At 72.0% G+C, this 47740-nt stretch carries 48 protein-coding genes; 29 read left to right on the top strand and 19 right to left on the bottom strand.

What is annotated here, in order from left to right; all coding sequences use genetic code 11:
- Positions 1-602 (bottom strand): glycoside hydrolase family 3 N-terminal domain-containing protein (locus ACTHLI_RS07140; protein WP_440182465.1); only part of this gene is annotated, 602 nt, incomplete at its 3' end.
- Positions 599-1885, bottom strand: a complete 1287-nt coding sequence (locus tag ACTHLI_RS07145) for an MFS transporter (RefSeq protein ID WP_440182466.1) — start codon at positions 1883-1885, stop codon at positions 599-601. The genes ACTHLI_RS07140 and ACTHLI_RS07145, both read right to left, overlap by 4 nt.
- 118 nt (positions 1886-2003) lie before the next feature.
- Between ACTHLI_RS07145 and ACTHLI_RS07150 the strand changes: the two genes are divergently transcribed.
- Genes ACTHLI_RS07150 through ACTHLI_RS07190 form a run of 9 tightly spaced genes read left to right on the top strand, consistent with a single transcriptional unit; the run spans position 2004 to position 10626 of the window.
- Positions 2004-3557, top strand: coding sequence for a GMC oxidoreductase (locus tag ACTHLI_RS07150; RefSeq protein ID WP_440182467.1), 1554 nt, complete (start codon positions 2004-2006; stop codon positions 3555-3557).
- The gene (locus ACTHLI_RS07155) at positions 3554-4441 is read left to right on the top strand and encodes an alpha/beta hydrolase (protein WP_440182468.1); all 888 of its coding nucleotides are present in this window, start codon (positions 3554-3556) and stop codon (positions 4439-4441) included. The genes ACTHLI_RS07150 and ACTHLI_RS07155 overlap by 4 nt, the downstream gene beginning before the upstream one ends.
- Positions 4441-4827: a C-glycoside deglycosidase beta subunit domain-containing protein gene (locus ACTHLI_RS07160; protein ID WP_440182469.1), complete on the top strand. Its 387-nt coding sequence runs from the start codon at positions 4441-4443 to the stop codon at positions 4825-4827. Before ACTHLI_RS07155 ends, ACTHLI_RS07160 begins: the two co-directional genes overlap by 1 nt.
- Positions 4824-5723, top strand: a complete 900-nt coding sequence (locus ACTHLI_RS07165) for a sugar phosphate isomerase/epimerase family protein (protein WP_440182470.1) — start codon at positions 4824-4826, stop codon at positions 5721-5723. Before ACTHLI_RS07160 ends, ACTHLI_RS07165 begins: the two co-directional genes overlap by 4 nt.
- On the top strand, positions 5723-6730 hold the full coding sequence (locus ACTHLI_RS07170; RefSeq protein WP_440182471.1) for a sugar phosphate isomerase/epimerase family protein: 1008 nt from the start codon (positions 5723-5725) through the stop codon (positions 6728-6730). The genes ACTHLI_RS07165 and ACTHLI_RS07170 overlap by 1 nt, the downstream gene beginning before the upstream one ends.
- Positions 6727-7689: a sugar phosphate isomerase/epimerase family protein gene (locus tag ACTHLI_RS07175; RefSeq protein ID WP_440182472.1), complete on the top strand. Its 963-nt coding sequence runs from the start codon at positions 6727-6729 to the stop codon at positions 7687-7689. Before ACTHLI_RS07170 ends, ACTHLI_RS07175 begins: the two co-directional genes overlap by 4 nt.
- Positions 7686-8660, top strand: coding sequence for a sugar phosphate isomerase/epimerase family protein (locus ACTHLI_RS07180; protein WP_440182473.1), 975 nt, complete (start codon positions 7686-7688; stop codon positions 8658-8660). Before ACTHLI_RS07175 ends, ACTHLI_RS07180 begins: the two co-directional genes overlap by 4 nt.
- Positions 8657-9658: a sugar phosphate isomerase/epimerase family protein gene (locus tag ACTHLI_RS07185; RefSeq protein WP_440182474.1), complete on the top strand. Its 1002-nt coding sequence runs from the start codon at positions 8657-8659 to the stop codon at positions 9656-9658. Before ACTHLI_RS07180 ends, ACTHLI_RS07185 begins: the two co-directional genes overlap by 4 nt.
- Positions 9655-10626 carry a sugar phosphate isomerase/epimerase family protein gene (locus tag ACTHLI_RS07190; RefSeq protein WP_440182475.1) on the top strand — a complete coding sequence of 324 codons (972 nt, stop codon included), beginning with the start codon at positions 9655-9657 and terminating at the stop codon, positions 10624-10626. The genes ACTHLI_RS07185 and ACTHLI_RS07190 overlap by 4 nt, the downstream gene beginning before the upstream one ends.
- A 79-nt stretch (positions 10627-10705) precedes the next feature.
- Here the strand turns inward: ACTHLI_RS07190 and ACTHLI_RS07195 are convergent, their stop codons facing one another.
- From ACTHLI_RS07195 to ACTHLI_RS07220, 6 genes are all read right to left on the bottom strand, one after another.
- Positions 10706-11995: an ROK family protein gene (locus ACTHLI_RS07195; RefSeq protein WP_440182476.1), complete on the bottom strand. Its 1290-nt coding sequence runs from the start codon at positions 11993-11995 to the stop codon at positions 10706-10708.
- Between the two features lie 40 nt (positions 11996-12035).
- Positions 12036-13130 (bottom strand): Gfo/Idh/MocA family protein, encoded by a 1095-nt coding sequence (locus tag ACTHLI_RS07200; RefSeq protein ID WP_440182477.1) that lies wholly within the window; start codon positions 13128-13130, stop codon positions 12036-12038.
- Positions 13114-13956: a carbohydrate ABC transporter permease gene (locus ACTHLI_RS07205; protein ID WP_440182478.1), complete on the bottom strand. Its 843-nt coding sequence runs from the start codon at positions 13954-13956 to the stop codon at positions 13114-13116. Before ACTHLI_RS07205 ends, ACTHLI_RS07200 begins: the two co-directional genes overlap by 17 nt.
- Before the next feature lie 6 nt (positions 13957-13962).
- Entirely contained in the window at positions 13963-14910 is a 948-nt protein-coding gene (locus ACTHLI_RS07210) for a carbohydrate ABC transporter permease (protein ID WP_440182479.1), read from the bottom strand.
- A gap of 82 nt (positions 14911-14992) precedes the next feature.
- A complete protein-coding gene (locus ACTHLI_RS07215) occupies positions 14993-16282 on the bottom strand; it encodes an ABC transporter substrate-binding protein (protein ID WP_440182480.1) in 1290 nt (429 codons plus the stop codon).
- A gap of 220 nt (positions 16283-16502) precedes the next feature.
- Positions 16503-16874 carry a nuclear transport factor 2 family protein gene (locus tag ACTHLI_RS07220; protein ID WP_440182481.1) on the bottom strand — a complete coding sequence of 124 codons (372 nt, stop codon included), beginning with the start codon at positions 16872-16874 and terminating at the stop codon, positions 16503-16505.
- 134 nt (positions 16875-17008) lie between these two features.
- Here ACTHLI_RS07220 and ACTHLI_RS07225 point away from each other — a divergent pair, with 134 nt between their 5' ends.
- The 12 genes from ACTHLI_RS07225 to ACTHLI_RS07280 are packed head-to-tail and all read left to right on the top strand — an operon-like array spanning position 17009 to position 28426.
- On the top strand, positions 17009-17398 hold the full coding sequence (locus tag ACTHLI_RS07225) for a hypothetical protein (protein WP_440182482.1): 390 nt from the start codon (positions 17009-17011) through the stop codon (positions 17396-17398).
- A 26-nt stretch (positions 17399-17424) separates the two neighbouring features.
- A complete protein-coding gene (locus ACTHLI_RS07230) occupies positions 17425-18414 on the top strand; it encodes a hypothetical protein (protein WP_440182483.1) in 990 nt (329 codons plus the stop codon).
- A 57-nt stretch (positions 18415-18471) separates the two neighbouring features.
- Positions 18472-19947 carry a C-glycoside deglycosidase beta subunit domain-containing protein gene (locus ACTHLI_RS07235; protein ID WP_440182484.1) on the top strand — a complete coding sequence of 492 codons (1476 nt, stop codon included), beginning with the start codon at positions 18472-18474 and terminating at the stop codon, positions 19945-19947.
- A gap of 29 nt (positions 19948-19976) precedes the next feature.
- Positions 19977-20771 carry a TIM barrel protein gene (locus ACTHLI_RS07240; protein WP_440182485.1) on the top strand — a complete coding sequence of 265 codons (795 nt, stop codon included), beginning with the start codon at positions 19977-19979 and terminating at the stop codon, positions 20769-20771.
- 11 nt (positions 20772-20782) lie between these two features.
- Positions 20783-21193: a C-glycoside deglycosidase beta subunit domain-containing protein gene (locus ACTHLI_RS07245; RefSeq protein WP_440182486.1), complete on the top strand. Its 411-nt coding sequence runs from the start codon at positions 20783-20785 to the stop codon at positions 21191-21193.
- Positions 21190-22287, top strand: coding sequence for a sugar phosphate isomerase/epimerase family protein (locus ACTHLI_RS07250; protein WP_440182487.1), 1098 nt, complete (start codon positions 21190-21192; stop codon positions 22285-22287). The genes ACTHLI_RS07245 and ACTHLI_RS07250 overlap by 4 nt, the downstream gene beginning before the upstream one ends.
- 15 nt (positions 22288-22302) lie before the next feature.
- Positions 22303-23337, top strand: coding sequence for a sugar phosphate isomerase/epimerase family protein (locus ACTHLI_RS07255; protein WP_440182488.1), 1035 nt, complete (start codon positions 22303-22305; stop codon positions 23335-23337).
- 28 nt (positions 23338-23365) lie between these two features.
- Positions 23366-24139 (top strand): nuclear transport factor 2 family protein, encoded by a 774-nt coding sequence (locus ACTHLI_RS07260; RefSeq protein ID WP_440182489.1) that lies wholly within the window; start codon positions 23366-23368, stop codon positions 24137-24139.
- Positions 24140-24142: 3 nt separating this feature from the next.
- Positions 24143-25306: an FAD-dependent monooxygenase gene (locus tag ACTHLI_RS07265; RefSeq protein ID WP_440182490.1), complete on the top strand. Its 1164-nt coding sequence runs from the start codon at positions 24143-24145 to the stop codon at positions 25304-25306.
- A gap of 37 nt (positions 25307-25343) precedes the next feature.
- Positions 25344-26819, top strand: a complete 1476-nt coding sequence (locus tag ACTHLI_RS07270; protein ID WP_440182491.1) for a GH39 family glycosyl hydrolase — start codon at positions 25344-25346, stop codon at positions 26817-26819.
- 48 nt (positions 26820-26867) lie between these two features.
- A complete protein-coding gene (locus tag ACTHLI_RS07275; RefSeq protein ID WP_440182492.1) occupies positions 26868-27266 on the top strand; it encodes a C-glycoside deglycosidase beta subunit domain-containing protein in 399 nt (132 codons plus the stop codon).
- Entirely contained in the window at positions 27263-28426 is a 1164-nt protein-coding gene (locus tag ACTHLI_RS07280) for a Gfo/Idh/MocA family protein (RefSeq protein ID WP_440182493.1), read from the top strand. The genes ACTHLI_RS07275 and ACTHLI_RS07280 overlap by 4 nt, the downstream gene beginning before the upstream one ends.
- 155 nt (positions 28427-28581) lie before the next feature.
- Here ACTHLI_RS07280 and ACTHLI_RS07285 read toward each other — a convergent pair whose 3' ends face one another.
- Positions 28582-29835 (bottom strand): ROK family protein, encoded by a 1254-nt coding sequence (locus ACTHLI_RS07285; protein ID WP_440182494.1) that lies wholly within the window; start codon positions 29833-29835, stop codon positions 28582-28584.
- Positions 29836-29993: 158 nt separating this feature from the next.
- On the opposite strand from ACTHLI_RS07285, the gene ACTHLI_RS07290 reads away from it, so the two are divergent.
- Together ACTHLI_RS07290 and ACTHLI_RS07295 are read left to right on the top strand one after the other, a co-directional pair.
- Entirely contained in the window at positions 29994-31481 is a 1488-nt protein-coding gene (locus tag ACTHLI_RS07290; protein WP_440182495.1) for an MFS transporter, read from the top strand.
- Between the two features lie 22 nt (positions 31482-31503).
- Positions 31504-33075 (top strand): GMC oxidoreductase, encoded by a 1572-nt coding sequence (locus ACTHLI_RS07295; protein ID WP_440182496.1) that lies wholly within the window; start codon positions 31504-31506, stop codon positions 33073-33075.
- Between the two features lie 141 nt (positions 33076-33216).
- Here ACTHLI_RS07295 and ACTHLI_RS07300 read toward each other — a convergent pair whose 3' ends face one another.
- Positions 33217-33810: a TetR family transcriptional regulator gene (locus tag ACTHLI_RS07300; RefSeq protein ID WP_440182497.1), complete on the bottom strand. Its 594-nt coding sequence runs from the start codon at positions 33808-33810 to the stop codon at positions 33217-33219.
- A gap of 87 nt (positions 33811-33897) precedes the next feature.
- On the opposite strand from ACTHLI_RS07300, the gene ACTHLI_RS07305 reads away from it, so the two are divergent.
- Positions 33898-36693, top strand: a complete 2796-nt coding sequence (locus tag ACTHLI_RS07305; RefSeq protein ID WP_440182498.1) for a family 78 glycoside hydrolase catalytic domain — start codon at positions 33898-33900, stop codon at positions 36691-36693.
- A 13-nt stretch (positions 36694-36706) separates the two neighbouring features.
- Complete coding sequence (locus ACTHLI_RS07310) at positions 36707-37477, top strand: sugar phosphate isomerase/epimerase family protein (protein ID WP_440182499.1); 771 nt, start codon at positions 36707-36709, stop codon at positions 37475-37477.
- A 3-nt stretch (positions 37478-37480) separates the two neighbouring features.
- Here ACTHLI_RS07310 and ACTHLI_RS07315 read toward each other — a convergent pair whose 3' ends face one another.
- The 4 genes from ACTHLI_RS07315 to ACTHLI_RS07330 form a co-directional block, all read right to left on the bottom strand.
- On the bottom strand, positions 37481-37978 hold the full coding sequence (locus tag ACTHLI_RS07315; RefSeq protein ID WP_440182500.1) for a heme-degrading domain-containing protein: 498 nt from the start codon (positions 37976-37978) through the stop codon (positions 37481-37483).
- 205 nt (positions 37979-38183) lie between these two features.
- On the bottom strand, positions 38184-38348 hold the full coding sequence (locus tag ACTHLI_RS07320) for a hypothetical protein (RefSeq protein ID WP_440182501.1): 165 nt from the start codon (positions 38346-38348) through the stop codon (positions 38184-38186).
- Between the two features lie 89 nt (positions 38349-38437).
- Entirely contained in the window at positions 38438-39010 is a 573-nt protein-coding gene (locus tag ACTHLI_RS07325; RefSeq protein ID WP_440182502.1) for a MarR family winged helix-turn-helix transcriptional regulator, read from the bottom strand.
- A gap of 47 nt (positions 39011-39057) precedes the next feature.
- Positions 39058-39528, bottom strand: a complete 471-nt coding sequence (locus ACTHLI_RS07330) for a DUF3237 domain-containing protein (RefSeq protein WP_440182503.1) — start codon at positions 39526-39528, stop codon at positions 39058-39060.
- A gap of 104 nt (positions 39529-39632) precedes the next feature.
- On the opposite strand from ACTHLI_RS07330, the gene ACTHLI_RS07335 reads away from it, so the two are divergent.
- The 4 genes from ACTHLI_RS07335 (at position 39633) to ACTHLI_RS07350 (ending at position 43463) form a co-directional block, all read left to right on the top strand.
- A complete protein-coding gene (locus ACTHLI_RS07335) occupies positions 39633-40514 on the top strand; it encodes a methylenetetrahydrofolate reductase (protein ID WP_440182504.1) in 882 nt (293 codons plus the stop codon).
- On the top strand, positions 40511-41371 hold the full coding sequence (gene purU / locus ACTHLI_RS07340; protein WP_440182505.1) for a formyltetrahydrofolate deformylase: 861 nt from the start codon (positions 40511-40513) through the stop codon (positions 41369-41371). The genes ACTHLI_RS07335 and purU overlap by 4 nt, the downstream gene beginning before the upstream one ends.
- A 29-nt stretch (positions 41372-41400) precedes the next feature.
- Positions 41401-42816 carry a vanillate/3-O-methylgallate O-demethylase gene (gene ligM / locus ACTHLI_RS07345; protein WP_440182511.1) on the top strand — a complete coding sequence of 472 codons (1416 nt, stop codon included), beginning with the start codon at positions 41401-41403 and terminating at the stop codon, positions 42814-42816.
- Between the two features lie 65 nt (positions 42817-42881).
- Positions 42882-43463 carry a PadR family transcriptional regulator gene (locus tag ACTHLI_RS07350; protein ID WP_440182506.1) on the top strand — a complete coding sequence of 194 codons (582 nt, stop codon included), beginning with the start codon at positions 42882-42884 and terminating at the stop codon, positions 43461-43463.
- 20 nt (positions 43464-43483) lie between these two features.
- Here ACTHLI_RS07350 and ACTHLI_RS07355 read toward each other — a convergent pair whose 3' ends face one another.
- From ACTHLI_RS07355 to ACTHLI_RS07375, 5 genes are all read right to left on the bottom strand, one after another.
- Positions 43484-45022, bottom strand: coding sequence for an acyl-CoA synthetase (locus tag ACTHLI_RS07355; RefSeq protein WP_440182507.1), 1539 nt, complete (start codon positions 45020-45022; stop codon positions 43484-43486).
- 27 nt (positions 45023-45049) lie between these two features.
- Entirely contained in the window at positions 45050-45505 is a 456-nt protein-coding gene (locus tag ACTHLI_RS07360) for a MaoC family dehydratase (protein ID WP_440182508.1), read from the bottom strand.
- Complete coding sequence (locus ACTHLI_RS07365; protein ID WP_440182512.1) at positions 45502-46404, bottom strand: amidohydrolase family protein; 903 nt, start codon at positions 46402-46404, stop codon at positions 45502-45504. The genes ACTHLI_RS07360 and ACTHLI_RS07365 overlap by 4 nt, the downstream gene beginning before the upstream one ends.
- Positions 46401-47333: an SDR family NAD(P)-dependent oxidoreductase gene (locus ACTHLI_RS07370; RefSeq protein WP_440182509.1), complete on the bottom strand. Its 933-nt coding sequence runs from the start codon at positions 47331-47333 to the stop codon at positions 46401-46403. Before ACTHLI_RS07370 ends, ACTHLI_RS07365 begins: the two co-directional genes overlap by 4 nt.
- 73 nt (positions 47334-47406) lie before the next feature.
- Positions 47407-47740: alpha/beta hydrolase domain-containing protein (locus ACTHLI_RS07375; RefSeq protein WP_440182510.1), on the bottom strand; the 334-nt coding region annotated here is incomplete at its 5' end.

The following is a 47740-nucleotide window of genomic DNA, read 5'->3' on the forward strand; positions in this document are numbered from 1 at the left end:
TCCAGCACCACGTTCCGGAGCCGCTGCTCCGACATGTCGACCGTGTTGTAGTCCCGGCCGCCCTCCGCGAAGCCGTAGCCCGCGAAGTGCTTCAGGCAGGCGGCGAGCGCGTCGGGATCGGCGAGCGACGCTCCCTGGTACCCGCGCACCTTCGCCGTGCCGAACACGGCCGTGAGGAACGGATCCTCGCCGAACCCCTCGACGACCCGGCCCCAGCGCGGATCGCGCGAGACGTCGACCATCGGGGAGAAGGTCCAGTTCACGCCGCCCGACCGGGCCTCCGTCGCGGTCACCCGCGCGTCGAGCTCGGCGACGTCCGGGTCGAAGCTGCTCGCCGACGCGAGCGGGGTGGGGAACGTGGTCCGCTGGCCGTGCACCACGTCGAGCCCGATCAGCAGCGGGATCCCGTGCGGGCTCTCCTCGACCGCGACGCGTTGGAGGGCGTTCGTCGCGGCGGCGCTCCCGGGCCAGAACAGCGCGCCGATGCCGCGGCGGGCGAGTGCGGCCGCGTCGTCCGGATCCCGCCGCCAGACGATCTGCAGCTGGTCGAGCTTGTCCCGCCACGACATCCGGGCCAGCACCCCCTCGACGTCGATGCTCATGCCGCCTCCTCCTTCTCGGGCAGTGCGTGCCCGTCGATCCGTGCGCGCCAGAGCGCCGGCAGCGCGGTCGCGGTCGCCGCGACGACACCGACGCAGGCGAGGCCGCCGATCGTGATCGCGGGACGCACCCCGATCACGCTCGCCATCAGCCCCGCTCGCGCGTTGCCGAGCGAGGGACCCGTCGAGTACGAGAGCAGCTCGATCCCGGCGAGCCGACCGCGCAGCTCGTTCGGGATCGTGCTGTTCCAGATCGCGCCCCGGAACACGCCCGAGACCATGTCGAACGCGCCGGCGACCACGAGGAAGCCGACCACCATCCAGAACATCGGGGCTGCGCCCGCGGCGGCGATCGCGAGACCCCAGGACGCGGCGGCGAGCACGACCGCGCGACCCGGGCGCCGCACGCGCGGCATCCACCCGCCCGTGAGCGTGACGACCGCGCTGCCGATCGCGCCGGCGGAGTAGAGCAGGCCGACCCCGCCGGGCACACCGAGCCGGTCGGCGAGGAACGGGTACAGCGCCTGGGGCATCGCGAGCAGCATCGCCCCGATGTCGACGAGGTACGTGCCGAGCAGGTCCCTCCTGCCGAACGCGTAGCGGACCCCCCAGCCGATGCCCGCGAGGGAGACCCGGTCGTGCTCGCCGCCCGCCCGCATGGGGGCGAGCCGCGCGAGCAGGACCAGGGAGACCACGAACGAGGCCACGTCGACGAGGTACGCGGCGGGCAGCGCCGTGGCGGCGAGGACACCGCCGATGGCCGGGCCCAGGATCGTGCCCGCCGTGGTCTGCAGACCCATCAGCGCTGCGGCCGCGGCCTGCTGCTCCCGCGGGATGAGCCGGGCGAGCATCGCCTCGGCGCTCGGGCGGTGGAGGGCGGCGGCGCCGGACGCCCCGGCCGCGGCCACGTAGATGAGCGCCACGGAGGGGGAGGGGAGCAGCGCGTTCACCGCGAGGAGCAGCGACGCCAGCAGGGCGGCCGCCTCGGTCAGGATGAGCACACGCCGCCGATCGTGCACGTCCGCGATCGCGCCGCCCCAGAGCGAGCACACGATCATCGGCACGACCTCGGCGACGCCGACGAGCCCGACCGCGATCGTCGAGCCGGTCAGCTCCTTGAGCTGCAGGGGTGCGGCCACCGCGGTCACCATGGAGCCGAGCAGGCTGATCGCGCTCGACGCGTACAGGCGCCGGTAGTCCCGGGAGCCCCTCAGCGGCGTGAGGTCCGGGCGCAGTCCGGCGAGGGTCGCGATCATCCGCGCCGCCGGGCCGCTCGTCCCCGTCATCGCGCTCCTCCTGGGTGGCGCGTCGTCGCGCTTGCGTCATCCATCGTTGGACTTCTGCCGATTTTATGCAAATATCGGACCGGCCGCGGAGCAGCGGCGCGAGTCGCGGAGGGCCGGTATGGCGAGGACGTTCCCGAACGAGGTCGACGTGGTCATCGTCGGCAGCGGACCCACCGGCGCGGCGTACGCCCGCGTCCTGAGCGAGCGGAGCCCCGGCACCCGGATCGCGCTCTTCGAGGCGGGGCCGCTGCTCGCGGAACCGCCCGGCGTGCACGTGAAGAACATCGACGACGACGGCGCGCGCCTCGAAGCGCAGCGCCGCTCGGAGGGCCTCCGGCCGCACACCACCAGGGCCGAGGCGCGGACGTACGCCGATCCGATGAAGCGGGTCGTCCGCTCCGGCACGCAGGTGCTGCCGGACGGGTACCAGCAGCCGGGCGAGGACGGGCTGCCGGCCGCCGCCATGTCCACGAACGTCGGCGGCATGGGCGCCCACTGGACGGGCGCATGCCCCCGGCCGGGCGAGAGCGAGCGCGTCGCGTTCCTGCCCGACCTCGAGGAGCTGCTCGACGACGCCGACCGGCTGCTCGGCGTCGACCGGAACCCGTTCGCCGGCGCCCCCTACTCGGACGTCGTCCGCGCGCGGCTCGGGGCCGAGTTCGACCCCGGCCGTGCCGCCGATCGCACCGTGCGGCCCATGCCGCTCGCCGTGCACCGCCGCGAGGACGGCGCGCTCGTGTGGAGCGGCTCCGACATCGTGTTCGGCGACGCGACCCGCGCCAACCCGGACTTCACGCTGTTCCCGGAGGCGCTCGTCCGCCGCGTGATCGTCGAGGACGGCCGCGCGGCCGGCGTTGTGGTCGAGGACCGCGCCGAGGGCGGCGAGCACGAGGTCCGCGCCCGCTTCGTCGTCGTCGCCGCGGACGCCCTGCGCACGCCGCAGGTGCTCTTCGCCTCCGGCGTCCGCCCTCCCGCGCTCGGCCGGTACCTCAACGACCAGCCCCAGGTCGTGTTCGCCGTCCGTCTCCGGGACCTCTCGCCGTCGCCCGTCGCCGAGCAGGACCCACGCGGTCGGTCGGAGATCGTCGGCGAGGGCGGGGTGTCGTGGGTGCCCTACACCGATGCGGAACCCTTCCACGGCCAGGTGATGCAGCTCGACGCCTCGCCGATCCCGCTCGTCGGGGACGACGAGCCCGAGCCCGGCACGATCGTCGGGCTCGGCTGGTTCTGTGCGAAGGATCTGCGAGCGGACGACCGGGTCGAGTTCAGCGACGAGGAGACCGACGAGTTCGGGATGCCGAAGCCGGCGGTCCACTACGTCCTCACCAACCGGGACCGGCGCACCATCGAGCGGGCCCGCGCAGAGATCAAGCGGGCGGCGAGCGTGCTCGGCGAGTTCATCGGCGACGAGCCGCTCGAGCTGTCGCCGGGCGCCTCCCTCCACTACCAGGGCTCCGCGCGGATGGGCGAGACCGACGACGGCACGTCCGTCTGCGGCCCGACCTCGGAGGTCTGGGGCGTCGACGGACTCTACGTCGCGGGCAACTGCGTCATCCCCACCCCCATCGCCTGCAACCCCACGCTCACCTCCGTCGCGCTCGCGGTCCGCGGCGCGCGGGCGATCGCCGAGCGCATCGGCGCCCGCGTGCCCGCCTCGGCGGACGTCGCGTGAGCACGCTCGCCGAGATCCGCGAGGTCGCGCTCGAGGCGGCGGGGCACGCGTTCCGCGTCCGCGTGTACCCGGCTGCTCGGCCGACCGGAGCGACGCTCGTCTGGGCGCACGGCGGCGGCTTCCTCGGTGGCACGCTCGACATGCCGGAGGCGGACCAGACGGCCCACCTGCTCGCCGAGCGCGGCGTGGCGGTCGTCTCCGTGGGCTACTCGCTCGCGCCCGCCGACCCGCTGCTCGAGCTCCCCGACGAGGCGCGAGGGCCGAACATGCCCTCGCGTCAGCAGATCGAGGCCGAGATCGCGGCATCGGGTCCCCGGGTGCGGTTCCCGGTCGCCTCGCTGCAGCTGCTCGCCGCGTTCGACTGGGCCACGGAGCACGCGGCCGAGCTCGGCGGGGATGCAGACCGAGTCGCGATCGGCGGCGCCAGTGCCGGCGCGAACCTGGCTGCGGGAGCGGCGCTGCGGGCGCGGGACCGGGGCGCTCGCGCGCCGTCCGCGCTGCTGCTCTGCTACGGCGTGCTCCACGCCGACCTGCCCGCGCCGCGCCCGGACCTCGCGGAGGCGCTCGGACCGGACGTCGTGGAGCCGGACGGCGTGTTGGCGCTGAACTACGTCGGCGACCCCGCGCTGCTCGCGGACCCGTACGCGTTCCCCGGCGGCCACGACGTCCGCGGCCTGCCGCCCACCACGATCGTGAACGCCGGCCCGGATCGCCTCCGCGCCTCCGGCGAGGCGTTCGGCGCCGAACTCGCGATCGCCGGCGTCGACGTCGCCGTGTCGCAGGAGCGCGGCAGCGCCCACGGCTACCTGAACCACGTCGACGACCCGGCAGCGCGCCGGACCGTCGATCGATTCGCCCGCGCGCTCGACACGGAAGGACGCTGATGCTCGACACACCCATGATCCAGACCGGGGGGTTCAAGAACGCCCCGGGCGGATTCGAGATCCGGCTGCGGCTGCCGTACTACCGCGGCCTCTGGGCGAACCTTCTGGAGGGCGCGACGATCGAGGTGGACGGCGAGGCCTTCGACGCGGCGTCGATCCGCTGGACCATCGGCGACGCGTCCTTCACGATCGCCGACCTGCAGGAGCCGACCGACCTCCGCTGGCCGGTCGACGTGCCGGCCGTACTCCGCGTCCCGCGCGACGAGCCGCTCTCGATCGGCTTCCACGACGTGCAGGTCGAGCTCGGCCTGCGCATGTCCTACATCCCCGAAGAGCTCCAGCCCTCGTACTGGACCGAGCAGCGGAAGCTGGTGATCACCCGATGAGTGACGCGACGAAGGGGCTCGAGTTCGGCGTCTCCCTGTACAGCTACACGAGCGAGTTCGGCGTCACGATGACGCTCGACGACTGCATCGCGGACGTCGCCGACCTCGGCGCGACCGGGCTGGAGATCCTCGGCGAGGCGCACGTCGAGGACTACCCGAACCCGTCAACCGCCTGGATCGACGGCTGGTTCGAGCGGCTCGACCGGTTCGGCCTCACGCCCACCTGCTACGGCTCCTGGATCGACACGCGCCGCTTCCCGGGCCGCGACATCACGGAGGACGAGGCGGTCCAGCAGCTCGAGACCGACATCCGGCTCGCCTCGACGCTCGGCTTCAGGTGGGTGCGGCCGAAGCTCGGCGTCGTGACCTCCGACCTCGAGCCGCACCCGGTCTGGGAGACCGCGACCGAGCGTGTGCTCGACCTCGCGGCCGAGAAGGACATCGTGATCTGCCCGGAGATCCACTGGCCGAGCGTCATCCGGTCGAAGGTCGTCGACGACTACATCGCGTTCAAGGAGCGCACGGGAACGGAGCACTTCGGTCTGCTCATCGACACCGGCGTCTTCCAGAAGGCGATGCACGGCCGCGGCGGCGGTACGGCCATGCGGATGGGCAACGGCGGCGCTCGGCCGCCGATCACCCCGGTCGTGCCCGTCTCGGACCTCGAGGCGATCATGCCGCACGTCGTCCACGTGCAGGCGAAGTTCTACGAGATCGACGACGACCTGCAGGACCACTCCATCCCGTGGGCCGAGTTCCTCGAGGTCCTCGTCCGGCACGGCTGGACCGGCTACCTGTCCAGCGAGTACGAGGGCGACTACGCCACCGGGCGCACCGCCGACCAGCTGCGCCGGCAGCACGCCCTGATCCGCACCCTCCTGCAGCAGGAGTCCTGATGGCCCGCCCGGTCACCCTGTTCACCGGTCAGTGGGCCGACCTGCCCTTCGAGGAGGTGGCGCGCCTGGCGGGGGAGTGGGGCTTCGACGGCCTCGAGATCGCCTCCTGGGGCGACCACCTCGACGTGAGCCGCCACGCGGACGCCGAGTACGTCGCGGGCCGGAAGGCGATCCTCGAGCGCAACGGCCTCCAGGTCTTCACGATCTCGAACCACCTCGTGGGGCAGGCCGTCTGCGACGACCCGATCGACGCCCGGCACCGCGGCATCGTGCCCGACCGGGTGTGGGGCGACGGCGAGCCCGAGGGCGTGCGCCGGCGCGCGGCGGAGGAGCTGAAGGACACCGCGCGCATGGCCGCGGCGCTCGGCGTGAAGACCGTCACCGGGTTCACCGGCTCGTCGATCTGGAAGACCGTCGCGATGTTCCCGCCGGTGCCCGACGAGATGGTCGAGGCCGGCTACCGGGACTTCGCGGACCGGTGGAACCCGATCCTCGACGTGTTCGACGAGGTGGGCGTGCGCTTCGCGTTCGAGGTGCACCCGAGCGAGATCGCCTACGACTACTGGACGACGAAGCGGATGCTCGACGCGATCGGGCACCGGGAGGCGTTCGGCCTGAACTGGGACCCGAGTCACATGGTCTGGCAGCAGATCGACCCGGTCGGCTTCATCGTCGACTTCGCGGACCGGATCTACCACGTGCACTGCAAGGACTCGAAGGTGCAGACGGGCAACGGCCGCAATGGTCGGCTCTCCTCCCACCTCGCGTGGGCGGATCCCCGGCGCGGCTGGGACTTCGTCTCGGTCGGGCTCGGCGACGTGCCGTGGCAGCGCTGCTTCCGCGCGCTGAACTCGATCGGCTACGACGGCCCGCTGTCGGTGGAGTGGGAGGACGCCGGCATGGATCGGCTCGTCGGCGCCCCGCAGGCGCTCGCGTTCGTGCGCGCGAACGCGGTCACCCCGTCCGACGCCGCCTTCGACGCGGCGTTCTCGAGCGAGCGGTCATGACCTGGCGCAAGTGGTCGTACATGGACCACTGGGTCACGGAGACCCCGCAGGGGCCGCAGCCGCCGACGTTCAACCGCGCGACGATGGACCGTTACCTGAAGCAGCTGGCCGCGCTCGGATTCACCGGGTTCGACACCTTCTTCTTCTCCCTCCCCGTGTACATGGGGATGTACGGCTCGGTGAAGGGGTTCGAGCAGTACCTGCAGGAGCTCGGCTTCGACAAGATCACCGGGATCTTCTCCGCGTATCCGACCGCGTCGAAGTGGGCGGCGCCGCACGTGCGCGAGACGCACGACCGCATCCTCGCCGACAGCGAGGGCATCATGCGGATGATCGAGGGGCTCTCCGTCGAGAACTTCATCGTCATGCCGACCTCCACGCACTGGCAGACCGAGCCGGTCACCGACGAGACGATCAAGACGGTCGCGGACCTCTGGAACCGCGTCGGGCGGATGACGCTCGAGCACGGCGTGCGGACGACGTGCCACTTCGAGTTCTGGGGCGCGATCCGCACCCGCGAGCAGCTCGACCTGTTCTTCGAGTACACGGACCCCGAGGTCGTCTTCGCGTTCATCGACACGGCGCAGCACACGATCGCGGGCGTCGATCCCGTGCAGCTGTTCCGGGACGTCAAGGACCGCGTGACCGGGTTCCACTTCAAGGACACCCACGACGTGGACCGCCAGGAGCAGTACCGCACGCCGCCGGACCCCGAGCTCCAGGCGCCGCACACGACCCGCTGGTTCTTCGAGATGGGCACCGAGGGCGGCCTCGTGGACTTCCCGGCGCTGATGAAGGAGATCGTCGCGTCCGGCTACGACGGCTGGCTGACGGTCGAGCACGACAAGGCCGAGCTCGGCGGCGGGAGCTACGCCGAGGCGACGGCCGTCGCGAAGCACTACATCGACACGGTGCTCGCCGAGGCGGAGCGCGACGCAAGGGCGGGGGCGGCTCGATGAAGGATTCGCTGCGCTGGTCCTACGGGCTGAACCAGTGGAACTTCCGCCTCGACGTGTTCGTGCGGCACACCGACCACCGGCGCGCCCTGCAGACCCTGGCCGCCTCCGGGTTCGAGGCCGTCGAGCTGCCGTCCGGCACCGGACGGTGGGACAACATCGCCCGCCCCGAGGTGATCCTCCGGAACCACGGCTCCGCCGAGGGCTTCCTGGCGTTCCTGCGGGAGGCGGGCGTGCAGCAGGTCTCGAGCGTCTTCTGGGACCCGAGCGCGCCGGCCGAGGAGGAGGAGAACTACGCCTTCCGCTTCGCCCGGAACCCCGCGGACGCAGATGCGATCGTCGAGTGGTCGACGCCTCTGATCGACTTCACCGCGGCGGTCGGCGCGGAGCAGCTCGTCGTCCGACCGGCCCACTCGGCCTGGATGGGCGCCCCACTCGCGCCGGAGGAGTACGCCGTGCTCGGCGACCTCTGGAACCGCATCGGACGCCGCGCGGCCGACGCGGGCATCGGGCTCGCGCTGCACTACGACTGCCTCGGCGCGGTCCACACGGCCGAGGACGTCGAGCGCCTGCTCGACGCGACCGACCCTGCGCTCGTCGGGTTCGCGCTCGACACCGCGGAGCTGACGGTCGGCGGCATCGATCCCGTCGCGTTCTACGAGGCGCACGCCGACCGCGTCACCCACGTGCACCTGAAGGACACCCGGTTCCGGGACGCGGGGGAGGAGTACCGCATGCCCGGTGCCGAGTCCACGATGCTGAAAGGCGGCGCCGGCCGGCGCATCGAGCGGTGGTTCTTCGAGCTCGGCACCGAGGGCGGGCTCGTCGACGTCCCCGCGTTCGTCGCGGCCCTCCGCGCACACGACTACACCGGCTGGGTCGTCGTGGAGAGCGACCACGGCGGCAACCCCGCGGAGCTCGCGATGCTCAACAGCTTCTACCTCCAGCACGAGCTCGGGGTGGCGAAGCGATGACCGAGAAGACGGAGACCGGCATGACCACGACGACCACCGGCGATCCCGCACCGCGCGGGATCAAGTGGAGCTACATGGACCACTGGCGCAGCAACGGGCCGGCCGGCCCGATCGACCAGTGGCAGTCGAGGCTCGCGATGAAGCGGTTCCTGCAGCAGGTCGCGGCGGTCGGGTTCGACGCCATCGACACCTTCGACTTCCGGATCTGGCAGATCCTGGAGCAGTACGGCTCGGTCGCGAACTACCAGGAGTTCGTCCAGGAGCAGGGCCTGGAGCGGATCGTCAACACCTTCCACGGCGTCTACTACACGCCGGACCGCTACGCGCCCGAGGTGCCGGCGACGCACGGCAACATCCTCGACGACTTCAAGTTCACGCTCGACATGTGGTCGGGGATCCAGCTCGACAACATCATCGTCATGCCGGGCTCCCGCTTCTTCGACGAGCAGGGCGTCACCGACGACGGGTTGAAGCACGCGGCCGACATCTGGGGGAAGGTCGGCGAGCTGACGCAGCAGGCCGGGGTGAACCTCACCTGCCACCACGAGTTCTACGGCGGCATCCGCACCCGGGCCCAGATCGACGCGTTCTACGGGTACGCCGATCCGCGCTACGTGAAGTTCTTCGTCGACACGGCGCAGCACTGCATCGCGGACGTGGACCCGGTCGATGTCTACGAGGCGCACCACGAGCGGGTCACGGGGTTCCACTTCAAGGACACCCGGTTCAAGGACACGAACGAGGACTACCGGCTGTACCCCGACGCCGAGCTCTCCGCGGTCACGACGGAGAAGTGGTTCTCCGAAATGGGCACGACGGAAGGTCTCGTCGACTTCGAGGCGATGATGCGGTCCGTCCGCGACCACGGCTACCGCGGCTGGATCAGCGTGGAGCACGACAAGGCGGACAAGCTCGGCGGCGACTACGCCGAGAGCACGGCGATCGCGCGCTGGTACGCGAAGCACGTGCTCGACGGCATCTACGAGGAAGCACGATGAGCGACATCCGGTGGGGCTACGCCCTCAACCAGTGGGACACGAACATCGACGCGTTCGTGCGCAAGCGCGACCACGAGCGGGCGCTGAAGACCGTCGCCATCAGCGGGTTCGAAGGCGTCGAGCTGACCGCGGTCAGCTTCGGCGCGTGGGAGCCGTTCGGCACCCCGCAGCAGATCGCCGATCTGTACGGCTCCCTGGAGGGACTCCTCGAGGTCCTGCGCGCCTGCGCGCTCACGGCGGTGAGCAGCTATGTCTACGACCCGTTCGTCGGGTTCGACGTCGAGATGGGGCGCGGGCCCGACCCGCTCGACCCGGCGGGGCACCCGAGGATCATCTCGACCGCGGTGTGGTTCGCGGATGCGCTGCAGCGCCTGGGGGGCAGCACGCTGGTCGTGCGTCCCGCGGGCTCGGCGTGGCAGACCGGTGCCTTGAGCGACGAGCAGATCGCCGTCCTGGCGACGTGCTGGAACGCGGTGGGCGCCGCCGTGCGCGAGCACGGCGTGGCGCTCGCGCTGCACCTCGACTTCCTGTCCGCCCTGCGGCTGGAGGACGGGCTCGACCGCCTGCTCGACGTGACGGATCCGGAGCTGGTCGGCGTCGCGATCGACACCGCGGAGTTCGCGATCGCCGGCATCGACCCCGTCGAGTTCCTCCGCCGGCGGGCCGACCGGGTGCGCCACATCCAGCTGAAGGACGCCCATGACCGCGTGGACGACGAGGAGGCGCGCACCCCGCACGCCGAGCAGTTCGTCCGCACGGAGGGCGGCGCGCGGCGCATCGGCCGCTGGTTCTTCGAGCCGAGCGACGAGCCCGGGCTGGTCGATTTCGAGGCGTTCATGCACGCCGTCGCGGACACCGGCTACGAGGGCTGGATCGTCGTCGAGTCCGATCAGAGCCCGCACCCCGCCGAGAGCACGATGGTGAGCGGCTGGTACGTGCAGAAGGTGCTGCGCCCGATCGTCGGCTGAGGCCACGCCCTGTGCGGCGATCCCCGACTGATGTGGCCCGGATCCGGGCCACATCAGTCGGTAATCACCGCATCAGGTGTCAGACGAGTTGCTGGATCCGGACCGCGGACCCGATGGGGGTACCGGCGCCGAGCCACAGCTGCAGCGCGTCCAGCCGGAACAGCCGGCGCACGACGAGCAGTGCGCCGCCGACGGTGCCGATCTCGAACTCGTCGGAGCTCGGGCGGATCACGAGGTGCTGCGCGGCGAGCTCGATGGTCTGCTCGAGCACGGCGGCCTTGAAGGTGTCGAAGAAGAGGTCCGTGCCCCGGAGCGCGCTCCCGCCGAGGACCAGCGTGCCCGGGTTCGCGAAGTTCACGACACCGGCGACGGTGAGGCCCGCCAGGTGCGCGGCGCGGCGCACAGCGGCCATCGTGACCGGGTCCTCGGCCGCGATCGCCGCGGCGAGCTCATGACCGGCGATCCGGCCCTCCCGCTGCAGCAGCTCGGCGAGCAGCGGGCTGTCACCACGCTCCGCGGCCGCGGTGAGGATCCGGGCGAGACCCCACCCGCTCGCGACCGCGGCGAGGCAGCCGGTGCGCCCGCAGCGGCACAGGGCCGTTGGGTCGTCGGTGACGCGGAAGTGTCCGATGTCGCCTGCTGCCCCGGTGTCGCCGCGGTGCAGCCGACCGCCGGTGACGAGACCGCTGCCGATGCCCTCGCCGATCTCCACGTAGAGGAGGTCCCGGACGTCGTGCGGCTGATCGATCGCCCACTCGCCGAAGGCGCGGAGGTTGTCGTCGTTGTCGACCCAGACCGGGGCTTCGTAGCGGTTCCGGAACCAGCCGCGCACGTCGAAGCCGTCCCAGCCGTGCATGATCGGCGGCGCGACCATGCGCCCACTCGCGAAATCGACGGGACCGGGGAGGCCGAGCGCGAGGCCCCAGACGTCGCGGCCGCGGACGCGCTTCAGCAGCGCCCGGAACTGCGCGTCGACGATCGGCAGGACCACGTCCGGGCCGTCGAGCACGTCGGCGTCCGCCGACGTCCGAGCGAGCGAGACGCCCTCGAGGTCGCTGGCCGATGCCCAGACGGAGTTGTCCGCGAAGCCGGCGCTGAGGATCAGACCGGCTTCCGCGCGGAAACGCACGGTGCGCGACGGCCGGCCGCGCTCCGCCTGCGCGGTGCCGCCCTCCTCCAGGATGCCGAGGTCCATGCCCTCGCGCAGCCGCTCGTTCACCACGGTGCGGCCGAGGCCCGTCGCCTGCTCGAGGTCCGGTCGCGTGTTCGCGACGCCGGTGCGGACGAGGTCGACGATCTGCGCGAGCAGCAGGACATCGCGTCCGGACGGCGGCGTGGTGTCGCGACGGTCGGGGCTCGTGTTGGTCACCCGCGCGATGGTATCCGCACGCTTCATGCAGAATCGACCGTCATTCGACCACGACCCGAACGCCGTCGGCTGCGGCGGAGCGCGCGGCGGCGTCCAGGACGCGGAGCACGTGCAGCGACTCGGTCGGCTCGACCGGCAGCGGGCCTCCCTGGCGCAGCGCCGCCGCGAGCATCCGGTAGTACTCGCGGGCGTCCGTCTCGATCGCGGCGACCGGCGTGGCCGCACCGGGAAGGGGGACCGGTCCGGGCGGCCCACCCGTGTGACGCACGACCTCGAACGAGTCGAAGGAACCCCATCGTGGATCGTCGGGCCCGACACCGTTGAACATCGCGGCGAACTGACCGTCGTCGCCCGTGGAGACGAGTGCCGCTTCGGTGCCCTGCACCACGAAGCGAGGCGCGGGCCAGGAGGTGAGCGCACCGAGGTGCAGGTGGGTCCGCACACCGGAGGCGTGGTGCAGCGCGAGGAACCCGTCGTCGACGACCTGCGTGCCGGGCCGTCGACGGTCGAGCTCGGCGGTCACGGTGTCCACCGGGCCGAGGAGGGCCACGGCCTGGTCGACGAGGTGGCTGCCGATGTCCGCGAGCGGCCCGTCGAGCGTGCCGGGCCGGGCGACCTCGCGCCAGTTGACCCAGATCGCCGGACTCCACCGCACCAGCCACGCCTCGTAGCGGAGCACCTCGCCGACGTCACCGCGTCGCACCGCAGCCGCGACGGTCGCGAAATCACGGTCCCACCGCTTGTTCTGGAACGCGACGACCGGCACCCCGGCGGCCTGCGCCGCTTCCAGCAGCCGCTCGGCCCCGTCGACCGTGGGGGCGATGGGCTTCTCGACGACCGTCGGGATGCCGGCGGCGAGCAGCGCGAGACCGAGCTCGACGTGCGCGTCGTCGGGCGCGGTGACGACCGCGAGGTCCGGCAGCGCGTCCATCGCGAGCAGGGCCTCGACGGATCGCACGACGGTCGCACCGGGCACAGCCGCGGCAGCATCGGCCGCCGCGTCGTCGGACCGCGCGACGACCGCGACGATCTCGCACTCCGGGAGCGCTGCGAGGAGCTGCGCGTGAAGGGCTCGCGCGATGCCGCCGAATCCGACGATCGCGGTCCGGATCGGCCCGTCAGCTCTTGAGGCCACCGGCGTAGCCCTGGATGAACCGCTTCTGCGCGACGACGTAGAACGCGAGGATCGGGATCATCGAGATGATGACGACCGCGAAGATCAGGTTCCACTGGGACACCAGCGAGCCGACGTAGTTGTACATGACGACCGGGAGCGTCTGCCAGTCCGACCCGTTCAGGAAGATCAGCGCGGTGAAGAAGTCGTTCCAGACGATCAGCCCGGCGAGGATCGACACGGTGCCCGTCGCGGGCGACATCAGCGGGAAGACCACGCGGGCGAAGACCTGCAGCCGGGACGCCCCGTCGATCGTCGCCGCCTCCTCGTACTCGAGCGGCAGCCGGCGGAAGAAGCCGCCGTAGAGGAACACCGAGAGTGGCAGCAGCTGGCCGGTGTAGATGACGATCATGCCGATCGGCGAGCCGACGAGCCCGAGCTCGCGCGCGCCGATGTAGAGCGGGAGGGTGCCGAGCTGCGTCGGCAGCACGATCGCGATCATGAAGAGGTAGTACGCGCGGGTGCTCCACCGGCGCGTGCTCCGGGTCAGCACGTACGCGGCGAGGGAGCCGAACACGACCAGGGCGACGACGGTGCCGGCGGTGATGATCACGCTCGTCAGCAGGCCCAGGAAGATGTTGCCGGAGGACGCGCCCGACGGGCTCAGCAGCTCGGTGAAGTTCGACAGCGTGGGCGCGGTGGGCGGTGCGAAGGCGGGAGTGGTCAGCATCTGATCCCCGGTCTTGAACGCGCCGACGAGCAGGATCCAGAACGGCGCGAGCAGGATCAGGGAGGCGATGATCGTGACGATCTCGAGGACGAGCGTGGCTCGGGTGTAGCGGAACACGGTGGTTCACCGCCCCATCTGCGTGCGGTCACGCGTCAGGTACTGCTGGACGATCGTGAAGACGAGGATCAGTGCGGAGAGCAGGAGCGCCATCGCGGCGCCGAAGCCGAACTGCTGATAGGTGAAGGTCTGGTTGTAGATCTCCGTCGCGAGCGTCTCGGTGGCGTTCGACGGGCCTCCACCGGTCAGCGCCATCACCTGGTCGAAGACCCGCAGCCCCTGGATCAGCGTCAGGGTGGTCGCGATCGCGATCGACGGCTGGATCATCGGGACGACGACGTTGCGGAAGCGGTTCCACAATCCGGCCCCGTCGAGCGCGGCGGCCTCCTCGAGCTCGGGAGGCACGGTCGCGAGGCCGGCGAGGTAGGTCACCATGACGAAACCGATGCTCTGCCAGACGAGGACGACGAGGATCGACGCGAGCGCCAGGGTGGGGTTCGCGAGCCAGGTCTGCTGCAGCGACTTCAGCCCGACGGCGCCGAGGATCTGGTTGAGCGGACCGTTGTAATCGAAGATGAACTTCCAGATGAACGACACCGCCACCGGGCTCAGCACCACGGGCATGAACACGAGGGTCCGCAGCACGTAGCGGGTCTTGAGCGTCCGATTCAGCGCGAGCGCGAACAGCAGTCCGAGGATGTTCGTGAAGACCACGAAGCCGAAGGCCAGCAGGAGCGTGTTCACCAGCGCGCCGACGAGCTCAGGGGTCTTGAAGATGTTCACGAAGTTCGTGAGGCCGACGAAGTCGAACGACCCGACGCCGCTCCAGTTCGTGAACGCGAAGAACGCTCCCGATGCGGTGGTGATGTACACCGTGACGATCGTCAGGGCGAGCGCGGGCAGCGCCCACCACCAGTAGCCGTAGCCGACTCGGCGGGACCGTCGGCCGCGGGGGACCGCGGTTCGGCCGGAACTGGAGACGGCGGCTCGGACGCCACCTTGCGTCGCTGACATCGGACCAGATCCTTCTCGCTCGGAGGGTGATGGGGAAGGGCCCCGGCGCGTGGACGCCGGGGCCCCCGTGGTGGTGATGGGATCAGCCCCAGTCGGTGTCGAGCTGCTGGAGCACCTGGTCGACGGTCTTCTGCCCGGTGAGGATGCCCTGGACCCCGGAACCGAGATCGGTCGTCACCTTGCCGTTGGCCCACTCGATGGAGGGGAACGACCGGACGTCGGTCGAGGTGAGCACTGACGCGACCGGCTTGTAGGTGTCGGGGAGCGCGCTGGCGTCCTTGGTGCCCACCGGGTAGCCGACGCCCTGCGAGACGATCTTCTGGCCGTCGGGGCCCGCGATCCACTTCAGGAAGTCCTGCACGAGCTTCGGGCTCTTCGTCTTCGCGCTGGCCGCGAGCACCTGGTCCGAGCTGATGGAGGCGTACGTCGTGCCGGTCGGCGACGGGAACGGCAGCACCGTCAGGTGCACGTGACCACCGGACGCAGCGTTCACGCTCGCTGCGGCACCGCCGGGCGCGAAGAACCCGAAGAACTTCCCGGACGCCGATCCGTTGGTCAGCGCGTCGAAGCCGGCTCCGGTCGCACCCGGCTGGAAGCAGCCGCGCTTGTACATCGTCTCGATCGACGAGAGCGTCGTCTTCCAGCCGTCCGTCGTCGCGAACTTCACCTTGCCGGCCGCGCGCTCCGAGTTCCAGTTCGGGTCGGGCCCGTAGACCACCGAGCTGGCGATGATCTGCGCGAGGAAGCCGGGGTTGGGGGGCACCGCGCCGGCGAGGCCGAACAGCGTCTTGCCCTTCGACTTCGCGGTGTCGCATGCCGCGAGCACGTCCTGGAACGTCGACGTGCCCGACAGGTCGATGCCCGCCTGCTTCGCGGCGTCGCCGTTCCAGATGATGCCGTTCAGACCGCTGCCGCGGGAGACGGCGTAGATCTTGCCGTTGTACTCGAACTGGCTGAGCCCGGCAGGCTCGAGCGCGCTCTTGATCGCCGGGTCGGTGAGCGGCAGCAGCAGGCCCGCCTTGGCCCACGGCTGGATCGCGTTCACCTGACCGACCCCGGACTCCGCGGCGAAGACGTCAGGGGCGTTGCCGCCCTGGACCCGCGTCGCGATCGCCTGCGCGACGCTCTCCGCCGGCAGCTTCTGGATGGTGATCGTGACACCCTTGTGCAGCTTCTCGTAGGCCGTGGCCGCATCCGCCAAGGAGGTGTCCTTCGTGTTCGCCTCCGAGAACGCGAACGTGATCGTCTGCGGCTCCTTGCCGGAGCCGGAGGCGGTACCGCCCGAGCAGGCGGTGAGCGAGACGCCCACGACCGCTGCGGCAGCAGCGACGGCTGCTGCCCGGCGGACTCGCGTGGTGATGTGCTGTGGCATGGCCAGCCTTCCGTGAGACCTCGTCGTCTGTGACCGGCCTGGCAGGACATCCGGCCGGTCGCCCCTTCGGGACGCGGTCAGCCTCACACGTGTTCCGCTCGAAATCAACATAATAGTTGCGGATCTCGGGCATAAGGAAATCCGTTGATGCTCCCGGCTTCGGGCGCGGTCGGCCCGGTGTCCGGGGCGTCGAGACGCGGGAGGAGCGGTGCCGCCGCCATCAGAACATCGGATGCGGGTTCGCGGACTCGGCCGGCACGGGCTGCAGCACGTCCCAGTGCTCGACCAGCAGACCGTCGGCGATCCGGTAGAAGTCCGCCACCGCGGCGGGAGGGGCGCCGGGGCGGCTCGCCCGCACGTGCACCACGGCGAGGTCCCCGTCGACGAGGATCCGCTGGATCTCGAAGCGGGCGCCCTCGGCGCGGAACTTCGGTTCGAGACCCTCGACCGCGGCCTCGGGGCCGTCCTCCAGCCCCGGGTTGTGCTGGATGTAGTCGGGCGAGACGAACCGTGCGAACGCCGTGCGCGGATCGCGTTCGGTGTAGAAGATGCGGGCGAACTCGGTGACGAGCTCGCGGTTGCCGTGCGCCATGTCGCCTCCCCGTCAGCGCTCCGTCGCGCCGATCGACCCTGGCTGCGCAGCGTACTGGAGTCGGGTACGGTCCGTTCTGCTGATCCACGGCGGAAACGGCGGGCGACGATGACGGTCCATTCGGCGGAAGCCTCATGACGCTCGCCGAGCACGCGCTGCGGGGCGCGGTGCTGTCCGTGGGCCCGTGGTGCCGGCTCGCGGTGGGGCTGCCTTGGTTCAGGAGCATGCCGCTGTCCGCCGTGGTGTCGGTCGCGCTGCTCGTCGACGGCCGAGCGGTGCCCGACCTGCGCGTCGAGCTCGACGGGCGCCTGCTGCCGGTCGGCGAGCTCGCGACGCTCGTGGATCGGTACTGGTTCGTCCAGGACCGGCTGACGCTCGCCTGGAGCGGGTGGTCGCTGTCGGGAGCCGTCGAGGTGGCGCTGCGCGTCCGGCTCCATCTGCCGTTCCTGACGGGGCCGGGCGGAGGATCGCTGCAGGTCCTGCAGGAGTCGCGGGGGACCGTCCCGGTCGAGGTCGCGGCGTGATGCCGAGCGGTGGACCGAGATGGGCGGTGACGCTGTTCGCGCTCACGAACGAGCTGCTCGCGGCGGCACGATCGCCGGACGAGCTGCTGCGGGACGTCCTCGGTTCCGGCGTGACGGGCGTCGTCGAGATCGATGCCGCCCAGCACTTCCGCTCGTTCCCCCGCCTCGAGCCCGCGGAGGTGGCGCGCACCGCCGGGGTCGTGCGCGACGAGGGCGGTGCGGTCTCGCTCCTCGGCGGCGGCGCCGACCTCACCCCCGCGCCGGGCCGGACGATCGACGAGGAGGCGGCGCTCGCTCAGCTCCGCGCGCAGCTCGACGCGGCGGCGGTCCTCGGGGCGGTGGGCGTCCGGGTGCCGTTCGGCGTGCTGCCCTGGTCGGTGCTGGAGCGCGCGGCGCAGCACGCCGACGGCACGGGCGTCCTGCTGCTCGAGGAGGTGCAGGGGCCGGAGGATCCGGGTGGGCCCCGGCTCCTGGCGCGCGTCGACGATCTTCAGCGGAGCGGTGTGACGGGCGTCCGACTGCTGCTGGACACGAGCGCGCTCATGGCCGGCGCGCCGCCGGGGTACCTGCGTGCGCTCGAGGTGCGCGGGCTCCCGACCTCCGTCGTGGCCGGCATCGCCGGCGCCTTCCGCGACGGGAGCCTCGCCGCGAGGGTGCTGCCGCTGCTCGCCGATCCCTCGAGCTCCCCGGAGGTCCACGGGCTCCTCGTCACCGCGCTGACCCGCTTCGGCTCGACCCCTGCTGCCGCGTGGCTTCCGCTCGTGCCGTGGATCGCCTCCGTGCACCTGACGTGGTGGGACCTCGAATCGGCGGAGGCCGACCTCGACGGCGAGGTCGGCGCAGTGCTCGACAGCCTGTTCGCGGCGGGGTTCGCGGGTGTGGTGTGCAGCGAGTGGGGCGGCCACGAGTGGGAGCCCGCCTCCGTGTCCGGGCTCGATCGGACGCGCGCGCACCGTCGACTCGTCGAGACCCGCTTCCGCGACGCATCGATCGACTTCGGTATGAAAACGACATAATCACTGCTACAGTCCGAGCGTCGCCGGCGACGCAGCCGGGGCGGAACAGAGGAGCCCATGCCGAACGGACTGGTCGACGCCTCGAGCCTCCGCAGCCACCCCGATGGGCTGGCGCTGCGGCTCACGATCCCGTGGTACCGGAGCCTCTGGCTCTCGAGCGTGGGGTCCATCACCGTGACGATCGACGGTGAGGCCGTGCCCCAGGCGGATCTCGCGTTCGAGCTCGACGGCGTGCGGTACGCGATGGCCGACCTCCCGGAGCAGAGCGACGTGCTCTGGTACCTCCAGTCGCATCCGCTGCTCGTGATCCGGCGCGACAGGCCGGCGGACCTCGGCGAGCAGCACGAGGTCGTCGTGCACGGCGAGCTGCGGCTGCCCTACATGCAGATCGCACCAGGGCAGGACGGCGGCCCCGGGATGTACGTGCCCAACGTCGTCCACCAGGCGCTGACGCTGGCGGTGACGGACCGGGACGAGGCCGCGCCGGCGCTGACGAGCGTGGAGGCGCCGCCGGTCGCCGACGCGAGCGACCCGTTCCAGCTCGGACTCACGCTCTACTCCGCGAGCGCGGAGTTCCGCGCGGGCTGGTTCGACTTCGACGGCCTCCTCGACCGGGTCGCGCAGCTCGGCATCGGGCCGGGCATCGAGATCGTCGCCTCCCAGGTCCTGCCGACCTATCCGGTCGTCTCGGACGAGTTCGTGGCGCGTTGGCGGGTCTCGTTCGACCGGCACGGCTTCGTGGAGTCCGCGTTCGGAGCGAACCTCGACATGGGCAGGCGCCGCGACCGCGACATGACGCCGGACGAGGAGTTCGACTTCAGCGAGCTGATGCTGCAGGGCGCGAAGCGCCTCGGCTTCCCGCTCGTCCGCATCCAGAGCGCGAAGCCCGAGCTGCTGCGCCGCTTGCTCCCGGTGGCGGAGCGGCTCGACCTCAAGCTCGCCTACGAGATCCACGCGCCGATGGGCCCGAACGACCCGACGATCCAGAAGGTCCGCGACACCTACGCGGAGCTCGACTCACCGCTCCTGGGGTTCGTCGCCGACTTCTCCTCGACCATGCACGCGATGTCGCCGAGCCTGCTGACCGCGGTGCGCCGGGCGGGTCTCGACGAGGAGGCGGTCGACCGCCTCCAGGCCGTCTGGGTCACCGATGCCACGATGCGCGAGCGCCAGGAGGAGTTCATCGGCTACCTGCGGAGCCGCGACTTCGATCCGGGGCGCCTCGGCTCGTTCGCGCACCTCGCGTTCAACATGCACGGCCACGTCGATCCGCGCGAGTGGGCGGACATCATGCCGCAGATCCTCCACGTCCACGCGAAGTTCTACGACATCGACGACGCGGGCCAGGAGCCGGCCATCGACTACCCCGAGCACGTGCGCGTCTTCGTCGAGGGCGGGTACCGCGGGTACTGGTCGAGCGAGTGGGAGGGGCACGCCTTCGCCGAGCTCGGTGAGGTGGACCCGCTCGTGCTCGTCCGCCGCCAGCACGACCTCATCCGCGCGAGCATGCACGCCGCGCTCGCCCACGCCTGACCGACCCACCGATCGACCGACAGGAAGCCATGTACCAGCTCGCGCCCAACATCGAACTCCTCTTCACCGAGGCGGGTGCCTACGAGGACCGCGTCCGAGCCGCGGCGGCCGTTGGCTTCACGGCCGTGGAGATCTGGGGCCCGACCGGTGTCGACGCGCCCGCGAAGCCGAAGGACCTCCCGGCGCTGAAGGCGGCGCTCCAGGAGACGGGCGTGCAGCTGACGGCGCAGCTCTCCGAGCCGCGCACCCAGTTCATGATCCCGCCGTGGGACCACTCCGCGTTCTACCAGAAGCTCGACGAGGGCGTCGCGATCGCGCAGGAGCTCGGCTGCCCGCGCATCGTCGTCGGCAGCGGGACGGGGTTCGGCGGCTGGAAGCGGCAGGTCCAGCTCGACAAGCTCGTCGAGATCTACCGGAAGGCGATCGCGCAGATCGACGGGTCGGGCATCACGCTCGTGCTCGAGGCCGTGAACGGCCGCGTCGACCACCCCGGCTCGCTGCTCGACCGCACCGCCGAGGCCGCGTACATCGCGCGCGGCGTGGACTCGCCCTTCTTCGGGATCCTCTACGACCTCTATCACATGACCGTCGAGGGCGAGGATGAGGCGACCGAGCTCGCCGGCGCAGGCGACACCGTCAAGTACGTCCAGATCGCGGACGCGCCCGGCCGAGGGGAGCCCGGCACCGGCGCCATCGACTGGGCGAACGCGCTGCGCATCCTCCGCGCCTCCGGCTACGACGGCCCGATCGGCCTCGAGTACTACCCGACCACCGAGTCGGCGGCCTCCACCGCCCTCATCCGCGACCTCGCCGCGCAGGCCTGAGGAGGAACCCCGTGATCCCCGACCGCATCATCGAGCAAGGGACGCTCACCACGGACGGCGAGCACGCCGCCGTCGAGGTGCGCATCCCGTGGTACCGCGCCATCCCGGCGTCCTGCATCTCGGAGGTGTCACTGGCCGTCGACGGCGTTCCCGCGCCGGCCGACTCGCTCACCTGGACCATGAACGGCGAGACCCACCCGATCGCCGAGCTCGCGCAGCGGTCCGACGACTGGTGGTTCCCGCTCGACTCCGCCGTCGTCACCGGCGCTCTGCCTGTCGAGCCCGGTGGCGAGCACCGCGTCGATGTCGAGCTGAAGCTCTACATCCCCTACATCGTCATCGGCGACGACGAGGTGCTCCGGATCGAGGAGCACGACACGAAGACCATGGCCGCCAGCAGCGCGAAGGAGGCCGTCTCGTGACCGAGCTCGGCTCGCCCGTCCAGGGCGTCACCCTGTACAGCTTCACCCGGGCCTTCCACGGCCGGCAGGTCGACCTCGAAGGCTTGATCCGCAAGGTCGCCGCCGACGGCTTCGGCCCGGGGCTGGAGATCGTCGGCTTCTCGAGCTTCCGCGGGTTCCCCGCCCTCGACGACGCCTACGTCGGCTGGTTCAAGGACCTCGTCGCCGAGGTCGGGCTGGTACCGACGTCGCTCGCCATCAACGCCGACATCGGCATCCATCGCGATCGCCTGCTCGACCAGGACGAGCTGATCGAGTACATGCGGCGCCAGATCGAGGCCGCCGCGCGCCTCGGGTTCCCGATCGCACGCGTGCAGATCTCCCTCGAGCCGGACTCGATGGAGCGGCTCGCCCCGGTCGCCGAGCGGTACGGCGTCACGCTCGCCCTGGAGGTGCACGCCGACCAGTACGCGTCGCACCCGAGGATCCTCGCCCTGCGGGACCGGTACGAGCAGGTCGGTTCGCCGTTCCTCGGCTTCACCGCCGACTGGGGCGCGACGACCGTCGGCTTCGCCCCGTCCCTCATCGAGGCCTATCGCCGCCGCGGTGCGCCCGAGTCGCTGCTGACCGCGGTCGTCGACCTCTGGAACGAGTTCTTCGAGGCGGGACCGCCCGCGGACCAGGCCGAGCACGGCCAGCGGTTCGGCCGGTTCATCGGCCTGGCGGCGCAGCACGGGCGCCCGGATCTCGGGGTCGACATGGGCATCAACGCGACAGGGCTCTTCGGCCCGGCCCGGGTCGACGACTGGCTCGAGATCATGCCGTGGATCCGCCACGTGCACGGCAAGCACTTCGGGATCGACGAGCACGGCGAGGAGCCGTCGGTCCCCGTCCGCGACCTCATCCGGCTGCTCGTCGAGCAGGGGTACGACGGCGCCGTCTCGTCCGAGTACGAGGGGTGGCACTGGAACTCGTGGCAGAGCCCGTTCGAGGTGATCGCGGGGGAGCAGGCCGTGCAGCGCTCCGCCGCGGAGGCCGCCGGCTCCCGCATGACGACGGACTCCGCGACGGCGCGCGCGCAGCTCGCCGCGCACCTCGCGCAGCCCGTCCACTGACCCGAGGGGAACACCATGACGGACGACACCGGCATCGCCGGCACCGGGATCAAGCTCGGCATCACCCTCTACTCGCTGACGAGCGAGTTCGCGGCCGGCCTCTACACGCCGGAGACGCTCATCCGCGCCGCAGCGGAGGAAGGGCTCGGCCCAGGCGTCGAGTTCAACTTCGCGCAGATGAACCGCACCTACCCCGACGTCGACGCGGACTTCGTGAAGCTGTGGCGCGACTCGATCGAGCGCTACGGCCTCGAGCCGAGCGCGGTCGGCACGAACCTCGACATGGGCCGCCGCAAGGACCGGGACATGACGCCGGACGAGGAGCACGAGTTCCTCGCCCGTCAGCTGAAGTCGGCGCACGAGCTGGGCTTCAAGCGGATCGTGATCCGGTCGCACGGCAGGGAGCTGCTGCGCGGCCTCCTGCCCCTCGCGGAGCGCTACGACCAGAAGCTCGCTCTCGAGATCCATGCGCCCTCGGGGCCGAACGACCCGAACATCGTGCGGGTCCGCGAGATGTACGACGAGCTCGACTCCGACCGGCTCGGCTTCACCGCCGACTTCTCGTCGACGATGCACAGCCTGTCGCCGACCCTGCTCCGGCAGCTGTCGCGGATGGGCCTCCACGAGCGGCACTTCCCGGTGATGAACGAGATCTGGCACGAGCCGACGCCGATGCACGTGCGGAACCAGAAGTTCGAGGACTACCTGACCGGCGAGGGCGTCGACCCCACGGATTTCGGGCCGTTCACCCGCCTCGCGTTCAACATGCACGGCCTCGTCGCGCCGGAGGAGTGGCTCGACATCATGCCGCGCATCTTCCACGTGCACGCGAAGTTTTACGACATCACGCCGGACGGGCAGGAGCCCGCGATGGACACCGCGCGCATCGTGCGGCAGTTCGTCGAGGGCGGGTACACCGGCTACTTCTCGAGCGAGTGGGAGGGCCACGCCTTCCAGGACCTCGGCGAGGTCGACCCGGTCCAGCTCGTCCAGCAGCAGCACGCCCTGCTGCGCCGCTCCATCGAGGACGCCGTCGGCGTCCCAGCCTGATCAGACCGGAACGAAGGAGAACCGAGCCATGACCGACGTCGTCGACCCGACCTCGCTCGAGGCGGAGGTCGCCAGGCTCCGCGAGGAGCTCGCCGCCACCACGCTGCTCGCCCGCCGCGCCGCCGACCGCGGCGAGGTGGAGAACCTCTTCAACCGCTACATGTTCCTGCACAACGCGTTCCAGGACGAGCAGATCATCCCGCTGTGGGTGAAGGAGGGCACCCCGGGCATCCGCGCGCAGTACACGAATGCGGGCGTCTACACGACCTGGGAGAGCGTCACGCGCTACCACCGCGGCCGCCCGTCGCCGGTCGGCAAGCTCATCCTCCACGCCACCACGACCCCGGTCATCGAGGTCGCCGGGGACGCCGAGACGGCCCGCGGTGTCTGGCTCATGGCCGGCACCGAATCCGGGCTGACCGACCCTGCGGTCGCCGAGGCCTTCCCGGACATGTACTCGCCGAAGGAGGTGCAGGGCAAGAAGGTCTGGGCGCACTGGGTGTGGTGCAAGTACGAGATCGACTTCCTGAAGCAGGACGGCGAGTGGAGGTTCTGGCACTTCCGCTGCTTCGAGCTCGCCCGTGCACCGTTCGAGGAGAACTGGGTCGCGTTCGGCGAGAAGAACCAGGGCGCCTTCGATCTCGACCTCATGTACTTCGGCGACGACGGCAAGCCGGTCTTCATGCCGCCCGCCGACGAGCCCGCCACCGACACCAGCCACCCGTACAGCCCGTCGACCGTGCAGCAGCTGCAGCCGAAGCCGCCGGTGCCGTACGCCACCGCCGCCGACCTCGAGGACTAGACCGTGGGGGAGCCCCTCAGGATCCTGATCGTCGGTGCGGGCATCGGCGGTCTGACGACCGCCTCGGCCATGGCCCGGATCGGTGCTCGGGTCGAGGTCATCGACGACAAGCCGGAGATCAGCGTCGCCGGCGTCGGCTTCGGCCTCCGCATCAACGGCCTGCGAGCGGTACGGGAGATCGGCCTGCTGGACCAGGTCCTCGAGGTGGGTCACCCGGCGCCGGGGATCGACAACTACGACTCCGAGGGCAACCTGCTCAGCACGATGAGCTACGGCACCCGGGACGAGGGACTCCCGGGCTGCGTGACGATGTCGCGGATGGCCTTCCTCGAGCTGGCGGCGAAGCACGCCGTCGACAACGGCTGCACCTTCCGGATGAGCACGACCGTCGCCGCTGTGGCCCCGGACGACGACAAGGCGGTCGTCACGTTCAGCAGCGGCGACCGGGCCGATTACGACCTCGTCCTCGGGTTCGACGGCCTCCACTCGCAGATCCGCCGCGAGTACTTCGGCGAGCAGTACGCTCCCCGCCCGCTCGGCGGCGTGGCGTGGCGTGCGGGGCTCCCGAACCGCCGCAGGCTCATGCAGCCGATCATCTGCCAGGGCCGCGGCGGCAAGATCATGCTCACGCCCCTGTCGGCGGACACCATGTACATGGTCCTGACGGTGGCGGAGGAGGGGCGCCCTCGGTACGACCCGCAGCAGATGGCCCGGATCATGCACGATCGGGCGGTCGCCCTGACCGGGGGATCCGAGTTCCTGGCCGACGCGCTGGAGGATGTGCGGCACGCCGAGAACGTCGCCTACACGCCCTACTCGACCGTGTGGGTGCCGTACCCGTGGTTCCGCGGACGCGTGATGATCATGGGCGACGCGGCGCACACCATGACGCCGTACCTGGGATCGGGCGCCGCCATGAGCATCGAGGACGGCGTCGTCCTCGCTCAGGAGCTCGCGAAGGACCAGTCCCTCGGCGACGCCCAGCTCGAGTTCATGAAGCGCCGCCTCCCGCGCGTGCGCGCGGTCCACGACCGCTCGATCGAGTCGATGCTCGAGGAGTTCGACTCCGTCACCCCGGAGGCGTACCGCGCTCGCATCGAGCACCTCCGTCACGACGAGCCGATCGCGAACGAGTACGCGAACCGCCTGCTGCGGATGCCCTACTGACCGGCCCGACCGGCCCCTCGCACTGAAGGAGATGCTCGTGTCGAGCACCGTCGAATCGTCCGCCGCCGGCGCGCCCGCGCCGGCTCCCTCCACCCGGCTGCTCGTGGTCGACGCCTCCGACGAGCGCGCCTTCCGACCGCTCAACGGCGTCGGGGGGATCCCCGGCCCGGCCGTCGGGCACGCGGAGTTCCCGGACATGACGCCCCTGTGGCGTGAAGCGGGGGTCACGGTCGTGCGGTCGTTCGACTGGGTCTCCCGGCTCGATACGCAGAACAACCCCGAGAGCCTGTTCCCCGACTGGGACGCTCCCGTCGACGATCCGGCGAGCTACCACTTCGCGGCGACGGACCAGTGGGTGGAGGCCGTGCACTCGATCGGCGCCGAGGTCATGTTCACGGTGGCCAGCTCGATCCCCTCCAACAAGCTCCCCGCGCAGGACGTCGACCTGTACGGCCGCGTGGTGGAGCACATCGTGCGCCACTACGCGCAGGGGTGGGCGGGCGGCCCGTCGAAGCCGATCCGCATCTGGGAGTTCGGGGACCAGCCGGACCTCGGGCCGCTGCACTTCGCGGGACGTCCCGAGGAGTTCTTCGCCATGTACCGGGCGTTCTGCGAGGCGGTGCGCCGGGTCGACCCGACCCTGACGGTGGGCGGGCCGGCGACCGCCTTCCCGCTGGAGGCCGGCGCCCCGTACCGGGAGGGCTTCCTCGAGTTCGTGCGCGCGAACGACCTGCCACTGGACTTCTTCTCCTTCCTCTGGTTCACCGACGGCAGTCGCGACCCCCTCGACTACCGCTTCGTCGCCGCCGAGCTGCGGGCCCTGCTCGACCGATACGGCTTCACCGACACCGACCTGACGCTCAGCTACTGGAACTACCTCGCCGTGCCCAGCAGCTCTGCGCCGGCGGCGGAGAAGGGCGCGTTCCAGGCCGCGACGGCGGTCTACCTGCAGGACACCGTCATCGACCACGCCTTCTTCTTCCGGGCCGACAGCGGGCGCGACCCGCACTACGGATTCGTCGATCCGGCCGGTGTCGGCGCGGCGGACGGCGCTCCCGACGAACGCTCCCGCGCGCTCGCGCTCGCCGGACGCGCGCTGAGGGGCCGCCGCCTCGCGGTCATCGGCGGGGACGAGTCGGGTCTCGCCTGCGCGGCCGGTCGCGACGGGGACGTGGTGCGCGTGCTCGTCGCGAACTACGTCGCGCCCGACTCGGCGCTCGCCGAACGGGCCGAGGACCGCTTCACGTTCCGCATCCCGATCGGTGCCGAGCGCATCGAGCTCGGCCTCACCCTGCCTCCGCAGCGGCGAGCGCTGGCATCGGCGGGCGTCGAGTCCGCGCGGGTCGACATCCGCAACCTGCCCTGGCCCGGCCGCACGGTGCGCGTCACGCGCACGTCGATCAACGGAACCGTCGACGGCCCCTCCGAGGCGCGGGTGTCCGATGCAGGCGAAGTCCAGCTCGATCTCGACCTCGTTCCGCGGTCGGTGTTCCTCCTGGAGCTCCGGCCGTGACGCAGCCGCCGACCTCAGCCACCACCACCGACCTCGAGGACTGATCCGATGGCCACCCACAACTCCCTGTTCAAGCCCGAGAACGTCCGCAGGACGGAAGACGGGATCGCCGTCTCCGTCCAGATCCCGTGGTACCGCAGCCTCTGGCTGTCGGCCGTGGACGGGGTCGAGATGTCCGTGAACGGCGTCCCGGTGCCGAAGGACCGCATCCGGTTCGAGCTCGGGGGCCGCTCCTACACCGTCGACGAGCTGCCCGAGCAGTGGGACACCCTCTGGTACGTGGCGGACCGGCCGGACGTCGTCGCCCGTCTGGACGAGGTGCCGGCCCCCGGCGCCAAGGTCACCGTCGAGGTGGTCCTGACCATGCGCCTCCTGTACATGCAGATCGCGCCGCAGCGGTACGTCACGAACCGGGTCCCCGTCGCGCGCGAGGTCGTGCTCGCATGACGCTGCGCGTCGCGATGATCGGCTACGGCTTCATGGGCGCCGCCCACTCCGTCGGGTGGCGGCAGGCGCCCCGCGTCTTCGACCTGCCCGATGGCGTCGAGACGGCCGTGCTCGTCGGGCGGAACGCCGAAGCCGTCGCCGAGGCCGCGCGCCACTGGGGCTGGGGCGAAGCGGCGACGGACTGGCGGGAGGTGATCGCCCGGGACGACATCGACGTGGTCGACATCGTGACCCCGGGCGACTCGCACGCGGAGATCGCGATCGCAGCGCTCGACGCCGGCAAGCACGTGCTCTGCGAGAAGCCCCTCGCGAACTCGGTCGGGGAGGCCGAGGCGATGGCCGCGGCGGCCGAGCGGGCCCGGCCGCGCGGCGTCCGGGCGATGGTCGGCTTCACCTATCGCCGCGTCCCCGCGGTCACCCTCCTCCGCGATCTCGTCGCCGAGGGGCGGATCGGGAAGGTGCAGCAGGTCAGGGCGGCCTATCGGCAGGACTGGCTCGTCGACCCCGAGGTGCCGCTCGGCTGGCGCCTGCAGAAGGAGCACGCGGGCTCGGGAGCGCTCGGCGACATCGGCGCGCACATCGTGGACATGGCGCAGTTCGTGACCGGGCAGCACGTCGTCGCGGTGTCCGGGACGACCGAGACCGTCGTGAAGGAGCGACCCGTCGTGGGGGAGCGCGCCGGGTTCGCGGGCACGGCCACCGGCGAGACCGGGCCGGTCACCGTCGACGACGTCGCCCTCTTCAGCGGGCGGCTCGACGGAGGCGCGCTCGCGTCGTTCGAGGCGACGCGCTTCGCGACCGGCAGGAAGAACGCGCTGACGATCGAGGTGTCCGGGACCGACGGAGCCCTGGCATTCGACCTCGAGCGGCTCAACGAGCTGCGCTACTACGACCGGGCCGCCCCGGCCGTGGTGCAGGGATTCACCACGATCCTCGTCACGGAGCCGGAGCACCCGTACGTCTCCGCGTGGTGGCCCGCGGGCCACATGCTCGGCTACGAGCACGGCTTCACGCACCAGGTGGTCGACCTCGTCCGCGCGATCGACGGTGGGACGGATCCGCATCCGACATTCGCGGAGGGGCTGTCGGTGCAGCGGACGCTCGCCGCGGTGGAGGCGAGCGCCGCGGACGGCTCGCGGTGGACCGAGGTGCGCTCCTAGCGCGGTGTGGGGGCCCGCTTCGCTCTCGTCCCTCCGGTGATCGAGGTGCGAGCGCGTGCGAGCCTCGAGATCACTCCGACCTGCGCGAAGGGTGCGGGGTGGTCTCGAGGCAGTGAGACCGGTGGTGGTTCCGCACCGGCCGGGCGGTGGCCCGGTCAGGCGACCTGGGCGATCCGCTCGATCGTCGGGCGGCCCGCCGCGAACCAGCGTGGGAACGTGGCCTCGAAGAGCTCCTCGATCGCGAGCTGCGCGCCGCCTCGGAGCGGCTCGCGCTCATCGCCGTGGGACCGGGTGATCACGAGGTCGCGGGTGGCCAGCGGGAGCGACAGCTCGTAGACCCGCTGACGCACCTGAGCCAGGAACGTCTCGCCCGCGGCCGATACGGCGCCCCCGATGACGATCGTGCTCGGGTTGAACAGGTTCACGAGCGACGCGAGCGTCTCGCCCACGCGCCTCGCCGAGCGCTCGACGAGCGAGATCGCGAGCGCGTCCCCGTGGTTCGCCGCGATCGCGACCGCCTCGGGCGTGAGCGCGCCGAGCGAGGACAGCACGCCCTCGGCACCCGCCGCGACGGCCGACTCCGCGTCCCGCACGATCGCCCAGCCGCCTGCCTCCGCCTCCAGGCACCCGCGCTTGCCGCATCGGCAGCGGGCCGACGACCCCGGCAGCCGCACGTGGCCCAAGTCGCCGGCCGCGCCGTTCGCGCCACGGTGGATCCTGCCCCGGGTGAGCAGCCCCGCGCCGATGCCGGTACCGACCTTGCAGTAGATGAGGTCCAGCCCGCCGTCGCCGCGTCGCGCGCGCTCCGCGAGTGCGAGCAGGTTGGCATCGTTGTCCACCCACGTGGGTGCGCCGAGATGGTCCTCGAACCGACCTCGGACGTCGTACCCGTTCCAGCCGGGCATGATCGGCGGGGCGACCGGGACGCCGTGCTCGAAGTCGACCGGGCCGGGGACGCCGACCGCCACCGCCCAGACCTCGGGCGCATCGCCCCGCTCCAGCAGGTCGTCCACCATCGCGAGGGTGACGTCCAGCGTCGCCTCGGGCCCCTCGGCGATGTCCCACAGCCGGTGGTCGCTGGCGATGATCTCCCCGTCGAGCCGGGCGAGCCCGACCCGGATGTGGAGCGCACCGAGGGCGCAGACGACGATCGCGCCACGGTCGGCGCGGAACCGCAGCGTCCGCGGAGCCCGGCCGCCGGAGGACGGGCCGAACTCGCCGTCCTCGATGAAGCCCATCTCGATGGCGGTCTCGACCCGCTGCGCGACGACGCCACGGCCGAGGCCGGTCAACCGTCCGATCTCCGGACGGGTCTGCGCCTCTCCTGTGCGGACGAGATTGACGATCCGGAGGAGGCTCACGACCTCGTCGGTCTGTGCGCCGAAGCGCAGCGCGGCGTCGCGAGTCATGCTTGATTCTGGCACGGTCGACCTGCGTTTTGTTGTTTTCGTGCGGAAGTCGGGATACCATGATCGTGGCGCTGGGGCCTCGGCCCGTTCCCCGTCGGAATCCGGCGACGGGGGCACAGTCGGTCGCGTCGACTGCCCGATCGATCGGGCTCTCCGCCATGCCGCTCTCCGCTGCGCGATTCCGCGCACTGCTCGTCGCACTCCTCGCCGTCTCGTTCCTCGGCGCCCTCGACAACACCGTCGTCGCCACCTCGCTCGCCACCGTCGCCGGGGAGCTCGGCGCCCTCGAACACATGAGCTGGATCGTCGTCGGGTACACCCTCGCCAGCACCGTGCTGCTGCCCGTGATCGGCCGCCTCGGTGACGTCGTCGGCGCGCGGTCCGTCTTCCTCGCGTCCCTGCTGCTGTTCGTGGCCGCGTCGCTCGCGTGCGGCTTCGCCCGGGACATCGCGTGGCTCATCGGCGCGCGCGTCGTGCAGGGCATGAGCTCCGCCGGGCTGCAGCTGCTCTCGCAGACGATCATCGCGAGGACGACGACGCCCCGACAGCGGCCGAAGTACATGGCGATCATCGGCGCCGCCTTCCCGGTCGCGATCCTCGTCGGACCCGTGCTCGGCGGGGTCATCACCGACACGTGGGGCTGGCCGTGGGTGTTCTGGGTGAACGTGCCGGTCGGCATCGTGGCCTTCGTGCTCGCCGTCGTCGCGGTCCCGCATCTGCCGGGCCACGGTGAGCGCGTTCGGTTCGACACCGCCGGCGCGGTCACGATGACCGTCGGACTCGCCGCGCTCGTGATGGCGGCGACGTGGGTGGGCGACGCGCGGCTCGCGCCCTCGGCAGGTGTCGCCGCGATCGTCGCCGTGCTCGCGCTCGCGGCCTTCGGGGTCGCCGAATCGCGGGCGGCCGCCCCGATCGTCCCGCTGCGGCTCTTCGCGCATCGCACGATCGCCGCAGGAAGCGCGGTCTCCGCCATCGTCGGCATCGGCCTCTTCTCGATCACGGCCTACCTGCCGACCTATTTCCAGATGGCGTACAGGACCAGCGCGACGGTGTCGGGCCTGGTCCCCATCGCGACGGTCTTCGGCATGCTCGTCAGCAACCTGGTCTCCGGCTGGCTCGTCAGCCGGACCGGGCACTACCGGGCCTTCCCGCTGATCGGCACCGCCCTCGGCGCAGCCGGCCTCCTCGTCATGTCGCTGCTGCCCGTCGGACTCCCGCTCTGGGTTCCCACCGTGATGATGGGCGTCGTCGGCCTCGGCACGGGCGCGTTCATGAGCCTCATCGTCGCTGTGGTGCAGAGCGCTGCGCCCGAGCGTGAGATGGGGTCCGTGACCGCCGCCGTGAACCTCGTCCGCTCGGTCGGGGCGACGATCGCGACCGCGGTCATCGGCGGCGTGATCGGCTTCGGCGTGGCGGCCCTCCTGCCGACCGGGCTCGACCCCACGTCGCTCACGCCCGCAGTCGTGCACGCCGCTCCTGATGCGCTGCAGACGCAGGTCGCCGCGATCTACCGTGGCGTGTTCTCGCCGATCTTCCTCGCCCTCGCCGGCACCTACGCGCTCGGCATCGTGGCCTCCGTGCTGCTGCCCGCGGGCCGCCTGCCGGACACCCACGTCGGCGCGAGCCCTGAACCGTCCATCGCCTGAACCACTCGAGAAGGAGTCCCGAATGCCCGTCCGCCCGACCGTCGCAATCGTCGGCAGCGGCCCGATCGGATCCGCTTACGCGCGGATCATCCTCGAGTCGGTGCCGGATGCCAGCGTCGTCATGTTCGAGGCGGGACCTCGCCTGACCGCGATCCCCGGTGAGAGCGTCCGCAACATCCCCGACCCGGAGGAGAAGGAGCGCGCGCGGGAGCGGTCGCAGGGGCCGCAGGCCGGCTCGTTCCGGAAGTCGCTCGGTCTCCCGGAGGGCGCGATGGTCGAGGGCATGTTCACCGCGCGCGGGGGCACGCACCTCCTCGACTTCGGCGGCGAAGGCTCCGCGCACGCGCCGACCTTCCCCGCAGCCGCGGCGTCGACGAACGTCGGCGGCATGGGTGCGCACTGGACCTGCGCGACCCCCGCGCCCGCCTTCAGCGAGCGCATCCCGTTCATCCCCGACGCCGAGTGGGAGCAGCTGATCGCCGAGGCCGAGCGACTCCTGCACGTGCAGAAGTCGGCCTTCGCCGACTCGGGCGTGAGCGCCGCGATCCGCGCGCTCCTCGAGGAGGAGTTCGGCGCGGAGCTGCCCGAGGGCTACGGCCCGAGCACGCTCCCCGTCGCCGGTGATCCGCAGCCGGACGGCTCGATGCGCTGGGCCGGCACCGATGTCGTCCTCGGCCCGCTGATCGAGCAGGGGAACGCGCTGGCGGAGCGCTTCGAGCTGCGCGACCTGACGCTCGTGCGGCGGATCGAGCACGAGGACGGCGTGGTCACCGGGGTGACCGTCGAGGACCTCCGCTCGGGGACGACCGAGCACGTGGCCGCGGACCTCGTCGTCGTCGCGGCGGACGCGTTCCGGTCGCCGCAGCTGCTCTGGGCGTCAGGCATCCGACCGACCGCGCTCGGCCACTACCTCACCGAGCACCCGATGGTGATCTCCACCGTCGTGCTCGACGAGGAGCGGATGAGCCGGCACGCGACGGAGGACCAGCTCGAGGCCGAGCTCGCGCGCCGAGCCAAGAACCCCGCGGACCCGGTCGGCGCGGTGAACCGCATCCCGTTCTCCGAGCCGGACCACCCGTTCGCACTGCAGGTCATGTACGCCGAGCGGCCGCCGTTCCCGCTCGACCCCGCGCACCCGGCGGCCCGGAACCGCTGGGGCTACGTCAACATGGGCTACGGCATGCGGAAGCGGCCGCGGTTCGAGGACGGCGTGACCTTCGACGACGAGGAGCTCGACTACCGCGGGTTCCCGAACATGACGATCCGGTACGAGCTCACGGAGGCGGAGCAGGCCGAGATCGCCCAGGGCACCGAGCACCTCGGGCGCGCCGGATGTGCCCTCGGCACCTTCATCGCAGAGCCACGACTGCTGCCGAACGGGTCGAGCCTGCACTTCCAGGGCACGATGCGCATGGGGGAGCACGACGACGGGACCTCCGTCGCCGACCCGTGGTCGCGCGTCTGGGGCTTCGAGCGGCTCGTGGTCGGCGGGAACGCGCTGATCCCGACCGCGACGGCCATGAACCCCACCCTCATGAGCGTCGCGATCGCGGTGCGCGGAGCCCGCGCGGCGGCGGAGCGGCTGCGCGGCTGACACGCTCCGGCGCGCTTCGAGCACTTGAGCAGGCTGTCATCGCTTCAGCAGGCTCTGGAGGCGCGTTCCGGCCTGCCGAAGCGAGCGCAGCCTGCCGAGGTGCTCGGGCGGCCTGGCGAGAGGGCGACGGCTCGGATCCGCTCAGCGCGCGGGTTCGGCCAGCAGGGACACCGCGTGGCGGACGAGCGCGCGGCGCCGGGCGTCGACAGCCGCGGCACCGGGCTCGCCGGGTCGGTAGGGCGGCGTGTGGAACACCTCGCACAGGCCCAGGACGAGCACGACGAGGTCGTGCGGGTCCCACCGCGCAGAGACGAGACCCTGCTGCTGCCACCGGGCGACGGCGTCCTCCGGCCGGGGGAGCTCCGCGAGCCGCTCATCGGCCTCCTCCGCGGGCGCGTCGGACTCGAGGTGGGCCCAGCGCAGCAGCCGCAGGGTGTCGGGGTGGGCGGCCATGAAGTCGAACAGGCGCTCGGCCCAGCCGCCGAGGCCGTCGGGACCCGCCACGGCCACGCCGCCGAGCTCCTCCACGGCGGAGGCGACCGCCGCCGCGAAGAGGGAGCGCTTGTCGCCGAAGTAGGCGTAGATGCGCTCCTTGTTGCTGCCGGCCCGCGCTGCGATCCGCTCGACGCGACCACCCCCGAAGCCCGCTGCCGCGAACTCGGCGCGCGCTGCCTGGAGGATGCGCGCACGAGTGCGGCTCGCTCGGTCCAGGTCGGTCGGCTCGCCCTCCGTCACGTGGTCCTCCTCCTCGTTGACATCGCCCCTCGTCCGGCTTAGCGTACAACCCAACCAAACAGTTGGTAGCTATGCGAAGGAGCGTCGATGGCCCCGGTGCCCCTGGTCGCGATCACGAAGCTGGAGCACCGCACGGACTCGCCGTTCGTCCCCGTGGCGGCGCCCCGGGTCACCTGGGTGACCGAGACCGTCACCCGGGACTGGCGCCAGGCCTGGGTCGAGCTCGAGGCCGATGGCCGCGTCGTGCGTCTCGAGGGCGACGCCTCGGCGCTCGTGCCGTGGCCCTTTCCGCCGCTCGCCGCGGGGGAGGAGCGCACCCTCCGGGTCCGCGTCGGCGGCACCGACGGCAGCACGTCGGACTGGAGCGCGCCCCGGGCCGTCGCGGCAGGGTTCCTGCCGCCCGAGTCGTGGGCGTCGGTGCCACTCGTCGGCCTGCCCGCGCCCGAGCGGATCGGGCAGCCGGCTCTGCTGCGCACCGAGTTCGACGTCCACGGCCGGGTCCTGCGCGCGGTGCTGCACGCGACCGCCCACGGCGTCTCCCAGGTCGAGGTCAACGGCGCGGGGGTCGACGACGCGACGCTGGCGCCGGGTTGGACGTCGTACCAGTGGCGGGTGATCGAGGACGCGACCGACGTGACCGCGCTCCTGCGGCCTGGACGGAACGCGATCGGTGTCGAGCTCGCGGCGGGCTGGTACAGCGAGGCGTACGGCTTCGGCGCCGATGCGAGGCCGTTCTACGGCGAGCAGCCGAGCGCGGCGCTCCAGCTCGTGATCCGCTACGCGGACGGGCGGTCCGAGACCGTCACGACCGGCCCGGGATGGCGGGCGATGGCGGACGGCCCGGTGCGGGCCGCCGGCATCTACAGCGGCCAGCACGAGGACGCGCGGCGGGCGATGCCCGGTTGGTCGTCCCCCGGCTTCGACGACGGTTCGTGGGCCCCCGTCGTCGTCGGCGACCCGGTCGTGCCCGTCCCGCGGTCGGCGCCGCCCGTGCGGACGGTCGCCGAGCTGCCCGTGGCCGCCGCCGTCGTCGCGCCGTCCGGAGCCACCATCCTGGACTTCGGTCAGAACCTCGCCGGCCGGGTGCGGATCAGCGCCTCCCTGCCCGCTGGGACGACGATCACACTGCGCCACGCGGAGATCGTGCACGACGGCGAGCTGGACCGCGCGTCCCAGCGCGGGGCCGCGGCGACGGACGTCTACACCGCGGACGGCGGGTCGTTCGTCTGGGAACCGCGCTTCACCTTCCACGGCTTCCGGTACGCGAGCGTCGAGGGCTGGCCGGGCGACGTGCCCGCCGAGGCGTTCACCGCGGTCGCGGTCTCGAGCGACCTCGAGCCGATCGGAGGCCTCCGCACCTCGCACCCGCTGGTCGACCGGCTGCACGAGGCGATCGTGTGGAGCACCCGCAGCAACTTCGTCTCCCTGCCGACCGACTGCCCGCAGCGGGACGAGCGGCTGGGCTGGACCGGCGACATCAGCATGTTCGCGCCGACCGCGACCGCACTGTTCGACGTCGACGGCTTCCTCGCCTCCTGGCTCGCCGACGTCGCGATCGAGCAGCGCGCGATCGGCGGGACGGTGCCGTTCCTGGTCCCGGACGTCTCGCGCATGGCCGTGTCCCCGACCGCCGCCTGGGGCGACGCGGCGACGATCGTGCCCTGGACGCTGTACGAGCGCTACGGCGACGTGGGGGTGCTCGATGCGCAGTACGCGAGCATGACGAGCTGGGTCGACCTGCTCGAGCGGCTGGCGGGGGAGAACCGCCTCTGGGAGGGCGGGTTCCAGTTCGCCGACTGGCTCGACCCCACCGCTCCTGCGGACGCCCCGACCGACGCGAAGGCGGACAAGGAGCTGGTCGCGACGGCGTTCCTGTTCCGATCCGCCGACATCGTCGCGCGGGCCGCCGCGGTGCTCGGCCGCGACGAGGACGCCGCGCGGTACCGCCGGCTCGCGGAGGAGGTCCGGGCCGCGTTCGGCCGCGAGTACGTGTCGCCGTCCGGGAGGCTCGTGTCGGACGCGCAGACGGCGTACGCGCTCGCGATCGTGTTCGGGCTCGCCCCGGACGAGGAGCGGCGCCTCGCGATGGGACGCCGGCTCGCGAAGCTGGTGCGGGTCAACGGCTACCGGATCGGCACGGGCTTCGTCGGCACGCCGTTCGTGCTCGAGGCCCTCGCCGTGACCGGCCAGTGGGCCGCGGCGACGCGCCTGCTCACCGCGACCGAGTGCCCGTCCTGGCTGTACCCGATCACGATGGGCGCCACGACGACGTGGGAGGCGTGGGATGCGCTGCGCCCGGACGGGTCGCCCAGCCCGGCGAGCACCTCCTTCAACCACTACGCATTCGGTGCGGTCGCCGACTGGCTGCACCGGGGCCTCGCGGGCCTCGGACCCGGGGAGCCCGGCTACCGCGTGCTGTCGATCGCACCCGTCCCGCTGCCCGGGTTCGACCACGCCGAGGCGCGCCTGCGCACGCCGTACGGCCCCGCCGTGGTGGGCTGGCGACGGAATGGTGAGCGGGTGCGCGTCTCCGCCGTCGTGCCGCCGAACAGCTGCGCGCACGTCCGGCTGCCCGACGGCTCACCCGGGTTCGAGGTGGGCAGCGGGGAGCACGAGTGGACCGTGACCGTGCCGCTCCCCGCGCCGAGGCCGCCGATGGCGCTCTCCCTCCGGAGCACCCTCGGCGACATCATCGAGGACGAGGCGGCCTACGCGACCGTGCTGGAGGTCTTCGAGCGGCACGCGCCGCATGCGGCGGAGCGGCTGCGCACGCGGACGCACTGGGACGACGCCGTGCCGCTCGCGGTCGAGTTCTTCATCCTCCCTGCGGCGGTGCAGCGCGCGATCGACGACGACCTCGCAGCAGCGAGCGCGGTCCGCTGATCCGGGAGGCGACTTGTTCACCCTCGCCCCGAACATCGACCTCGGCTTCGCGGAGGCGGGACCGGATCCGGCCGACCGGGTCCGCGCCGTCGCCGCCGCCGGCTTCGACCACGTCGGGCTCTTCCGCACCTCGGACAAGGACGTCCCGGCGCTCTGCCGGGCGCTCGACGACGCGGGCGTCTCGGTCGCGAGCGTGGTCGCGGAGCCGTACTGCGACTTCACGTTCCCGGGCACCGATCTCACGCGCTTCCTCGACGGTCTGCGGCGCAGCCTCGACGACGCCGTGACCCTGGGCGCGCCGCGGCTCATCGTGACGACGGGGGTCGGCTTCCCGGGCGCGAACCGCGCCGTCAACCTCGAGCGGGTCACCGCGGCGATGGCGCGGGCCGTCGAGGCTGCGCGTGGCAGCGGCGTCCTGCTGCTCATCGAGGCGGTGAACACGAGGATCGACCATCCCGGCTCCATCGTCGACAGCACGGCCGATGCGCTGTCGATCGCGAGCGCGATCGGGGACCCGACCGCGTTCGGGATCGACTACGACCTCTACCACTCGCTCGTGAACGGCGAGGACCCGGCCGGCGAGCTGGCCAGGGCGGGGGAGTACCTCGGTTCCGTCGACATCGCCGACGTGCCGGGGCGCGGCGCGCCCGGCACCGGTGACGTCGACTGGCCCGGCTTCCTCCGCGTCCTCGCGGCGTCCGGCTACCGCGGACCGGTCACGCTGGAGGTGGCCGCCCAGGCCGCCGCGCTCCGGCACATCCAGGAGCTCAACGCGGCGATGTGACGGTCACCCGGAGACGGCGGCGAGGTGCGCCCGCAGCGCGCGGACCACGAGCCGATGGTCCTCGACCTGCGGCAGGCCCGAGACGGCCGCCGTGCCGACGGGGCCGGCGCCGCGCACGATCACCGGGAAGCACCCGCCGGCCGCGGCGAACCGCGCGGGATCGAGCCCCGACGCCTGCTCGAACGTGGTGCCGCGCTCGCGCCAGAGCTGGCCGACGGCCAGGGAGCTGGTGCCGAACCGTTCGACGACGCGCACCTTGCGGCGGATCCAGTGGTCGTTGTCCGCCGACGACCCGGCGAGCCCCGCATGGAACACCTGTTGCCGTCCTCGACGGATGTCGATCGCCACCGGCAGCGCGTCGGCGCGCGCGAGCTCGACGAGGCGCAGTCCGAGCGCCCAGGCGTCGTCGTACGTGAAGGAGGGGAGCTGGAGCTCGGCCTCCTGGGCGAGCAGCTCCTCGTGCGCCGGGAACCCGTCCATGCGGCCACCTCTCGTCAGCATCGATCCTCGTCGGCGCGGTTCCGCCGGATCCGCGCCGATCGTCGCACAGCCGTCGTCACCGGGCGGGGTGCCCGGAGGCGGCCCCGGCGCACGTCGTCGAGCACCTGAGCAGGCTGCGGCCGCTTCGGCAGGCCCTGGAGCCGCATTCCGGCCTGCCGAAGCGCGGAGGGCCTGCCGAGGTGCTCGAGTCAGCGGCGCCGCCGGTTCACGACCGCTTGAGGGTGAAGGGGTAGCCGCCCCACGGGTTCAGCGGCCAGACGTAGTCCGGCACGGCGTGGTCGTCGGCATCGTCGGCGCCGCGCGTCGCGAGCGCGACGTCGGCTCCCGGGTGCCGGGGGGCGTCCAACGGGCGGTGAGGCGAGCGCATCATCGAGCCACCTTTCTGTGGGAACGCAACATAACGGGTGTGCCCGTGCGGGGCAACCGTGCGCTCCGCGCGCGGTCGCCCGCGCGTCCGCGTCAGGACGACGTCGTCCGGGTCGTGTGCCGCGAGCGCCGGAGCGCCTCGGCGCGCGCCTCCTCACCGTCGTCGCCGAAGTAGCCGCCGGCGAGGGTCTCCGCCGATCGCCACAGCGCGGGCAGGAGGATCCGGCGCTGCTCGTCGTCCAGGGTCGACAGCACGCGCTCCTCGATCGCGGCGATCTCCCGGACGCAGCCGTCGAGGGTCTCGCGGCCCGCAGGAGTGAGTCGTGCCTGCCGGATCCGTCCGTGGTTCGGGTCGTCGCGCCGCTCGAGGAGGCCGCGACGCTCGAGTTCGGCGAGGACCAGGTTCGCGGACTGCGGGGTCACGAACGTGAGCCTCGCGATCTCCGCGTTCGACCGGCCCAGGTCGTCGCTCACCGCGAGGAGCAGGTGGTACTCCGCCGCGGTGATGCCGTGGTCGCCCGCCACGAGATCGACCGCGCGCTGCAGCGCGCGGGAGACCCGCTGCACCACCCACTCGAGGCGACCGACGGCCTCCGGAGGGGCGCTCGCGTGATGCCGGCGCATCGAATCGCTGCGCGATCGCGCTCCCGCTGCGTCGAGGTCCACGTCACGACCATAGGACGGGCACCGCCGGACGGGACCGCGTCGACCACCTATTCGACCAGGAACACCTCGAGCCCGACGCGATCGGGTAGGCGCACGCCCCGGGCGATGAACAGGCGCGACGCGAGCCAGGACCAGCGGGGAGCGGCGGAGGAGAGCCTCGGATTCGAGCGGAAGTAGATGCGCGACGGCTCGACGGGCTCGCCCTCCACCAGCCGCGCGATGTCCGCGGTGCTGCCGGAGCGGATGCCGAAGTTCTCGACGTACACGCGGTCGCCGTCGTCGGTCTCGATCGCGTAGCGCGCCTCGAGCTCCGTGAGCGTCGGACTGCGGAGCACCTGGAAGTCCGCGCCGCCGGGCAGGATGCGACCGGAGAGCCGGGGGCCCTCGACACGCCCCCCGAGGATCGGCACGATGCGCCGGTGCTCGCCCTCACCGGCGCCGAGATCGATCGGCGGCGCCACCTCCACGGCGATGCTGGCGAAGTGGCTCAGTACCGGAGGGGCGACGGAATCGGGCACGGCTGCGACGCTAGTCGACGATGTTTTGCCTCTCGACAGATAGGTATGACGATAGGTAAATTCCTCCGTACTGGACACGTGCAGCGACGCGCGGAGGGGTGGACATGCCGATGGACGGACACCGGGTCGACGCGGTCGGCGAGCTCCTCACGGACTGGTCGCTCGAGATGACGGGTAAGGATGTCCAGGCGCCCGCCGAGGCGCGGCCCTGGATCCCCGACGGCACGCGCGTCAACATCACCTTCCTCGGCAACGAGGACCTCGATCTCCGGCTCGGCGCGGTGCGCGCCGTGCTCGACCAGGGCCTGGTCCCCGTCCCCCACCTGTCCGCGCGGCGCCTCGCGTCGACCGCGCAGCTCGAGGAGTACCTGTCCCGGCTCGAGGACGTCGGCGGCAGCGAGCACGTCTTCGTCGTCGGCGGCGATCCCGCCGCTCCCGAGGGGCCGTACGACAGCGCGCTGGCGGTGGTGCGCAGCGGGCTCCTCGGTGCGCACGGGGTGCGGGAGGTCGGCGTCGCCGGCTACCCGGAGGGGCACCCGGACATCGCCTCCGAGGTGCTGCAGGAGGCGCTCCTCGCCAAGACCGCCGAGATCGCCGAGCAGGGGCTGCTGCCCAGCGTGATCACGCAGTTCGCCTTCGACGCGGACGCCGTCACCGGATGGATCCGGAATGCGCGGCGGAGCGGCGTCGACGCCCCGATCCGCGTCGGTACCCCCGGCCCCGCCGGGGTCAAACGGCTGCTCGCCTTCGCGCGCCGGTTCGGGGTGCGCTCGAACGCGACGATCGTGCGCAAGTACGGCTTCTCCCTCGCGAACCTCATGGGCACGGCCGGCCCCGACGCGTTCGTCGGGGACCTCGCCGATCGGGTCGCGGCCGAGCCGGCGCTCGGTCCGGTGGCCGTGCACCTCTACACCTTCGGCGGGATCGCGGCATCCGCCCGCTGGGTCGACGAACGGCTGCGCACCGCGAGCGAGGCGCGCCGGTGAGCGCCACCGTCGATCGCGCCTGCCTCGTCGTCGACGGCCCCGACCGGCCGGGGCTCGTGGCGATGATCAGCGCGCTGATCGTCCGCCTCGGCGGCAACATCGTGACCCTCGACCAGTACACCGACGATCCCGACGGTGGCGCGTTCTTCCAGCGGGTGGTCTTCGACCGGCCGGATCTGGCGCTCGCCATGCCGGAGCTGCGGCGCGAGATCGCCGCCGAGCTCGACCCGGTGGGGCTGCGCTGGCGGCTCCGCGACCTCGGCGTCCCGTTGCGGATGGCGGTGCTCGTGTCCCTGTCCGATCACTGCGTCCTCGACCTGCTGTGGCGGGTGCGGCGAGGCGACCTGCCCGTCACCATCCCCATGGTCGTGTCGAACCACACGGCCGTGGCGGAGGACGTCCGCGGGTTCGGCGTGCCCTTCGTGCACGTGCCTTCCGCGGCGGACCGGCGTGCGGAGGCGGAGGAGGAGCTCCTGCGGCTGCTCGTCGGCAACGTCGACTTCGTGGTGCTCGCGCGCTACATGCAGGTGCTCTCGGCCGACTTCCTCGCGCGCGTCGGGGTGCCGGTCATCAACATCCACCACTCCTTCCTGCCGGCGTTCGTCGGATCGGCGCCCTACCGGCGCGCGAAGGAGCGCGGCGTGAAGCTCGTCGGCGCGACGTCCCACTACGTCACCCCCGACCTGGACGCCGGGCCGATCATCGAGCAGGACGTCGTGCGCGTGACCCACGCCGACAGCGCCGCGGACCTGCAGCGGCGCGGCGCCGACGTCGAGCGCGCGGTGCTCTCCCGCGCCGTCCTCTGGCACGCCGAGGACCGCGTCGTCCTGCACGGCGACCAGACCATCGTCTTCTGAACCACCGAGACTCAAGGAGGAACCTCACCATTCCGCAGAAACAGCATCAGCTGATCGACACCACGAACGCCGACGATCACCTCCGCGACACGCAGAACGGCTCGTACATCTACCCCGTCGTGCCGTCCGACTTCACCAGCTGGATCAAGGAGCAGCGGGCCTGGCGCGACACGGCGGTGCTGTACGACCAGTCGCACCACATGGACAACCTGTTCCTCACCGGTCCGGACGCGATCCGGCTGATCTCGGACACGGCGATCAACTCGACCAAGGTCTTCCCGGTGAACCGCGCGAAGCAGTACGTGCCCACCACGGCCGCCGGGCACGTCATCGGCGACGGGATCCTGTTCCACGAGGAGGAGGAGCGGTACGTATACGTGGGGCGCGCGCCCGCCGCGAACTGGCTCATGTACCACGCGGAGACGGGCGGCTACCGCGATCTCGAGGTCGAGATCGACCGCCGCTCGCCCTCCCGCCCCTACGGGCAGGCCGTGCAGCGCCGCTACTTCCGCTTCCAGATCCAGGGGCCCGCGGCGTGGGACGTCATCGAGCGGCTGAACGGCGGCCCGCTCGAGCAGCTGAAGTTCTTCTCGATGGCGACGATGTCGGTCGGCGGCGAGCAGGTCCGCACCCTCCGGCACGGGATGGCCGGTGCGCCCGGGCTCGAGCTCTGGGGGCCGTACGAGCACCACGGCCGGGTGCGCGACCTGATCCTCGAGGCGGGTGCCGACTCCGGGCTGCTGCCCGTCGGGTCCCGCGCCTACCCGTCGAACACGCTCGAGTCGGGGTGGATCCCGTCGCCGCTGCCCGCGATCTACACGGGCGAGGCCGAGCGCGGATACCGGGAGTGGCTCGGCGCCGACAGCTACGAGGCGACCGGCACCCTGGCCGGCTCGTTCGTCTCGCAGGACATCGCCGACTACTACCTCACGCCGTGGGAGCTCGGGTACGGGTCCTTCGTGAAGTTCGACCACGACTTCATCGGCCGGGACGCGCTGGAGGCGATCGACCCCGCGACGCAGCGTCGCAAGGTGACGCTCGCCTGGAACGGGGAGGACCTGGCCCGGGTGTGGGGATCGCTCCTCGACGTCGACGGCCCGCAGTACAAGTACTTCGACCTGCCGCTCGCCAACTACGGGTCGGCGAACTACGACTCCGTGATCGACGCGGACGGCACGGTGGTCGGCTTCTCCATGTTCACGGGCTACAGCGCGAACGAGCGCCGCGGCCTCTCGCTCGCCACCGTCGCGCCGGACGTCCCGGAGGGGGCGGAGCTGCGCGTGGTGTGGGGCGAGCCGGACGGCGGCAGCCGCAAGGCCACCGTGGAGCCGCACGTGCAGACGGAGGTGCGGGCCGTGGTGAGCCCGGCGCCGTACTCGACGGTGGCGCGGACGACGTACCACGGGGGCTGGCGCACCGGCTATCGGGAGGGCGAAGCCCGGTAGTCGAGGCGGCGGGGAGCCTGCTTGCTAGCATCGGCCCCCCGCCCGCCCCGTCGTCCGGATGACCGATGAGCCTTCGTTTCGCGCTGCTCGCCCTGCTCCGCGTCGGGCCGCTCTCCGGCTACGACCTGCAGAAGCAGTTTTCGGTCTCCGTCGGCCACGTATGGCACGCGCCCGGCTCGCAGATCTACCCCGAGCTCCGCAAGATGGAGGCCGACGGGCTGGTCGTCGCCGAGGAGCAGACCAGGGGCGAGCGCGGCGCGCGTCGGCTGTACCACGTGACCCCGGAGGGGGAGACGGCGTTCGCGGCGTGGATGCGCAGCCCTGTGGGCTACCACCGGGTGCGGGATCCCGCCCACCTCCGGGCCGCCTACCTCGAGGCGGTCGACGCGGAGGCCGCCCGCGCGGTGCTCCGTGCGCACGAGCAGCGGTGGCAGGAGGAGCTCGCGCAGTGGGAGGAGGAGATCGCCCGCATCGACGCGGGCGAGAGCCCGATGCTCCAACGGCGGCTCGCGGTCACGGCGCCGCCGGAGCAGGCGGCGACGACGGCGTGGAAGCGGTTCGCCTACGAGGGCCTGGTCGACCGGGCCCGCACGGAGATCGCGTGGGCCCGGCGCGGACTGGAGCTCGTCGCCGAGCTGGAGCGCTGACCGCATCGGCACCCCGACGGTCAGGCGCGGTCCTCCGCGCGGCGCCGGAGCTCGTGCTTGCGCACCTTCCCGCTCGCGGTGCGCGGCAGCTCGGTGACGATCTCCAGCGTGCGCGGCACCTTGTACCTGGCGAGCAGGAGCGACAGCCGCGCCACCAGCTCCTCCGGGTCGAGGGTGCGACCGGGGGCGAGCGTCACGACGGCGTGCGGCACCTCGCCCCAGCGCTCGTGCGGCATGCCGACCACGGCGACGCCGGTGACCCCCTCGATCGTCATCACGGCCTGCTCGACCTCGGCCGAGTACACGTTCTCCCCGCCGGAGATGATCATGTCCTTCAGCCGGTCGGAGATCGTGAGGAACCCGTCCTCGTCCGCGATGCCGACGTCGCCGGTGCGGAACCACCCGTCGGGGGTGAAGGCCTGCTCGGTCGCCTCCGGGTTCCGCCAGTACCCGGAGAACACGTTCGGCCCGGACACCTCGATCTCGCCCGGCCGTCCGGGTGCGGCGAGGGTCCCGTCGTCGGCGCGGATCCGGTAGCGGGTGAAGAAGTGGGCCAGGCCGGAGGAGCCGGCGTGGTCGACCGAGTGCCATGCGGGCAGCATCGTCACCCCCGGGCTCGTCTCCGTCATGCCGTACCCGCCGGAGAAGGCGAGCCCCCGCGCCTCGTACGCCTCCCGCACCCGCGCAGGCACGGCCGAGCCGCCGCAGGTGAGCAGCCGGAGGGAGGAGATGTCGGTGGTGGCCCAGGCCGGGTCCTCGGTCATCAGCTGGAACGTGGTGGGCACCCCGCTGATCGCGGTCGCGCGCAGCGACTCGATGCTCCGCAGCGCGTCGCCCGGCACGAACCGCTCCTCGAGCAGGACGGTCGCGCCCTTCAGGAGCACCGGGAGGCAGCCCATCCCGAGCGACGCGACGTGGAACAGCGGCGAGATCATGAGCGCGCGGTCGGTGCTCGTGAGGTCGTAGTCCGCGAGCACGTTGACGGCGTTCCAGGTGATCGCGCCGTGGCTGAGCACGGCCCCCTTCGGCCGTCCGGTCGTGCCCGACGTGTAGATGATGAGCGCCGGGTCGTCGAGCGTCGTCGAGGCCGGCACCAGCGCGTCCCGGTCCGCGTCGCGGAGCACCCCGTCGTAGTCGAGCACGCCAGCACCCGGCGCGGATTCCGGGACGCCGACGACGACGCGGATCAGGTCACGATCCTCCGCGGCCGCCACCGCCGTCGTCTCGTGCTCGGCGCCGCTCACGAGCACGCGCGGCGCGGAGTCGCCGAGCATGTACCCGAGCTCCGCCGGGGCGAGCCGGGTGTTGAGCGGCACCATGATCGCGCCGAGCCGGCCAGCCGCGAACAGGGTCTCCACGAACGACGGGTGGTTGCTGCCGAGGTAGGCGACACGGTCACCGGCGGCGACCCCGAGTCCCTGGAGGCCCGCCGCGAGACGGTCGACGCGCTCGGCCAGCTCGCCGTAGGTGATCTCGCGGCGCTGGAAGACGATCGCGGGGTGCTCGGACGAGCTCCGCGCGCGGCGGCGGATCCAGCCGCCGATGCCTTCAGGGATCATCGTCGATCCTTCCGGTGCTGGTGGCGGCTAGGAGACCCGCGAGAGGAACTCGAGCACCACCGCCGGCCGCTCCTGCCCCTCGATCCCGATGACCCCGGAGACGGCGAGCTGGTACCCGCCCCGGGCGACCGGCTCGACGCCGGTCAACGTGGCCGTCAACCGGACGCGGGAGCCCGCCGGAACCGGGGAGGTGAAACGGACTCGGTCGAGACCGTAGTTCACGAGCGTGGTCGCGTCGGTGACCTCGAGCAGCCCCGACCACAGCGGGATGAAGAGGGACAGGGTCAGGAAGCCGTGGGCGATCGTCGTGCCGAACGGGCCGCTCGCGGCGCGCTCCGGGTCGACGTGGATCCACTGGTGGTCGTCGGTCGCGTCGGCGAAGCGGTCGATCCTCGCCTGGTCGACCTCCAGCCAGTCGGAGGTGCCGATCTCGGTCCCGGCGAGACCGGGCAGCTCGGCCATGGTGACGGTTCGGGCGGTCATGCGGTCTCCTTCGGGGCGAGCCCGAGCACTCGGGCGGCGTTCTGGACGAGGATCTTGGGACGCACCGCATCGGGCACCTCGAGCGCGGCGAAGTCGCGCAGCCAGCGGTCCGGGGTGATCAGCGGGAAGTCCGAGCCGAACAGCACCTGGTCCTGCAGCAGCGTGCGGGCGGCGCGGACCAGCTGAGGCGGGAAGTACTTGGGGCTCCAGCCGGACAGGTCGATGCACACGTTCGGCTTGTGGGTGGCGATCGAGATGGCGGCGTCCTGCCACGGGACGGAGGGGTGGGCCATGATCAGGCGCAGGTCCGGCAGGTCCGCGGCCACGTCGTCGAGCAGCATCGGGTCGGAGTAGCGCAGCTTCAGGCCGCCGCCGCCGGGCAGCCCGGCCCCGATGCCCGTCTGACCGGTGTGCACCACGGCGGGGATCCCGAGCTCCGCGATCGCCTCCCACAGCGGGCGGACGGCGTCGGCGCTCGGATCGAACCCCTGCACGGTCGGGTGGAGCTTCACCCCCTGCGCGCCGTGGTCGACGACGAGCGCGCGGAGCTCGTCCACGGCGGCCGGCCCGCGGCGGGGGTCGACGGAGGCGAACGGCACGAGCACGTCCGCGTGGTCCGCGGCCTGCTCGACGACATCCACGCTGGGGATCGGGTCGTGCCCGAGCTGGGTGCGGGCGTCGACGGTGAACACCACGGCGGCCATGCGGCGCTCGCGGTAGTACGCGGCGATGCCCGCGATGTCGGGCGTCACGCCATCGGCGCGGAAGTACCGCTGCGCGGCCTCGGCCATCGCGGGAGGCAGGGAGGCGTGGCCGTGCGCGTCGGCCTCGACGTGCACGTGGGTGTCGATGGCCTGCAGGGCCTCGACGTCGACGGCGGGGGTGTACACGCGCGTCAGCCCGCGCTGCGGTCGAGCTCGGTCGGCAGCGGGGGGAACTCCTCGCCGACGCTCTGGAGGTGCTCCCGCAGCACGGGGGCGAACCCGGTCGCGACGGCGTCCGCGTCCCAGCCGCCGTCGTGGAGCTCGGTCAGCACCGGTTCGGGGTGCGACCACAGCTGCACGCGGTCACCGCCGACCCCGATCGCCTGCCCGGTGACGCCGTCCGACTCGGCGGAGGCCAGCCAGACGATCAGACCCGCGACGTCCGACGCCGAGCCGAAGCCGAGGTCCTTCCGGAAGAAGTCCGGCATGGGGCGACCGGCGTCCTCCGCCTCGATCGCCGCCGCGAAGTAGGGCACGGTCCGGGTCATCGCCGTCGCCGCGACCGGGACGACCGCGTTGGCGGTGACCCCGGCCCGGCGCATCTCGAGCGCCCAGGTGCGCACCATCCCGACGATGCCCGCCTTGGCGGCGGCGTAGTTCGTCTGCCCGAAGTTGCCGCGCTGCCCCGTGGGGGAGCCGATGGCGATGATCCGGCCCGGCACGCCGCGCTCCTTGAAGGAGGCGTAGGCGGCGCGCGCGCACGTGAAGGTGCCCCGCAGGTGCACCTGGATCACCTGATCGAAGTCGTCGTCGGTCATCTTGAGGATCGACCGGTCGCGCAGGATGCCGGCGTTCGTCACGATCGCGTCGAAGCCGCCGAGCTCCGCGAGCGCCGTCGCCACGAGGCGGTCGGCGACCTCCGCCGTTCCGACCGGAGCGACCACGGCGACCGCGCGGCCGCCCGCTGCGGTGATGGCGTCGACCGTCGAGGCCGCGGCATCGGCGGAGACGTCGTTCACCACGACGGCGGCGCCGGCCCCCGCGAGGGCTCGGGCGTACGCGGCGCCGAGCCCGCTGCCGCTGCCGGTGACGACGACGGTCCTGCCGTCGAGACGAACGCTCATGAAGGGCTCCTCTGCTCTCCGTCCTGCGACGGACCGTGGTGGACGGTATCAGGTTTCCTGCGATTGGGGCGGGTCACCCGCGCCAGCGCGCCGGGGCGTCGCGGACGAGCTCGCGGGCGTCCTCCTGCAGCAGGAAGCCCGCCTCGACGTGCTCCCGAGCGGCCGCCGCGAAGCGGTGGAGCCACGCGGCCCTGGTGCCGTACCGGCGGTGCGTCTCGGCGAGTGGGAAGTGCCGCATCGTGCCCACGAGCCGCGCGAGCATCTCCGGTCGGCTGAACGGCATCCACTCGGGCGGCGGCTCGGACTCGTCGGACGGGGTGCCGTGGGGGAGGTGCGTCGCGACCGGCACGGCCACCCACGGGGGCCGGATCCCGCCGAGCGCGATGCCGTCCTCGTCCCGCTGCAGC

Origin of the sequence: Amnibacterium sp. (genome assembly GCF_051956055.1) — a bacterium.
GTDB lineage: Bacteria > Actinomycetota > Actinomycetes > Actinomycetales > Microbacteriaceae > Amnibacterium.

Excerpts from the sequence above, each read along its gene's own strand:
- ACTHLI_RS07260 (WP_440182489.1), top strand. The coding sequence starts at position 23,366 with ATGACCGACGTCGTCGACCCGACCTCGCTCGAGGCGGAGGTCGCCAGG.
- ACTHLI_RS07185 (WP_440182474.1), top strand. The coding sequence starts at position 8,657 with ATGACCGAGAAGACGGAGACCGGCATGACCACGACGACCACCGGCGAT.
- ACTHLI_RS07165 (WP_440182470.1), top strand. The coding sequence starts at position 4,824 with ATGAGTGACGCGACGAAGGGGCTCGAGTTCGGCGTCTCCCTGTACAGC.
- ACTHLI_RS07240 (WP_440182485.1), top strand. The coding sequence starts at position 19,977 with ATGTACCAGCTCGCGCCCAACATCGAACTCCTCTTCACCGAGGCGGGT.
- ACTHLI_RS07370 (WP_440182509.1), bottom strand. The coding sequence starts at position 47,333 with ATGAGCGTTCGTCTCGACGGCAGGACCGTCGTCGTCACCGGCAGCGGC.
- ACTHLI_RS07335 (WP_440182504.1), top strand. The coding sequence starts at position 39,633 with ATGCCGATGGACGGACACCGGGTCGACGCGGTCGGCGAGCTCCTCACG.
- ACTHLI_RS07305 (WP_440182498.1), top strand. The coding sequence starts at position 33,898 with ATGGCCCCGGTGCCCCTGGTCGCGATCACGAAGCTGGAGCACCGCACG.
- ACTHLI_RS07190 (WP_440182475.1), top strand. The coding sequence starts at position 9,655 with ATGAGCGACATCCGGTGGGGCTACGCCCTCAACCAGTGGGACACGAAC.
- ACTHLI_RS07320 (WP_440182501.1), bottom strand. The coding sequence starts at position 38,348 with ATGATGCGCTCGCCTCACCGCCCGTTGGACGCCCCCCGGCACCCGGGA.
- ACTHLI_RS07145 (WP_440182466.1), bottom strand. The coding sequence starts at position 1,885 with ATGACGGGGACGAGCGGCCCGGCGGCGCGGATGATCGCGACCCTCGCC.
- ACTHLI_RS07255 (WP_440182488.1), top strand. The coding sequence starts at position 22,303 with ATGACGGACGACACCGGCATCGCCGGCACCGGGATCAAGCTCGGCATC.
- ACTHLI_RS07285 (WP_440182494.1), bottom strand. The coding sequence starts at position 29,835 with ATGACTCGCGACGCCGCGCTGCGCTTCGGCGCACAGACCGACGAGGTC.
- ACTHLI_RS07150 (WP_440182467.1), top strand. The coding sequence starts at position 2,004 with ATGGCGAGGACGTTCCCGAACGAGGTCGACGTGGTCATCGTCGGCAGC.
- ACTHLI_RS07360 (WP_440182508.1), bottom strand. The coding sequence starts at position 45,505 with ATGACCGCCCGAACCGTCACCATGGCCGAGCTGCCCGGTCTCGCCGGG.
- ACTHLI_RS07275 (WP_440182492.1), top strand. The coding sequence starts at position 26,868 with ATGGCCACCCACAACTCCCTGTTCAAGCCCGAGAACGTCCGCAGGACG.
- ACTHLI_RS07175 (WP_440182472.1), top strand. The coding sequence starts at position 6,727 with ATGACCTGGCGCAAGTGGTCGTACATGGACCACTGGGTCACGGAGACC.
- ACTHLI_RS07235 (WP_440182484.1), top strand. The coding sequence starts at position 18,472 with ATGCCGAACGGACTGGTCGACGCCTCGAGCCTCCGCAGCCACCCCGAT.
- ACTHLI_RS07355 (WP_440182507.1), bottom strand. The coding sequence starts at position 45,022 with ATGATCCCTGAAGGCATCGGCGGCTGGATCCGCCGCCGCGCGCGGAGC.
- ACTHLI_RS07170 (WP_440182471.1), top strand. The coding sequence starts at position 5,723 with ATGGCCCGCCCGGTCACCCTGTTCACCGGTCAGTGGGCCGACCTGCCC.
- ACTHLI_RS07220 (WP_440182481.1), bottom strand. The coding sequence starts at position 16,874 with ATGGCGCACGGCAACCGCGAGCTCGTCACCGAGTTCGCCCGCATCTTC.
- ACTHLI_RS07210 (WP_440182479.1), bottom strand. The coding sequence starts at position 14,910 with ATGTCAGCGACGCAAGGTGGCGTCCGAGCCGCCGTCTCCAGTTCCGGC.
- ACTHLI_RS07350 (WP_440182506.1), top strand. The coding sequence starts at position 42,882 with ATGAGCCTTCGTTTCGCGCTGCTCGCCCTGCTCCGCGTCGGGCCGCTC.
- ACTHLI_RS07315 (WP_440182500.1), bottom strand. The coding sequence starts at position 37,978 with ATGCTGACGAGAGGTGGCCGCATGGACGGGTTCCCGGCGCACGAGGAG.
- ACTHLI_RS07160 (WP_440182469.1), top strand. The coding sequence starts at position 4,441 with ATGCTCGACACACCCATGATCCAGACCGGGGGGTTCAAGAACGCCCCG.
- ACTHLI_RS07290 (WP_440182495.1), top strand. The coding sequence starts at position 29,994 with ATGCCGCTCTCCGCTGCGCGATTCCGCGCACTGCTCGTCGCACTCCTC.
- ACTHLI_RS07295 (WP_440182496.1), top strand. The coding sequence starts at position 31,504 with ATGCCCGTCCGCCCGACCGTCGCAATCGTCGGCAGCGGCCCGATCGGA.
- ACTHLI_RS07215 (WP_440182480.1), bottom strand. The coding sequence starts at position 16,282 with ATGCCACAGCACATCACCACGCGAGTCCGCCGGGCAGCAGCCGTCGCT.
- ACTHLI_RS07280 (WP_440182493.1), top strand. The coding sequence starts at position 27,263 with ATGACGCTGCGCGTCGCGATGATCGGCTACGGCTTCATGGGCGCCGCC.
- ACTHLI_RS07180 (WP_440182473.1), top strand. The coding sequence starts at position 7,686 with ATGAAGGATTCGCTGCGCTGGTCCTACGGGCTGAACCAGTGGAACTTC.
- ACTHLI_RS07225 (WP_440182482.1), top strand. The coding sequence starts at position 17,009 with ATGACGCTCGCCGAGCACGCGCTGCGGGGCGCGGTGCTGTCCGTGGGC.